Below are 56,340 nucleotides of genomic sequence, written 5' to 3' on the forward strand. Positions count from 1 at the left end.
CTTGTCGATGGCGATGGCCTGGCCGGCATTGGCGCCGACCTGGAACAGCTGGCTGGAGAACGTGCCGTCCAGCAGCTTGGTGCCGTTGAAGTCCGACTGCTTGGCGACGCGGTCGATTTCCGAGACCAGCTGGGTCACTTCAGCCTGCAGCGCCTTGCGGTCGCTGGCCGAGTTGGTGGCGTTGGAGGCCTGCACCGACAGCTCGCGGACGCGCTGCAGGTTGTTGCCGATTTCGGTCAGCGAACCTTCGGCGACCTGGGCCAGCGAGATGCCGTCGTTGGCGTTGCGGATGGCGACGTCGGTACCGCGGATCTGCGTGCCGAAGCGCTCGGAGATCGCCAGACCGGCGGCGTCGTCCTTGGCGCTGTTGATGCGCGAACCGGAGGACAGGCGCTGGATGGTGGTGGCCAGCGAGCTGCCGCTGGTGCTCAGGTTACGCTGAGCATTCAACGACATCGTATTGGTGTTGATGACTTGTGCCATGAGGAGAGGTCCTTGAGCGGTTGCACGTGAGTTGGGTTAGACGCCCCCGACGTGCCCCGGGGGCGGCTCATGTCAGCGCTGCAACAGGCTGAGCACGTTCTGCGGTACCTGGTTGGCCTGGGCCAGCATGGCCGTACCGGCCTGCTGCAGGATCTGGGTGCGGGTCAGTTCGGCGGTTTCCTTGGCGAAGTCGGTATCGCGGATGCGGCTGCGCGAGGCCGACAGGTTCTCCGAGGAGGTCTGCAGGTTGGCCACCACCGAGGTGAAGCGGTTCTGGATCGCGCCAAGGTCGGCGCGCACGCTGTTGACCGACTCGAGGGCCTTGTCGACGATCGACAGCGCCTTCTGCGCGCCCTCGGCCGTGGTGACGTTCAGGTCCTTGACGAAGTTGGCCGTGGCGCCGGTCAGCAGGCCGCCGTCGGTGCTGGTCTGGGTCAGGCCCAGGCCGGCGATGGTCGCGGCGGTGGCGCCGGCCGGCGGGGTTGCGGCACTGACGCCCAGGGTGAAGGTCTGGCCGTCCTTGACCGAGGCCAGGCTGATCACACCGGCATTGACCGAGGCCATGACGCCGGTTTCGCCCAGCTTGTTGTTGATCGCGGCGGAGGTGGCCGAGGTGATCGATTCACCCGCCTTCACGGTGAAGTCGTTGATGGTGACCGTGGTCGCAGTGCCGCCCGGCGGAGTCACCGAGATCTGCAGGCCGGAGTAGGTGGTGTCGGCGGTGGCCTTGTCGGCCGCGGCCAGGCTGGTGCCGGTGTAGCCGTTGGCGAAGGTCGCCGCGCCCAGCGAATCGGCCTTGGCGTTGACCACGCTGTTGATGGCGATGGCCTGGCCGGCGTTGGCGCCGACCTGGAACAGCTGGCTGGTGAAGGAGCCGTCCAGCAGCTTGGTGCCGTTGAAATCGGCCTGCTTGGCGACGCGGTCGACTTCCGAGACCAGCTGGGTCACTTCAGCCTGCAGGGCCTTGCGGTCGCTGGCCGAGTTGGTGGCGTTGGAGGACTGCACGGCCAGTTCACGGATGCGCTGCAGGTTGTTGCCGACTTCGCTCAGCGAACCCTCGGCGACCTGGGCCAGCGAGATACCGTCGTTGGCGTTGCGGATGGCCACGTCCAGACCGCGGATCTGCGTGCCGAAGCGCTCGGAGATCGCCAGACCGGCCGCGTCGTCCTTCGCGCTGTTGATGCGCAGGCCGGACGAGAGGCGCTGGATGGTGGTAGCGAGCGAGCTGCCGCTGGTGCTCAGGTTGCGCTGAGCGTTGAGCGACATCGTATTGGTGTTGATTACCTGTGCCATGGGGTCGTCTCCTCTTATATGGAACCCGTTGGTGAATGAAACGAAGCGCCGCCTGTTTTTTTGTGTGGCTGTGTGCTTCGCTGTTGCCAAATGAATAACGGCGCTTTGTCAACAACCTTTAGCCGTGAATTCCGTCGAAGCTGAAATTCGGTGCCGGAGGCAGTTTTCCCGGGGTTTTTCAGCCCTGGTCGGGCGTGAAGGCAACCCCGGAAGGGGCGGTTGGGCATGCCCAACCAGCGCTGATGAAGGTATCGGCGGGGCAGGGCCGGGCTTGATGGGAAATCACGGAAAATGCGCCGGCGCAGCTTTCCGGCAGCGGCGGACCGCGCCGGGCGAGCGCGACGGAACGGGCACGCAGGAACGAAAAAGGCCGCGATGCAGGGCATCGCGGCCTTCAGAGGGTGACGCTTGGGAAGCGTCAGCGGATCTTGTTGAACAACGACATCGACTGCATCTGCGAGAAGATCGTCTGTGCCGCCTGCAGTGCGGTGCTCTGCAGCTGGTACTGGCTCAGCGCATCGGCGTAGTCCAGGTCGCGCATCTGGGACAACGTGGTCTTCAAGGTCACGCTGTTGGCTTCGCGCATGTCGGCGGCATTGTCCAGTGCTTTCAGCTGCGCACCGCCGGCCGCACGCGAATCGATCATCCGCTCCGACGCACGGGCCACATCGCGCAGGGCGCTCTGCAGTTCGTTCTGCTGCGCGCTCATCTTCGCGGTGGTACCGGTGTCGGCATCAAGCGCGGCAATCAGCTTGTCCATGGTGTCGAAGATGTCGCGGCTGGTTGCCGGCTTCACATTGAAGCTGTCACCGGCAGCAGGTGCGCCGGTGATCTGCAGGCGTACACCGTTGACTTCCACGTTGTCACCGGCCTTGAACGTGCCGGTGCCGGTCACGTTGCCAGCGCCGTCCAGTACCTGGTACTGGTCGGCGGCGGTGAAGCGGATGCTGAAGGACTGGCCGTTCCAGCTGTCGCTGCCATCGCGGGTGATGTTGGTCAGCACGCCGTTGCCGGTATTGCCGGCCGCGGCACCGCCATCGACGAAGCCGTCGCCGGTAGGAATGCGCATGAAGATTTCACTGCCGGGCAGGGCATCCCGCACATAGGTGTCGGGGCCGACTTCAATCTGGCGCTGGGTCTGGTCGCCACGGTAGACCACCTTGCCATTGATCTTGGCGAACGGCGGATCGCCATCGTTGGTGCCGCCGAACACGTAGCGGCCGGTGCCGTCGTCGGCGTTGGCCAGCGACAACAGGCCCTCGCGGATCTGGTTCAGTTCGGTGATCAGCGTTTTCTTGTCGGCGGCGCCCAGTGCCGGATTGCTGGCCTGGATGGTCAGGTCGTTGACACGCGCCATCAGGTCGTTGACCTGGGCCAGGGTGTTCTCCTGCACCCCCAGCCGGTTCTGCACGTTGCCGGCATTGAGTTTCATCCGGTCCAGTGCGGCCAGACTGCGGTCAAGCCCAACCGCCGCACCAGCGGCGACCGGATCGTCCTTGGCGCTGACGATCTTGCTGCCGGTGGCGATCTGCTGTTCCAGGTGGCTGAGCTTGGCCTGCTTGGCCATCATCAGCGACACGGACTGGTTGAACATCATGCTGGTGGAGATACGGCTGCTCATCGGCGGACGGCTCCCAGGATGGTCTGGAACATGCTGTCGGCGGTGGAGATCAGCTGCGAGGCGGCCTGGTAGGCCTGCTGCAGGCGCAGCATGTCGGCCGCTTCCTCGTCCAGGTTGACGCCGGACACTTCATCGCGTGCTTCCTGCGCCTTGTCATTGATCACCAGCTGCGCTTCCAGCGAATACTCGGCCGAGCGGGCGGCTGCACCGACCTGGGTGGTCAGGCCGCCCAGAGCGCCATTGAGGGTGACTGTGCCACTGTTGAACGCCTTGGTGCTCTCCACCTTGGACAGCCTGGAGGCGTTGCTGTTGTCCGAAGAGCCCGCCGGGGTCGGAGTGATGTTGAAGGTGTCGCCGACCTTCGGCGCACCGTCCAGCACGAAGCTCCAGCCATTGGCGCTGATGGTCTGGCCGGGCGTGTAGGTCTGCGGCGGGCCACCATCGATGGTGTAGGTGGTGGCCGAGGTGAACACGATCGCGGCCGGATTGCGCAGGTTGGCGTTGGTCGAATCGCTGACGGTGACACCGTTCAGCTTGCCGGTGCCGGTGTTGGACGTCGCCGCCGCGCCCTTCACCGCCGCTGCGGCGGCGATGCGCGAGGGATCGGTGATCGCCACTTCCATGCTGCCAGCCACGCCTGCGGTCGGCTGCAGCAGGAAGCGGTCGTTGGCTGCCGGGGTACCGCCGACCACCAGCTTGACGCCGTTGATCACCAGTGGATCGGCGGCCGTGCCGGTGCCGGTCAGCGGAACGTTGGCGCCGGTGTCGGCACGGCTGGCCTTCCAGTTGCTGCCATCGAACTGCAGCACCACGTTCTGCGCGTCCAGCTTGCCGAGGTCGCCGTAAGTGGCGCTGAGGCTGGCGGTACTGGTGTTGGCATTGTTGGCGGTGACGCGTGGGTTGCCGATGTTGAAGAAGTCCCCCCCCAGCTGGCCATACAGGTCCACGCCCTGGTGATGCACCTGGTTGAAGCTCTCGGCCAGCCCTACCGCCAGCTTGCCCAGTTCGGCCTGGGCGGGCGTCAGCACGGTGTCGCGGAACTCCAGCAGGCCGCCGATCTGGCCACCGACCGCCTTCGGGTCCAGCCGGATGGTGTTGCCCTGCGTTTCCAGCGCCAGCTGCAGCCGCTCCGGCTGGTACGGGTCGGCAACGGTGGTGACCTTGGTCGCCGTGGTGCCCACCACCAGCGCGTTTCCGCCGGCGGTGTAGACATTCATGATGCCGCCGTCCTGGATCACGGCGGTGCCACCGGTGTAGCCGATCAGCTGGGTGATCAGCTGGTCGCGGCGATCGAGCAGGTCCGGTGCGGCGGTAGCGATGTTGGTGCCGATCGCACCGTTGATCTGCGCGATCTCCTGCGCCAACCGGTTGACCTCGGTAGCGCCGGCCAGCAGGCCGTTGTTGACCTCGCTGTTGAGGTTGTTCAGGTGCGTGTTGAGCTGCACGAAGCGGTTGGCCAGGGCCTTGCCACCGTCCAGCATGTTCTGGCGGTCGGCGGTGCCGGCGGCATTGGAGGACAGGCCGCTGACCGAATCGAAGAACTTCGACCAGACGCCGGACACGTTGGTTGCCGCGTCGGAGAACAACGAATTGACCCGGTCGGCCATGCCGGAGAGCTGCTTCAGGCGCGCCAGCTCGCCGCTGCTGTCGAGCAGGCGCGAGATCGCCAACTGGTCGGCGGTACGGCGGATGTCGGTGATGCGGGTGCCGTTGCCGACCGTGCCGTAGCCGTAGTTCTGGGGATCAGCCGTGGCGAAGTTGACCTTCTGCCGGCTGTAGCCCGGGGTATTGAGGTTGGCCACGTTGTGGCTGGTGGTCGCCAACGCACGCTGGAAGGCGAGCAGGGCACCGGTACCGGTGGAAAGTACGCTGGACATGGGGTTCCTCAACGACGGGTGATACCCAGCGCCGCGGTTGCGGTGCTGGCGAAGGTCTGGCCAAGGCGCGAGCCGGCGTCTGCCACGGCGTTGACGGCACGCTCGATGGTCGGTCCGCCGGCGATCGCGGCGATCTTGGCCGCGTAGCGCGGGTCGGTGGCATAGCCGGCACGCTGCAGGCCACTGGCGAAGCCCTGCACATCGGTGCCGGCCTGCAGGGCCTGCTGGTAGCGCGGGCTGGTCTTCAGCAGGCGCACGTAGTCGGCAAAGCTCTCGGCTGGCGAACTGTAGGCGCGGAAGCTGGCGGTCTCGTTGCGGCGCACGCCATCGACATACTCGTGGGTACCGGCCACGGCGCGCTGGCCGTTCCAGCCATTGGCCTTGATGCCGAACAGGTTGTGCGATGTGCTGCCGTCGGCATGCTTGATGTGGCGCTTGCCCCAGCCGGTCTCCAGCGCTGCCTGGGCGACCAGGGCGCGGGCATCCACGCCCAGCTCCTTGGCCGCACGCTGCGCGTGCTGCCAGATGCTGGCGACGAAACCTTCCGGGGTGTGCTCGCCCAGCTGGGCGACGGCGGTGCGGGTAGCCATCGCATCGGCCGGGCTGATGGCCGTGCCGCGGTTGCTGGCTGTGGCCGACCACTGATCGCTGTTGGCGGCCCAGTCCTCGCCCTGCAGGCTGCCGATGTACGGATCTTCGGTGCCCAGCGAGCGGTGCATGCTGCTGCTTTCGCGACCGGCGATCAGGTCCAGCGCCTGTTCCATCGGCGCAACCGCCGCGTGTGCGCCCGACTGGGCGCCGGCGGCCATCTGCTGCAGCAGGCGCACGGCCTGGCTGCCGTCTTCCAGCGGCAGCGATGGCGCAGGCTTGGCCGGTGCATTGAGCTGATAGGCACGACTGGCCTTGGCCGGGTCCACGCGGGTATCCAGCGCCGGGCCATCGGCGGCCTGGCCGGACAGCTGCCGGCTGATCATGCCGGACAGGCCCAGGCCCTTGCCGCGGGTCATCGCCTCGGCGATCTTCTGGTCGTACATGTCGCGGAACATCTTGTTTTCGCCGGGGAACAGCGAGTCGCCGAAGCTGGCGTCACGCATGCTCTTGACCAGCATCTGCGCGAACTGGCCTTCCAGCTGTCGCGCGACCTTGTCGATCTTGGCCGGATCGTTCTGTTGCGCCGGGTGCAGATCGAATGCGGGATTGATGCGCATATCAGATCACCTCGAGCTCGGCACTCAGGGCGCCGGCCTGCTTCAGGGCTTCCAGGATCGCAATGAGATCGCCCGGTGCCGCGCCTACCGCGTTCACCGCGTGCACGATCTCGTCCAGGGTGGTGCCGCCGCTGAACTTGAACATGCGGCTGCCGTCATTGGTGGCGGTGATGGTCGACTGCGGGCTGGCCACGGTGCGGCCGCCGGACAGCGCGTTGGGCTGGCTGACATTGGTGTTTTCCTGGATCGTCACGGTCAGCGAACCATGCGAGATCGCGGCAGGTCCGACCCGCACCTGCTGGCCGATGACCACGGTGCCGGTACGCGAATTGACCACCACCTTGGCCGGGGCGCTGCCCGGGGTCAGTTCCAGGTTCTCGATGCGAGCCAGCAGGCCGATGCGTGCGCCCGGATCGGTCGGTGCGGTGACCGCCACGGTCACGCCATCGACCGCGCGTGCCGCACCTTCGCCGAACGCATTGTTGAGCGCCGCGACCATGCGCGAGACGGTCGTGAAGTCATTGTTGTGCAGGTTCAGGGTGATCTCGCCGCCATTGGCCAGCGGGTCGGGCAGGGCACGTTCCACGGTGGCGCCATTGGGAATGCGGCCGACACTGGGTACGTTCACCGAGACGCGCGAACCATCCTTGCCCTGCGCGCCAAAGCCACCCACGATCAGGTTGCCCTGGGCGATGGCATAGATCTGGCCATCGGCGCCGCGCAGCGGGGCCATCAGCAGCGAACCGCCGCGCAGCGACACCGCGTTGCCGATCGAGGACACCGTGATGTCGATCGGCTGGCCCGGCTTGGCGAACGGCGGCAGTTCAGCGTGGATCGCCACCGCCGCCACGTTCTTCAGCTGCGGATTGACGTTCGGCGGAACGTTCACGCCCAGCTCGCCGAGCAGGTTCTTCAGGCTCTGCACGGTGAAGGGCGCCTGGCTCGTGCGGTCGCCGCTGCCGTCCAGGCCGACCACCAGGCCGTAGCCCACCAGCGCATTGCCGCGTACGCCACCGACCTGGGCCAGGTCCTTGATGCGTTCGGCGCTGGCTGGGGCTGCCACGATCAGTAGCATCAAAGCGACGAACGACGCCGCGCGTCGCTGCCAGGAGGAAGAGAAGAAGGATTTCATGGCCATACTCAGAACGGCGTCAGGCCGGAGTTGAAGAAGCGGCTCAACCAGCCCATCGCGTTGGACTGCGCGACAGGGCCGCGGCCGCCGTAGACGATGCGCGCCTCAGCCACGCGGCTGGAGGGCACGGTGTTGTCGGCGCTGATGTCGCCGGGGCGCACGATGCCCTGTACCTGCACCAGCTCGTCGCCCTGGTTCAGGCGCAGGTTCTTCTGCCCCTGCACAACCAGGTTGCCGTTGGGCAGGCGCTGCACCACGGTCACGGTCACGTTGCCCTGCAGGCGGTTGCTCTGCGCGCTGTTGCCCTTGCCGGTGAAGTCACGCGCACCCTTGGCCGTCGCACTGAGGATGTCCTTGCCGCCCAGCGTAACGGGCGCGCCGAGGATGGAGGGCGTGCCCAGGCTCAGGTTGGACTCCTTGTTGGTGGCTGTGTTGGCACTGGTCTGCGCGGTGGTGTTTTCCAGCAGGGTGATGGTCAGCAGGTCGCCGACATCGCGCGCGCGACGGTCCGAATACAACTGCAGGGTCGGGCCGGCCGCGTAGATCGCGCCGGCGGTCGGTTCGGCCTGCGGTGGCATGATCGGCTGGATCGGTGCCATTGCCGGATAGGGGCGCACATCGCCGGCAATCACGCAGCCACCGAGCAGGGCAGCCACGGCGCAGGCGAGGGCAGTGCGGGCGAAGTTGGAAATGGGCGACATGGCGGTTTCCCGGGTTGGCCGGTCAGAGCTTGTTGTTGAGGTAGCCGAGCATCGAATCGGTGGTGGAGATCGCCTTGGCGTTCATTTCGTAGGCGCGCTGGGTTTCGATCATCGACACCAGCTCTTCCACCACGTTGACGTTGCTGCCCTCCAGCGCGCCCTGCACCACGGTGCCGAGGCCGTTGAGGCCGGGATTGCCGTTCTGTGCCGGGCCGGAGGCCGTGGTCTCCAGGAACAGGTTCTCACCGCGGGCCTGCAGGCCGGCGGGATTGACGAAGTCGGTCAGGGTCAGCGCGCCCACTTCCACCGAGGCGGCGCCGTCGGCCATCTTCACGCTGATGGTGCCGTCGGTACCGATGGTCACCGACTGCGCGCCTTCGGGAATCTGGATGCCCGGCTGCACCGGGTAGCCGCTGTTGGTGACCAGCTCGCTGTCCTGGTTGATCTTGAACGAGCCATCACGGGTGTAGGCCGAGCTGCCATCGAGCATCTGCACTTCGAAGAAGCCGCGGCCGTTGACCATCACGTCCAGTGCGCGGCCGGTCTGCTGCTGGCCACCCTGTTCGAAGTTCTTGGCGGTGGCGACCACGCGCACGCCGGTACCCAGCTGCAGGCCGGTCGGCAGCTGTGTCTGTGCCGAGGAGGAGCCGCCGGGTTGGCGTACCTGCTGGTACAGCAGGTCCTCGAAGCTGGCACGGTCCTGCTTGAAGCCGGTGGTGTTGGTGTTGGCGAGGTTGTTGGAAACCACCGACATGCGCATCTGCTGCGCATCCAGTCCGGTTTTCGCGATCCACAATGCCTGGTTCATCTTCGGTGTCCTGTCTGGTGGAGCCGGCCGCGCGGTGCGGCCCTTGTCTTCGGGTGTGCAAGCGGTGTGCCAGCGCCGCATTCAAGCGGCGCCGGAATTCCGTCAGCTGCCCAGGCGCAGCAGGCTGTTGGCGCTGCGCGCGTTGTCGTCGCCGTGCTTGATCACCTGCACCTGCATTTCGTACTGGCGCTGCAGCTGGATCATCTGCACCAGCGCACCGGCGGCATCGACGTTGCTGCCTTCCAGCTGGCCGCTGTGCACCGCCGTGCCCTGCGCAGGCGCAAACGGCTGGCGCGGATCGGTGTTGCGGAACAGGCCATCCAGGCCACGCTCCAGGCGCTCGTCCGGTGCCTGCACCACCTTGATCCGTCCGACCTGGGCCATCGTCTGCGGGCCTTCGCCCTGCGGAATGATCGAGATCGTGCCGTCGGCACCGATCTCCATCGCCTGGTAGGGCGGAATGGCGATCGGGTTGTTGTTGTCATCCAGCACCGGGCGGCCGCTGGACGTCACCAGCTGGCCGTTCGGCGTGACCGACAGTGCAGCGCCGCGCGTGTACGCCTCGCTGCCATCGGTGGACTGCACGGCCAGCCAGGTGCCGGTCTGCAGCGCCAGGTCCAGCGGCTTGCCGGTGATGTGCTGCGCGCCGGGCCGGCGGTTGAAACCGGCGTCGACGTGCAGTGCATCCACCCGCGAGGCAAAGCCCGGGCCCTTGATCGGGAAGGCTTCGGTGTTGGCCAGCGCTTCCTTGAAGCCAGGGGTGTCCGAGTTGGCGAGATTGTGGCTGAGCGTGCCCTGCGCCTGCAGGGAGGCGCGGGCACCGGTCATCGCCACGTAAAGGGCTTTATCCATGCGGGAAGTTCCGAGACGGGGTCAGCAGTTCATCAACGGATGTTGATGACGGTCTGGGTGATCTGGTCCTGGGTGGTGATCATCTGCGCGTTGGCCTGGAAGTTGCGCTGCGCGGTGATCATGTTGACCAGCTGCTCGGTGAGGTCGACGGTGGAGGCCTCCAGCGAACCGGCCTGGATCTTGCCGAGGTTGGAGGTGTCCGGCATGCCGGTACGCGGCGTACCCGAGCTGAAGGTATCCACCCACAGGTTGTTGCCCTTCGATTCCAGGCCCTGCGGATTGTTGAAGGTGGTCAGCGCGACCTGGCCCAGCGGCTTGTCGGCGCCGTTGGAATAACGGGCGTAGACCACGCCGGTTTCCGACACGGTGATCTCGTTGAGCTTGCCGGCGGCATAGCCGTCCTGCTGGGTGTTGCGCAGCGCGAACTTCTCGCCGTACTGGGTCGAGCCGTTGATATCCAGCGTCATGTTCAGTACGCCCGCACCCGTGGTCGGGGTGAAGGTGCCGAGGCTGACCTTGCCGTTGGCCGGCGCGGTGAGCTTGCCACTGTTGTCGAAGGTGACCGGGGTCGGTGCGCCAGCCGGCTGGCCGTCCACGTAGTTGCGCACGGTCCACTCGTTCGGGTTGGCACCCTTCACGAAATAGGAGACCTGGATGTGGCTCACGCCCAGCGAGTCGTACACCGTGATGCCGCCGCTGGAGTGGTTGTAGCTGTTGGAGTCGGTCGGGTCGAAGGTGGTGACGGTCGGCTGCTTGGCGTTGGCCGGCAGGGTGAAGCCGACCTTCACTTCGCTGGTCTGCTTCGGCGGGCTGTCGGTGGTCAGCAGCTGCAGGTCGACCATGCGGCCGGCATCGAAGTTGGTGCCGTCTGCATTCGGCGCGAACACCTGCAGGCGCGCTCCCTGCGGGTTGACCACGTAACCCGATGCATCGGTCTGGAAGTTGCCCGCGCGCGAATAGACCCGGGTGCCGTTCATGTTCATGGTGAAGAAGCCCTCACCGGAAATGGCCATGTCCAGGCTGCGGCCGGTCTGTTCGTTGTGGCCCTGCTTGAACTGCTGGGCAACATTGGAGACACGGACGCCCGAACCCACGGCGTTCTTCGACAGGCCGTAACCGGTGGCCGAGAACAGGTCGGCGAACTCGGCGCGCGATTCCTTGAAGCCGGTGGTGTTGACGTTGGCGACGTTGTTGGCGGTGACGCTCAGGTCGGAATTGGCGGCATTGATGCCGGACAGCGAGACATTGAAGCCCATGGGATGCTCCTGGTAAGTGCGGGGTGTGCGGCTCAGCTGACGCGGAGCACGTAGTCGATCGGGGCCGTGCCCAGGCCCTTGAGGTTCAGGTACAGGCCGTCGGAACCGACGGTCACGCTTTCCACCGGTGCCTGCACGTAGGTGGACAACTTGGTGCTCTTGCCGGCGGTGTCGACGTGGTTGGCGACGATGGAGTACTTGCCCGGTTCCATGCGCTTGCCGTTGGCGTCCTTGCCGTCCCACTTGAAGGCGGTTTCGCCGGCGGCCTTGGCTTCCACGCTCAGCGAAGTGACCTTGGTGCCGTTGGCATCGGTGACGTCGACGGTGATGATGCCGGCCGAAGGCGCGGCCACCGTGCCTTCAACGCTGCCTTCCTTCTCCAGCACCAGCTTTTCCGACGGCACCAGCACCTGGTGGCCGACCAATGCGGCACCGCGCAGCACCTGGTCGCTGGCCATCGATTCCTGGAAGCCCTTCACCGTCTTGTTCAGATCGGTGATGCCCTGCACGGTGGACATCTGCGCCATCTGCGCGACCATCTGCGTGTTGTCCATCGGCTTCAGCGGATCCTGGTGCTGCAGCTGCTCGGTCATCAGGCGCAGGAAGTCGGCCTGGTCCAGCGTGTTCTTCTTCTTCGTAGCGTTGCTGTTCGGGGCGTTCAGGCCGAGTGCGGCGTAGACGTCCTGATTGGTCTGGTTGTTGACGGCGGTGGTCATGGCGGTATCCGGTACTGCGGGCCTCAGCGGCCCATGGTCAGGGTGGCCAGGGCCAGTTCCTTGGCGGTGGTCAGCATCTCCACGCCGGCCTGGTAATTGCGCGAGGTCGAAATCAGGTTGACCATCTGCGCCACCGGATCGACGTCGGGCTGGTAGATGTAGCCGTCGGCGTCGGCCAGCGGATGGCCGGGCTCGTAGCGCTTGATCGGCGCCGCATCGCTCTGGGTGATCTCCTTGACTTTCACCGAGGTGATGTTCGGATCGTTCTTGCTGGTGACGGCCTGGAAGATCGGCTCCAGCGGCTTGTACACCGCGTCGGCGGAGCCGGCGACGGTGTCGGCGTTGGAGAGGTTGGAGGCGATGGTGCTCATGCGCACCGACTGCGCCTGCAACGCGGAGCCGGCGATATCGAAGATCGGCAGGTTGCTCATGGCTTATTGCCCCGTGATCGCGGTCAGCATGGAACGCACCTTGCTCTCGACGAAGCTGAGCGAAGCGCGGTACTCGAGCGCAGCACGGCCATAGGCCGCACGCTCGGCATCGGGATCGACGGTGTTGCCGTCCAGGCTGGGCTGCACGCCGTCGCGCGCGATCTGGAACGGGTTCAGGCCACTACTGATTTCGTAGTGCTGCTCGTGGGTGGTGGCCATCAGGCCGTTGGCATCCAGCCCCTGGGCATGGCGCAGGGCGGCATCGAAGTCCAGGTCCTGGGCCTTGTAGCCGGGAGTGTCGGCATTGCCGAGGTTGCTGGCGATCAGCTTCATCCGCTGTTCGCGCAACGGCATGGCCTGGGCATGGACGCCCAGGTAGTCGGTAATCAGGTTGCGCACGGTGCACTCCCACGGGAACGTTGCCCGGGAAGCTGCAAGGGGTGTGCCAAATTCGAGAGGGTAGTGCCGGCCGCTGGCCGGCTCCCCGATAGATCTGCGAATGCCGGCCAGCGGCCGGCACTACCGGATCAGTGGACGTCAGGCCGCCAACGCCACCTTGCGCAGGCGGTCCAGCACGAAGTCGGCCAGCTCGTGCGGCGAGTACTTGGCGACGAAGGCGTTGGCACCCACGCGCTCGACCATCGCATTGTTGAATACGCCCGACAGCGAGGTATGCAGCAGCACATACAGGCCGGCCAGGCCCGGATGGCGCCGGATTTCCGTCGTCAGCGTATAGCCGTCCATGGCCGGCATCTCGATGTCCGAGATGACCATGGCGTAGCGTTCGGCCGGGTTCTCGCCGGAAGCGTGGATCTGCAGCAGGTGGTCCAGTGCCTGCTTGCCGTCGGAGAGCAGGGTGGCACCTACGCCCAGCTGGTCGAGCACGCTGCGGATCTGCTGGCGGGCCACGCGCGAGTCATCCACCACCAGCACCTGCAGCTGCGGGCCGTCGGAGGGCATTGCCATCGCGGGGTCGAGCACCGCCTCGCCGCGCACCTGGGCAATGTCGGCCAGCACGCTTTCGACATCGATGACCTGGATCAGCTCGCCCTGGAAGCGGGTTACGGCGGTCAGGTAGCTCGATTCGGCGCCCAGCTCCGGTGGCGGATGGATGTCTTCCACCGCGATGTTGACGATGCGCTCCACACCGCTGACCAGGAAGCCCTGGATCGAGCGGTTGAACTCGGTAACGACCAGATAGCCGGGCGAGGTGTCGGCCTCCGGCTCGCGTTCGGGATGGCCGATGGCCAGGCCGAGATCCAGCACCGGCACCGAGCGGCCACGTACGTCGGCCACGCCGGAGAACTGGCTGGGCAGCCCGGGCACCTGGAACAGCTCCGGGCGCCGCAGGACTTCCTGCACCTTGAAGACATTGACGCCAAAAAGCTGACGTCCGCCGAGGCGGAACAGCAGCAGCGCCAGGCGGTTGTGGCCGGCCAGACGGGTCCGCTGGTCGATCCGGTTGAGCAGGTCATGGGACATGGCTGCTGTATCGGCGCTGCGGCGGCAGAACTTGAGGGTGGTGTGCCGTCCGCGTGCTCCACACCGCTTCTGTAGAGTCGACTGTCAGTCGGCTGCTCTTCGATCCGATCGCGGGAACCCCCGCACTTCGCGCGAAATCGACTGACAGTCGACTCTACCCATCCGGTCGCATCCCCGCCCCGGACTCGATCAACAGGCCCCGTCGCTCTGGCACGCCCCTTGCACGCAGCTGGGCCAGGTCCCATCGACAGGAGGCGCCATGCGCCGGGTCACATCTTTATTGGCCGTCGCGCTTGCCCTGGCCTCGCCGTGGGCGGCGGCCTCCGACTGGCAGCCCGTAGCCAGCATCCGCGCCGCAGCGCTGACGACCCTGCCGGCGGGCAGCGAGGGCGAGGCCCAGGTGGCCGATGCGCTGCGCCTGCCGAAGTGTGGCGGCGCGCTGCAGGTGCAGCCCACTGCCAACACCACGGTCGAGGTCAGTTGCCCCGACGCGGGCGGCTGGCGCCTGTTCGTGCCGGTAAAGGTGCGGCGCAACCAGACCGTGCTGGTGCTCAACCGTGGAATCGGCACTGGAGAAACCCTCACCGCCGCCGATATCACGACTGCCCAGCGTGACGCGGCCCGGATTGCCGGTGCTGTGCTGGCCGATCCCAACGCGGCGATCGGTCGCATCGCCCGCCGTCCATTGCAGGCCGGGGCCCTGCTGTCGAACAACGATCTGGTGGTGCAGCGTCTCATCAAGCGAGGAGACAGTGTGGCCCTGGTGTCACGTCGCGGCTCGGTCGAGGTCCGCATTGCCGGTCGCGCGATGGGCGATGCCGGTGAGAATGAACGGGTCTCGGTGGAGAACCTGTCCTCGCGGCGGATCGTGCAGGGCACGGTCGACGCCGCAGGTGACGTAATCGTGGCGCGTTGATTTACCGCAAAATATCCCTAAAGATCGCGGCCCTGAGGCCGTTATCCCTTGTGAACGGCAACTCCAGGACACCCCATGAGCCAGAAAATCGACGGCAACCTGCAGGTCCCCCAGGCACTGCGCAGCGTGACGACCCCGGCCAGCAAGCCCGGCGTCAGCAGCGATTCGCCGGCACGCCCGGTCGAGGCAGCCGACAGCCTGCGTCTGACCGGCGAGGCCACCAATCTGCAGGCCATCGAGCGTGAGCTGACCACCGCCCCGGCGATCGACGCCCAGCGTGTGGCCGCCGTGCGCGAGTCGCTGCAGAACGGCACCTACAAGATCAATCCGGACGCGATTGCATCGCGCATGCTCGATCTGGACCAGCAGCTGCAGGGATGACCGCAGCGATGAGCGAGCCGCTGCAGCGTCTCGCCCAGGCCCTGGACGTTGAGCGCCAGGCCCTGGTCGAGCACGACGTGCACGCCCTGATCCGTGCCACCGGCGCCAAGCTGGAGGCGTTGCGAGCGCTGGAAGGCGCACCGCCGGTCGGCGAGGGCGAACTGCTGCAGGAACTGGCCGAGCGCAACCGCGCCAACGGTGTGCTGCTTTCGCGGCGCCGGCGCGAGGTCAACTGGGCACTGCGCCAGTTGGGCCGTACCGAAGACGCCTCGGCCTATGACGCCAAGGGCCAGTCACACACCGTTACTGCCCGCCGCCCACTCGCCGTCGCCTGACGCGACGGCGGTCGCACTACCCACCCCCGCGGGCTGAAGCCCGCTGCGTGACCGCGTATATTGGGCGCCTGTTCGAATGCCCCGAGTCGCCGTGTCCGCTGCCAACGCCCTGGTTACCGCCCCCCTTCCGCCGCAGCCGGTGCTGCAGGCCCTGCTTGAGCGCCTGCGCGAAGGGCTGCTGCTGTTCACTGAAGACGGGCAGGTGGCGCTGGCCAATCCGGCCGCGCAGAACCTGCTGGCCGGCGGCGGGGAAGGTTCATTGCCGCCGCCGCAGCGGCTGCGTGAACTGCTGCCCCCCGATGCGCTGGAACAGGCGCGGCAGCATGGTCACTGGAATGGCAGCCTGCCGCTGGGAGAGGGGGTGGTCATCGCCCACCTTTACCACCACGGTCCGGTGGGCCAGGGGCACTTCCTGGCGTTGTTCCGCCATATCGAAGGGCAGGAAGACTACGAGCGCGAGCTGCAGCAGCGCCATGCGGAGCTGCGCCAGGCCTACCTGCGCCTGAACGGCACCCAGGAGAAGCTGCTGCAGTCGGAAAAGATGGCCTCGATCGGCCAGCTTGCCGCGGGCGTTGCGCACGAGATCAACAACCCGATCGGCTACGTGCACTCCAACCTGGGCAGCCTGCAGGAGTACCTGCGCAGCCTGTTCACGGTGATTGAAGCCTACGAACGCGCCCTGCGGGCGCCGGACCCGAAGGCGTTGATTCCGGAAATCGACGATATCCGTGACCGCCTGGACATCGATTTCATCAGCCGTGACCTGCCGCAGCTGATGGCCGAATCGCGCGAAGGCATCGAGCGGGTCACCCGCATCGTGCGTGACCTGAAGGACTTCTCGTATTCCGGCCGCGACGAATCGTGGAAGCTGGTCGACCTGCATGCAGGGCTGGAATCGACCATCAACATCATCTGGAACGAGCTCAAGTACAAGGTCACCCTGCATCGCGAGTTCGGCCAGCTGCCGCTGGTGGAGTGCCTGCCGTCGGAGTTGAACCAGGTCTACATGAACCTGCTGCTCAATGCCGGCCACGCCATCGCCGAGCGCGGCACGATCACCGTGCGTACCGGTGTCGACGGTGACCAGGTGTGGGTCGAATTCGAGGACACTGGCGGAGGCATCTCGCCGGAACTGCGGCAGCGCATCTTCGATCCGTTCTTCACCACCAAGCCTGTTGGCAGCGGCACCGGCCTGGGCCTGTCGATCTCCTACAGCATCATCAACAAGCACCATGGCCGCATCGACCTGGACAGTACCCCGGGCGTCGGTTCGCGCTTCCGCGTGGTGTTGCCAGTGAAGCAGCCGCGCTGACCGCTTCCGGTCGTGCCGGCCGCTGGCCGGCAACCTCATTGAACCCGATATCCAGAGCAGCCGGCCAGCGGCCGGCTCTACCAGAGGGGATCATCACCGCAACGGGCGATCCTCACCGCCATCTCCGCTTTCCACCGGCGCCGGACCGGCGTTGCTGCGGCGCTGCTCCTCATAGGTGCGGAACGCCTGGTGGATGTGCTTGCGCAGCTCATCGTCGTTCCAGGGTTTGGTCAGGAAACGGTAGATCGCACCACGGTTGATCGCGTCGGTCACGGTGTTCAGATCGGTGTAGCCGGACAGCACCAGGCGGATCGTATCGGGGTACAGCATCTTCACCCGGCCCAGGAACTCGGTGCCGCTCATGTCGCTCATGCGCTGGTCGGACAGGATCACCTGCACGTCGTTGATCGCCAGCAGGTCGAACGCATCGCGCACGTTGCCGGCCGCCAGGATGCGGTAGCCGTCGCGGCGGAACAGGCGCACCAGCGAGCGCAGCACGTTCTCCTCGTCATCCAGCAGCAGCAGTGTCCGGTCCGGGCGCGTTTCGGCGAAGGCTTCCGGGCGCAGGTAGCGTCGGCGCAGGGTCATGCCGGCGGCATCGGCCGACATCGGCTCGCCGAACAGGTAGCCCTGGAACACGTCGCAGTCGTTGCGGCGCAGGAAACCCAGTTGGGCCTGCGATTCCACGCCGTTGGCGATCACGGTCATGCCCAGCTGGTGGCCCATGGCGATGATCGCGCGGGCGATGGCCGCCTCGCGGTTGCCGGCTGGCGCGCTCTTGATGAAGCTGCGGTCGATCTTCAGCTTGTCCACCGGGTAACGCACCAGCGCGCTCAGGCTGGAATCGCCGGTGCCGAAGTTGTCCAGGCTGAGGCTGATGCCTTCGTTGCGCAGGTTGGCCAGCGTCTCGTGCACGAAGTTGACGTTGTTGGTCAGCGCGCTTTCGTTGATCTCCAGCGTCAGCATCTGCGCCGGCACGCCTGCAGCCTGGATCAGGCCCATGACTTCAGCGAAGAAGTTCGGCCGCAACAACTGCAGGGTGGAGACGTTCACGGCGATGGTGAAGTCGTCGAAGCCCTGGTCGCGCCACAGGCGGGCCTGCTTCAGTGCGCCTTCCAGCACCCAGGTGCCGATCTGCACGATGATGCCCAGCCGCTCGGCGGTGCGCATGAAGCGCTCCGGCACCAGCATGCCCAGCGTGGGGGACTGCCAGCGCAGCAGCGCCTCCATGCCCACCACGTGGCCGTCGCGGGCACTGACCAGCGGCTGGTAGCGAAGCTTCAGCTCGCCATTGGGGATCGCGTCGACGATCTGGCGCGCGATGATGCTCTCGCTGTGCGCGCTCGGCGGGGTATCCACTGCGTGGATGCGCACCGCATTGCCGCCTTCGCGGGCCGCCTGGTACAGCGCATCCTCGGCGTGGTCGAGCAGGCGCGAGGTGCTGCTGGCATGGTCCGGGCACAGGCTCACGCCCAGCTTGCCGGTCATGAACAATGTGTACGGCAGCACCGACAGGGGCAGCTCCATCTGCTGCCGGATCTCCTCGGCGAAGTCCTCCGGCAGCGGCACGTCGGCGGTGCGCGGCACCGCGATCAGGAACTCGTCGCTGCCATGCCGCCACAGTTTGCCGCGGCCGCGCAGGTAGGACTGCAACCGCTGCGCCACCAGCACCAGCGCCTGGTCACCTACCTCGGCGCTCATGTTCTCGTTCACCGAAGCGAAGTGGTCGATGTCCACGTGCATCAGCATCAGCGCGGTGCCGCCGGAGGCCGCCTCGGCGACCATCGCCTGCAGCTCGGGGTTGCCGGCACCGAGGCGGTCGGGTGCATCGTCGATGCTGACCGGGGGCTGGTTGGGATTCCACATAGGCTCAGTATTCCGGTGAATCGACGGCAGCCATGCTGGCCGCCTGGTAGGGGAGGTGGACGTCGATCAGGGTGCCTTCGCCATGTGCGGATTCGATCCGCACATGGCCGCCGACACTCTGCGCACGCTCGCGCATTACGATCAGGCCCAGGCCGCGCGGACCGTCCGGGTCGAAACCCTCGCCGTCGTCGCGGATCTGCAGGTGCAGGCCGCGCTTGCCGACGTCGCGCAGCTGAAGTTGTACCTGGCTGGCGCGCGCGTGCCGCAGCACATTGGTCAGGCTTTCCTGGGCGATGCGGAAGCAGGCCTGTTCGATACTGTTGTCGGGGCGGTGCGGCAGGGGCTCGATCTCGGCCAGCAGTTCCACCGGCGACGAACGGAACAGCACCCGTGCCTGCCAGCTCAGGGCTGCTTCCAGGCCCAGCGCGTCGAGCTGCGGCGGACGCAGCAGGGTAGAGATGTCGCGCAGCTTGGCCACCGTGGTGTCGGCCAGGCTGACGATCTGTGCCAGGTCCTCGCCGCGGCGCTGTGGATCATGCTCGTCCTGCGCCGCATGGGCGGACAATTTGATCGCCGTGATCGCCTGGCCGATGTCGTCATGCAGGTCGCGCGAGATCGCGCGGCGTTCGTCCTCCTGCAGCGAGAACAGCCGGCCGGCCATCGCCTGCAGTTCGCGGTTGCTGGTTTCCAGTGCACTGCGCGTCCGTTCGGAATCGCTCAGGTCACGCACGATCAGCAGCTTGCAGTCGCGGCCGCCGTAGCGCACCTCGCCGACCGCCAGGCCGGCATGGAAGCTGCGCCCGTCTGCGCGCTGCATGGCCACCACGCTGCTGTGGCCGGGGCCCAGGTGTGGCTGCCCGGCGCGCAGCTGGCCGCGGACGCGCGCCAGATCACCGGCAGCGACCAGCGCCGACAGCGGCTCACCCAGCAGGGTGTGGCTGCCATAGCCGAACAGGCTGGCCGCCCAGGCATTGGTGTACAGCACGTGCTCATCGGAGAGGATCACCACGCCATCGGGCAGTACCCGCACCAGCTCGCGGAACTGTTCTTCGCGCTCGCGCAGCAGGCGTCGCGACTGCTCGCGCTCGGTCACGTCCTGCAGGGTACCCAGCACGCGGCCGCGACCGGACTCATCGACACCACTGGCGGCTCGCAGGTGCACCATCAAGGCGCGGCCATCCATCGACAGCAGGGGCAGCAATACGTCCACCTGCACCGGATCACCCGAGCACAGCTCGGCCAGCAGCTGCTCGGTCTGGGTGGCGGTGGCGGGGTCGGCGGGCACCAGCAGCTCATCGAAGCGGTGCCAGCGGCGGGCTTCCGGAGGCCGGCGGCCAAGCAGGCGGTAGACCTGGTTGGAATAGCGGCCCATGCCGGTGGATGGATCCAGTTCCCAGGCGCCGATGCGCGCCAGCTCGTGGGCTTCTTCGACCCGGGCCAGCGCCTGGTCGCGGCGCAACTGGGCCAGGTCTTCGGCGGTGCGGTCGATGGCGATCAGCAACCGGGCATTGTGGCCGTCATAGCTGATGGCGTTGGAGCGCAGTTCCATCTGCCGCAGCGAGCCGTCGCGCAGCTGCAGCTGGGTCCGCAGGACGCACAGCTCCTCGGGTGCTTCACGGATCGCCTCCAGCTTGGTCTGCAGCGCCTGATCCTGGCCGGGTGGCCACAGCGAGTCGATGGTCTGCTCCAGCAGTTCATCGCGCTCCCAGCCGAATGCGCTGCAGGCCGCCGGATTCGCGTCGAGGATCGCCAGCGTGTCCAGGTCGTAGACCAGGATCGGGCCGGGGTTGCCCTCGAACATCTGCCGCAGGCGCAGCTCCGAGGCCTGCTGGCGCGCATGGGTGTGCAGCACGTGCTCGGCCAGCGGTCGCAGCAGCAGGTACAGCAGGCCGGCACTGGCCAGTGCGAAGAACGAGCCCTTCACGCTCTGCCACATCGCCGCCTGCTGCGGATCCGGCACCAGCGCCTGCACGGCACTGTCGGAGGCGATCATCCAGGCCAATGCCATCACCAGGTAGCTCAGCACCACCCGCCGCCGGTCGCGGCTCAGCGCCTGCGCCATCCGCGGGTCGGGAACAGGGGCGGTGCCGGTCGGTTCTGCAGGCATGGACGGGCTGGATGAAAGGGGCGCTGGCCATCTTACCGCGCGGGTGTGCCCTGACCACTCAATTATCCGCCGCAGGCGCCGTTAACCACTGCGTGCCCCGCTGACGGGCGTGTCATCCGGAGCAAGATCGCGTGGACCAAGGGATCATCGCCAGCCTGCTGCAGCACCCGCTTGCGTCGGCGCTGGTCATCGTCGACCGCACGGGCCGCCCGCTGGCGGCCAATCCGGCTGCGCGCGAGCATGGCCTGCCGGCCACCGTGGCCGCCTATGCGCCGATGCTGGAGGATCTGCGCCTGATGGCGGCCGATGGCGGCATCGTTGCCTGCACGCTGCCGGGTGGCCCGCACGGGCACTACGACGGCCACCTGCGCGCTGTGCATGATGGCGCCGGCAATCTGCTGGCCTTCACGTTGAGCATTCCCGAGCCGGTTCCGCTCGGCGGCGGTGGGCGCTGGGAGCTCGCGCTGGACAGCGCCGGCCACAGCCTGTGGGACTGGGACATTCCCAGCGACCGCGTGGTGCGCACCCCGGCACTGGGCGATGAAACCGCCACCGAGATACTGGCGCGCGTGCACAGCGAGGACATCGCCCAGGTGCGGTTCGCACTGGACGAGCATCTGCGTGGGCTGAGCGAGCAGTACAGCGCACAGTTCCGTTTCCGCCAGGCCGATGGCCAGTGGCGCTGGGTGCTGGACCGGGGCCGCGTGGTCGCGCGCACCGCCGATGGTCAGCCGTTGCGCATGGTCGGCACCCATACCGATATCGAGCAGCAGAAGCAGCTGGAAGGGCTGCTTCAGGAACAGCAGCTGCACCTGAGCGAGGCCCAGCGCATCGCCAGCATGGGCAGCTGGTCGTTCGACCCCAACAGCGGTCACTTCTGGTGGTCGCCGGAGCTGCGTTCGCTGCTGGCGCTGGAGCAGGGCGCCGTGCCCGGCCAGCGTCGCTGGCTGAAGCAGCTGCACCCGCGTTCACGTGGTGCACTGCGTGCGGCCTGGCGGCGGCTGTGGCGCGATGGCCGCGCCGCCAATCTCGAGCTGGAACTGACCCGCGGCCCTGAGCCATCGCAGCACCTGCGGCTGTGGATGCAGCCACTGCTGGACATGGACGGACAGCCCAAGCGGTTGCTCGGACAGGTGCAGAACATCACCGAGCAGCACCAGACCGATGCGCTGATCCGCTGGCGCACCGAGCTGCTCAACCGCGTCTCCGCGCTGGGCCGCATCGGCGGCTGCGAGATCGAGGTGCAGACCCGGCACATGCAGTGGACCGAGGAGTGCTACCGCATCCACGGCCTGCGCAAGGAACCGATCACCCTCGACCAGGCGCTGGCGTTGTATACCGAGGATTCACGCAACGCCTTCGACGCGGCGTTGGGGCGCATCGCCGATGGCGGGCTGCCCGAGCAGCTGGACCTGTGCTTCTATCGCCAGTCCGGCCTGCGCGTCTGGGTGCAGGTGCTGATCGAACTGGACCGCCGTGATGGGCTGCCGCCGCGTTTCGTGGTGCTGTTCCGTGACATCACTCGGGAGCGCGAGGCCAACGAGCGCATCGAGCTGCTGGCCCATTACGATCTGCTCACTGGCCTGCCCAATCGCGTGCTGCTCGGCGAACAGACCGCCGAAGCCATCGAAGAGGCGCGCGACCGCGGCACATCGCTGGCGATGTTGTTCATCGATCTGGATGGCTTCAAGACCATCAACGACAGTTTCGGCCACGCCACCGGCGACGCCCTGCTGAAGGCGGCCGCGACCCGGCTGCACCAGAACCTGCGCAACAACGATCTGTTTGGCCGCTTCAGTGGTGATGAATTCATCGTGGTGCTGCGCGACCTGGCCGAGCCGGAGGATGCGGGCCATGTGGCACGCAAATTGATCGCTTCGTTGGCCGAGCCGCTGCGCCGGGGCGAAACAACGTTGAAGGTGGGCGCCAGCGTCGGCATTGCGATGCTGGGTGACGCACAGACCGACTTCGATTCCCTGCTGCGTGCCGCCGATGCGGCGATGTATGCAGCCAAGGAAGCCGGCCGCAATACCTACCAGTACTACAGCCAGGACGCGCTGGCCCGCATCCAGCGCAAGCTTGAGCTTGAGCATGCCCTGCACGGTGCCATCGAGCGCGAAGAGTTCAGCCTGGCCTACCAGCCGCTGCTGCATGCCCATCACGGCGAGCCGCCGGCGATCGAGGCGCTGCTGCGCTGGCACCGACCCGGGATTGGCTATTGCAGTCCGGCCGAGTTCATCCCCATCGCCGAGAAGTGCGGCGAGATCGTACGGATCGGCGACTGGGTACTGAATGAGGCCTGCCGCCAGGCCACGGCCTGGGACCGCGCTGGTCTGCGCTTCGACCGCATCGCAGTGAATGTCTCGGCGGTGCAGCTGCGTGACCGCGGCTTTGCCGAGCGCGTGATCGAAATCTGCCATGCCCATGGCTGGGCACCGCAGCGGTTGGAGCTGGAGCTGACCGAGTCGGCGCTGATCCGTGACACCGACATCCTGCGCCATTGCTTCGATGTGCTGGAACGGCACGGCGTACCGCTGGCGGTGGATGACTTCGGTACCGGCTTCTCCAACCTCAATTATCTCAACCGCTTCCCGGTCGGGCGCCTGAAGATCGACCGCAGTTTCGTGCAGGGCATGCTGCATGATTCGGGCACGGCCGAAGTGACCCAGGCCATCGTGCACCTGGGTCACGCGCTGGGCATGAAGGTGGTGGCCGAGGGCGTGGAAACGCACCAGGAAGAAGACATGCTGCGCCGCCAGGGTTGCGACGAGATCCAGGGCTACCTGTACTCGCGCCCGCTCAGCCCGCGTGACCTGGCGCAGTGGCTGCGCCAGCCGCAGCCGGCGCCGATGCGCACCGACGCCAGCGGGGAAGTGGTGCTGGTGCGCTGACAACCCGACGTTGATAGGTGCCGGCACTTCGCGATCAACCACGCATGGCGTGGATCTGCTCAAAGAGCCAGCATCTGGTAGTTGCCGACCTTGGTCGGCATGCACGGCGGTTCGCCCGCTCAAGTGTCCGCCGTCAGCGACGCTGCGCAAGCTCTGCGAGCACATCCAGCGTCTTACGTTTTACCAAACTGCCCAGCCGCCAGCCGTGCTCTGACACCGACTCCTTCGAGCTGTAAATCTCTCCGTCGCCCAGCGACCCCAACATCTCACGGGCTCGCCAGAACATTGGCTCCTCGTCCTCGGTCAGGACATCCAGTTCGAGATCATCCAATGTCAGCAGGAAGTTGTGCAGTCGTCTGTTTCTTATGGTGTTGCTTGTTGGGGAGGTCATCAGTGCAGACGCGCATAGATAACCTTCATATGGTTCAAATGTGAGTTCGACGCCAGTACGTTCGCCACAGATCAGCATCTGGCCGAATGGCGAGATCGCATATACGTGAAAGTCATCCTTGTCCCGTAGCGTGCTGCCTGCCAGAAAGGCGTCGAGGACGGTATCGTACTGAGCAGGATCGACCATCGTCAGTCGATCGTCGTGATAGCGCGCGAGACCGTCGCGCTGCCACAGTGCCAGCAATGCGTCCGGAAACCTGCCCTTCCAGAGTGCCAGCATGGTGTCAGTAACCGGCGATCCTGGAGTGCTGGCGCAGAGTTGATCCAGAAGGCTCTTCACGATGGGGCCGGAAGCGTCGGAATCCGAGACTGCCGAGCAACTGTCCAGGTGGTCCTTGGCTTCTGAATCTCCAGGCAGCAGGTCGAGAAATGTCAGCATGATCTCGGCTCGCGCAAGCTCCTCGCTCAAGTCCTGGGTTGAAATGACAACAGCATCGTCTCCGCAGGCGACTAGCAACGTTCCCGCCGGAAGGCTTTGCCATGGTTCGTTCAGTACAAGATAGCGCTCGGATGAGTCGTCAACATCAGCGTCCAGGATGATGACCTGTGGACCATCCTTCACACACCCGGCGGAGATCTCGACAGTTGCATCGGTCACACCTGCATCAGGATCGGTCACATCTACAGGTGCGGAGTAGGGCTGTTGAAACTCGCCGAAGGACTGGAGCGCCTGGTGAAGGGCGAGCAGGGAGTCGGGATCTACGGCAAGCGGTTCTGAAGCAACCGGGAGCTGCAAAGCGAGTGAAAGGCAGAGGGCGGCGCTGGTCATTGGGCTGATCTGAACCGGAATCGGCCCTTTACGATGAAGGGCCGAGCGCTCACGATCCATGAAAACAATCCGAAATACAGGCATCGCGGGGCATCATTCACGCACGGCGTGGATCTACCGACGGCGCCGAAGTTGGTGGGTGCCGACCATTGGTCGGCAATGATGATGGTGCTCGCAATCATCCACGCCGACGACGTGTGCGCCTTTATTAGGACAGCATCCCCGTGTGAGGTGCTTTGGCAACCTGGCTTACGCCCACCGATGGGAGAGGGTGTCGATCTCCCTCCACATCTGAGGTTGTTCAAGGGAAAATAGGGGGGGAGAACCATCGCCTCTACTTCGGTTGCAGTGCAGTGAACGGAGTTGGTTGCGTTCACTTTGCTCCAGTTCCCAGGGATCCCGTAGATGAAGAAGTGCTGCTCAAAGTCTGCCGAATTCAGGATCTCGTGTCGTCCAATGATCCGCCAGTCACCACTATCGTCAGTTTTCCTGTCGAAGAGTGAGTAGCTGTCCAGCACAACTGGATTCATCAAAGACTGGGCTTGCTCCAGACCGGCAACAGCGACCATTGGTTCTTCGCAACGGACTTCAAAGATGTTGGCTGTGTGACCAAAACTGACATCTGAAATGATCTGTCCGAAGTAGTAGAGCCCATCATTTCGAGTGAAGCAGAACACGTCACCTGGTCGAATGAACCGAAGCATGGTTCGGCGCTTCCTGGTCCAGCCATTGAGCGATTCACTGGCGGTCTCACTTTCCTTCTTCATGCTCTTGCGTGCTGGCGTCGCCATGGCTTCTGCCTCGTCGTTCGGCTCCAAGGAAGTCGAGTGTTGAGGGTGGCCGTGGCGGGGTCCATGCAAACAATCCGAAAATCGTGAGTCGCGGGGCATCATCCACGCATGGCATGGATCTACCTTGGAAACTCCGCCTTCAACTGCATGCGCAGCGCTTCTACGATGGCCGCGTAGCGCCGCTTCTGGACCAGATAGCTGGCCAGGAACAGCGGCAGCACCAGCAGCATGGGCGCCACCATCGGGCGCATCGCCACCAGCGGCAACAGCAGCAGCGACAATATCGCCACGAACCAGCTGCACAGGCCGATCACCCGCACTTCGTGCCGTCGCGCGTTGAGAACGATGCGACCACGCATCACCGGGAAGTAGCGCAGGCCGAAGCTCGGCGCGAAGCTCTCGCGGAACGCCATGCTGCCGTCGGGCAGCGCATGGAAGGCCAGTTGCAGCCATTTGTCCTGTGGCAGGTCGCGTTCCAGGCTGCCCAGCGAGAGCCGGGCCTGCATGGCCGGTGACGCCGCGATGCGCTCATTGAACAGGGTGATGCCCCAGCTGAAATAGGCGGCCACCCACGCCATCAGAAGGATGGTCTCGATCAACAGCACTGCGATCAGGGCGATGACCATCGGTATTCCATGAACGGGACCGGGGCATCATGCCACAACGATTTCGCCACCCCGGTAGATCCGCGCCATGCGCGGATGTTGCGGCGAGGGCCAGACGTCACACCGGCAGATGAAAGCCATCCACGCATGGCGTGGATCTACCGGTTCATCAACGCAATGCCTGCAATGGAATAGCTGGCGATCATCAGTCCGAACACGTACGCCGCCACGATGATCAGCCAATACGTCACCGGCTCGATGTCCCGCCATGCATCAATGGTGCCGGCGCGGTGGTGGCTCAGATGGGCATGCCCGGTGTTGATCGCCGTTGCCGCCATCCAGGCACATAGAAAGGCCATCAGCATGAATAGCAGGCTGCCGAACAGGAATGCGACAGGTCGATGCCGGGGCGGCCGCAAGGTGGCGTAGGCGGGGCGCCAGGTGAAGGTGACGGCAATGAGCACCATCGCGGCAAATCCCAGCCAGGTCATGAACGTGGTACTCATGCGACGACACTCCGTGTCCAGCCGTAGGTGGCATGGCCGGATCATGCCATGGGTTTGGAGCGGGTGGCGGTGACAGCCATCCACGCATGGCGTAGATCTACTTCAGGGCCTCGCCATCCAGCCCGAGATCCCAAGCCAATCCCAGTAGTTCGTCGTCCGCCCGCGACGGAGCGGGGCGCGCATCCGCCAGCTGCTGCAGTTCGCGGATCTCTTCGCGGGCGACCTCTTCCAGCTGCTGCAGCTGCTCACGCACGCTCGCGTTGCGCGGGCGCTCGGTGTCGGTGAGGGAGGGCAGGGCGCGGATCAGGGTCATGGTGCGCGTACAGGATGCATCCAGCGGCAGGGTACAGGCAAAGGCCCCGGACGAACCGGGGCCTTGCGGGCTGCCGGCGAGGGCAGCGGACATCAGGATCAGAACAGCTCGACAGTGCCGGCGCCCATGCTCTGCTGGGCAACCGGCTTGTGCGGCGGGCGTTCCCATTCGCTGCGCAGTTCGCGCAGGCGGCTGCCGGTGCGCTGCAGGGCGGTGGCGATCTCTTCGTCGAACACGCCGCCATTGCGGTGCAGCAGTTCCTGCAGGGCCACTGCTTCACGGTTGATCGCGGTCAGGCGGTCCAGGTGGGTGTGCACGCCGCCCAGCGCCTGGGTCGCGATGTCTTCGAACTGCAGGGCGCGCACGGCTTCGGCCACGCTGCCATCGATCGAACGGGCGCAGTCGGACACTTCGCGCATGCCGTCGCCCAGCGAGGCATTGATCTGCGCGACGTTGTCGAGCATCGCCGCCGCTTCCTGGCGGGCTTCGCGGGAGCGGTCCATGTCACGCGAGGCCATGTGCGAAACCGTCTCGCGGACCTTGGCGATGGCGTCCTTGGAGCTGTGCGCCAGCTTGCGGATCTGCTCGTTGAAGGTGGTCGAGCGCTCGGACAGGTTGCGCACTTCGTCGGCGACCACCGCGAAGCCACGACCGGCTTCACCGGCACGCGCCGCTTCGATTGCAGCGTTCAGGGCCAGCAGGTTGGTCTGGTCGGCGATCGACTTGACGTCTTCCAGCAACGCGAAGATGCCATCCAGGTGCTGCGCCATCTGGTCGATGTGCTGCACGGTGGTGCTGCTCTGGCCGCTCACCTGTTCCAGCGCTTCCACCAGCTGTTCCATGCGGTGGCTGGCGTGCTGGGCGAAACGGGCAACGTCCAGGCCGGCATTGCCTTCATCGCCGGCGCGGTCGACGATGCGCGACAGGGCCTGGCTCTGCTGGCGCGACTTGCGGTTCATCGCATCGAAGCTGCCACCGAGGCTGGAGACGGCCTGGCGGATCAGGTCACGGGCGCGTTCCACTTCGCCACGCGAACCGTCGATTTCGTTGCCGACGAAGTTGCGCAGTTCGGTCAGCAGCTGGTCCTGCTCACGCAGGACACGGGCATGTTCCGGGGAACGGTGCGCCTGGGCGCGGGTGGTCCACCACGCAAAGCCGAGCCAGCTCAGCGTCATCGTGGTCAGGATCGCCCAGCGCAGGGCGGCCGGCCATTCGAAACCGATGGCGAAGGGGAGCAGCAGGGTCAGAGCCAGGGGGGCGGCCAGACGGATGAAAATGCGTGAGTACATGGACGTTCTCGGGAGGTGCACGGAGGATGTATCGGCCGTACCCCCTTTCTCTTTAACGTCGATGTGCCTCGAAGTGCATTCTGAATGCGCCGGTTTTCCGACGCCTTGGCGGCTTCGGGGTCAGAGCCCTTTCCGTGCCGGAAAGGGATCCGACCCCACACCCTTAGGCCAGCTGCCGGTCCACGGCTTCGATCATCGCCTTGCGGCTGAACAGGAAGTCCCAGTAGCTGCCGCCCAGCTGGCGCCACAGCACTGCCGACCGTACCGCAGCCAGCAGCAGGGCGCGGATCTCGGCCACCACCCCGGCCTGGCCGAGGTAGTGCGGGTTGCCCTGCACCATCACCCGCGGCTTGAGGTGGCTGATGGTGTCCGCGTACAGGCCACCCAGATTGGCCAGCACGTCCGGATGGCCGCTGTCGCCCAGCTCGGTGGCCTGGCGCTGGGCGCGTTCGATGCCCGAGGCGACCTTGTTCACGGTGGCGCCGTCCTGCACGAAGCGGCGCTCCAGCTGCAGCACCGACAGGGCCAGCTTGGGCAGGATCGGGTCCTGACCCTGGCTGCGGAAGTAGTTGTGCAGCAGGCGCAGGCCGGCCTTCAGTGCATGGCGGTCACCGAACACCTCCTGCGGCGAGGACGCATCGACACGGAACACGCTGTCCACGGCGGTGCGTACGGCGGCGGCGTCGGAATGGCCGGTATCGGCGATGCGGCGTACCTGCTGCAGGGCCTGGGCAATGCCGGCCAGGGCCAGGACGCGGTCGTCGACAGTGAAACTCATGCAGCGATTACCTCAAAAGGGGAAGGGGTGGTGCGCAGGCGCTGTTCCAGCGGCGCATCGGTGGCGGCGATCACCGCGCCACCCAGGCACACATCACCGTCATACAGCACCAGCGATTGACCAGGGGTAACGGCGCGCTGCGGGCGCGCGAAGGTGACCAGCACGCTGCCATCGTCCAGCACCTCGACCGTACACGGCTCGTCGGGCTGGCGGTAGCGGGTCTGGGCGGTGCATTCAAAGCGCCGTGCCGGCGGCGAACCGGCGATCCAGTGCGCGGTTTCCGAGCGCAGCCGGTCGGACAGCATCCACTTGCTGTCGCGGTCCTGGTCCACGTACAGCACGTTGCTGGCCACATCCTTGCCGACCACGTACCACGGTGCGGCCGGGCGGCCGCGCACGCCGCCGATGTTCAGGCCCTCGCGCTGGCCGAGGGTGAAATAGAACACGCCCGGATGTTCGGCGATGACGCTGCCGTCGGCCGGGTCGAGGATCTGGCCGGGCTTGGCCGGCAGGTAACGGCCGAGGAACTCGCGGAAGTCACGCTCGCCGATGAAGCAGATGCCGGTGGAGTCCTTCTTGGCGTGGGTCGGCAGACTGACGTCACGGGCGATCCGGCGCAGGTCGGTCTTTTCCAGGTCGCCGATCGGGAACAGGGTCGCCGACAGCTGCTCCTGGCCCAGCTGGTGCAGGAAGTAGCTCTGGTCCTTGGAGCGGTCGGCGCCGCGCAGCAGCAGCCACTGGTGGCCGCGCTGGGCCACCCGTGCGTAATGGCCGGTGGCGATGCGCTCGGCGCCCAGCTCGCGGGCGGCATCCAGGAAATGCTTGAACTTCACTTCGCGGTTGCACAGCACGTCCGGGTTCGGCGTGCGGCCGGCGGCGTACTCGGCCAGGAAGTGTTCGAACACGCCCCGCCAGTACTCGCTGGAGAAATCGCGGAAGTGGAAGGGAATGCCGAGCAGGCCGCACACCGCCACCGCATCGCGGCGGTCGTCCTCGGCGCGGCAGTCGCCGCTGCCATCGTCGGCCCAGTTCTGCATGAACAGGCCGGCCACGGCCTCACCCTGCTGTACGAGGCGCCAGGCGGCGACCGAAGAGTCGACACCACCAGAGACGCCCACCATCACGCGCGGAGTGCTCATGCGACCTCCCGGACCAGCGAAAGCGGGTGGCGCTGGCCACCCAGGTAATCGGCCACTACCTGCCAGACCAGCGGGCTGCGCTGGCGATCGCCGGCGGCCTGCAGTTCGGCCGGGGTCAGCCACAGCGCGCGATCAATGCCGGTGTCCAACGGCTGCGCCGGGTCATGCGAGACCGGGCGCGCCGCATAGCAGAAGCGCAGGAAGGTCGTGCCGTCGCCGGCAGTCCACTGGTAGCAGCCGATGAAATGGGTCAGCTGCACCGTCCAGCCGGTTTCCTCGCGGGTCTCGCGCCGGGCTGCCTCGGCCAGGCTTTCGCCGGGCTCAAGGTGGCCGGCCGGCTGGTTCAGCACCTGCCGGCCGTCAATGGTCTCTTCAACCAGCAGCACGCGGCCGCCGTCGACCACGACAGTGGCGACGGTGGCGTGCGGTGCCCAGCGCGGGTCCGGCGTGGGGTTCAACTCAGAACTCGTCCTTCTTGGTCAGTTCCAGCTCCATGGCGTCGGCGGTGCGGATGGCCGCATCGATGGCGTCGCTGAGCTGGTCGGCAGTGGCATCGGCGTCGATCTTGACCACGAACATGGCGGTGGTGTCCTGCTTTACCCAGCCGCCCATCTTGGCATCCTGCGAATCTTCCAGCAGGCGGTTGGCCACGGCCACCGGGAACTGCTTGGTCTTGGCGCTGTAAGCGGGCGACCAGATCTCGCGGATGTTGTGGGTGCCGAAATCCTCCACCGACGAACGTACATAGACCATCTGGGTGCGGTCACCCTCGACGTCGAAGACCATGCGATAGTCGCCGTCCTCATCGACTTCGTAGGTGTAGCCCAGCTTGTCCAGGTGGCGGGCCACGGCCTTGTCGGCGTCTGCTGCAGCGGCGGAGCCGGATGCAGCCAGGGCGATCAGCAGGGTGGAGAGAAGGGTCCTTTTCATGAAGATCCTGTGAAACATTGCTGAGAGAGGGTGCAATTGTGACGGCGGGCGTGCGTGCCGTCCAATCTGCGGCGGGCCGACGCAGGCTCGCCCGAGCCTCTATAATGGCCCGATGCCCCATGAGTCTTCCCCCGATTCCCAGCACGAGCACGGCGTCGCCGTAGAGGCCGCGCGCCCGGAAGTGGCGCCGCCGCCGTTCTACCAGGTGATGCTGCTCAACGACGACTACACCCCGATGGATTTCGTGGTGGACGTCCTGCAGCAGTTCTTCAGCATGGACCTGGACAAGGCCACGCAGGTGATGCTGCACGTCCATACCCGCGGCCGTGGCGTGTGCGGGGTGTTCACCCGCGAAGTGGCCGAGACCAAGGTTGCCCAGGTCAACGAGTACTCGCGGATGAACCAGCACCCCCTGCTGTGCACCATGGAAAAGGCCTGACCGGCCCCGACCTGTGGCGCCGAGCCGATGCTCGGCTGCCTTTCGCCAAGGTGTGCTTACGCCTCACGCATCGTGCCCACCAGGGTGGGCGCCCAAGGGGCGGGTTTCATCCCTCCGCCAGTGCCTCCAGCGCCATTCGTGCCACGGTCTCATCAATGTCGGCCGGGTCGCCATCATCCCGGAACCATACCGCCGACAACCCCATGCTGGCCGCGATCCAGCGCAGCAGACGCGTGCGTTCCAGCTCCGCCAGCGCTGTGACCTGTTCAAGGCGAGCCGCAAACCGTTCCGGTCGCGTCGCGACATGGATGCCTGGACCGCACAGGTCCGGGTTGCTGAACAGCGTGGTGTAATCGAAGGCCCGATCGCCCAGCAGCCGCTTCGGGTCGATCGCCAGCCAGCCGCGCGCGCCGAAATCCAGCACGTTGTCGTGGTGCAGGTCGCCGTGCAGCGGCCGGATCTCCTGTTCGTCCTGCAGCAGCCCCTCTGCCAGTGATCTGCACTGTTCCAGCAGTGGCGGCAGCGCAGCCCTTGGCTGCAGCAGGTCGGCGAACCATGTACGCAGGCAGACCAGTTCCGCTGGCGGCGCGCTCCGTGGCCGGTGCAGCCGCTGCAGGACCTGGCACAGGATCGTGGTGCAGGCGTCATCGTCGCCGTCGATCGAACGTTGCCGCAGCGAGTCGCCGCCGGCACGCTCGATCAGGATCGCCGGCCCCTCGTGGGCCAGCAGGCGGGCGGCGCCATCGCCCTCCCACCAGCGCAGCAGGCGATGGCTGTTCTGCTCTTCGGTTTCGCTGCTGATCTTCAGCATGGCCGGCTCGCCGGCGGTGGTCAGCACCGGCCAGAGCCGGGCATGGGGCGTGTCGATGGCCGCGCCATCACGCCGCAATCGCCAGCGGCTCAGGTAGGGTTCGCTCATGCTGGGTGGGCTGTCCTGGAGTGAATGAAGATCAAGCGATCTGTACTGCTAACGCCATCTGAACGCAGCAATCCGCTAGGGTGATGGAAAACGCGTAGTCAGGCCGCATATTGTCCCCATCTGCCGCCGGAGTAATCCATGTTCAGCAAAGACCTCGAACACACCATCGGCCAGTGCTACAAGCGCGCCCGTGAGGCCCGGCATGAGTTCATGACGGTCGAACACCTGCTGTTGGCACTGCTCGACAACCCGTCCGCCCAGGCCGTACTGAAGGCCTGTGGCGCCGACGCCGAACGCCTGCGCCAGGAGCTGGAGCAGGCCATCGAGGCTTCCGTGTCCCGCCTGGCCGAAGATGACGGCCGCGATACCCAGCCGACCCTGGGCTTCCAGCGCGTGCTGCAGCGGGCCGTGTACCACGTGCAGTCCTCGGGCAAGAAGGAGGTCACCGGCGCCAATGTGCTGGTCGCCATCTTCGGCGAAAAGGACTCCCACGCCGTCTATTACCTCAACCAGCAGGACGTGACCCGGCTGGACGTGGTCAATTATCTGTCCCACGGCATCGCCAAGCTGGGCGAGGAAGGCGAGCAGCCGTCCTCCTCGTCCGAGGGCGAAGGCCGCATCGAAGGCGGGGAGGGCGAGCCGAAGGGGGATGCCCTGACCGAGTTCGCCAGCAACCTCAACGAGCAGGCCCGGGCCGGTCGCATCGACCCGCTGGTCGGTCGTGCCGACGAGATCGAGCGCACCATCCAGGTCCTGTGCCGCCGCCGCAAGAACAACCCGCTGTACGTGGGCGAGGCCGGCGTGGGCAAGACCGCCATCGCCGAGGGCCTGGCCCGCCGCATCATCGAAGGCTCGGTGCCCGACGTGCTGGCCGACGCGGTGATCTACTCGCTCGACCTGGGCGCACTGGTGGCTGGTACCAAGTACCGTGGCGACTTCGAGAAGCGCCTGAAGAGCGTGCTGACCGCGCTGAAGAAGGTGCCCAACGCGGTGCTGTTCATTGATGAGATCCACACCATCATCGGTGCCGGGTCGGCGTCGGGCGGCACCATGGATGCGTCCAACCTGATCAAGCCGGCGCTGGCTTCCGGGGAGCTGCGCTGCATCGGCTCGACCACCTTCCAGGAATACCGTGGCATCTTCGAGAAGGACCGGGCACTGGCCCGCCGCTTCCAGAAGATCGACATCGTCGAGCCGACCGTGGGCGAAACCTACGAGATCCTGCAGGGCCTGAAGTCCAAGTACGAGCTGCATCACGGCGTGACCTACTCCGACGAGGCCCTGCAGGCCGCAGTGGACCTGTCGGTGAAACACATCGGCGACCGCCTGCTGCCGGACAAGGCCATCGACGTGATCGATGAGGCCGGTGCCCGCCAGCGCCTGCTGCCCGAGGGGCAGCGCAAGGAGCTGATCGACGTCGAGGAAGTCGAGGCGATCGTGGCCAAGATGGCGCGCATCCCGGCCAAGCAGGTCAGTGCCACCGACAAGGATGTGCTGCAGCACCTGGAGCGCAACCTGAAGATGGTGATCTTCGGCCAGGACCCGGCCATCGAGACGCTGTCCTCGGCGATCAAGCTGGCCCGTTCGGGCCTGGGCAACCCGGAAAAGCCGATCGGCAACTTCCTGTTCGCCGGCCCGACCGGTGTCGGCAAGACCGAAGTGACCAAGCAGCTGGCGTTGCAGCTGGGCATCGAGCTGGTCCGCTTCGACATGTCCGAGTACATGGAGCCGCATTCGATCAGCCGCCTGATTGGTGCTCCCCCGGGCTACGTCGGCTTCGACCAGGGCGGCCTGTTGACCGAGAAGATCGTCAAGACGCCGCACTGCGTGCTGCTGCTGGACGAGATCGAGAAGGCGCATCCGGACATCTTCAACATCCTGTTGCAGGTGATGGACCGCGGCGTGCTGACCGATACCAACGGTCGCGAAGCGAACTTCAAGAACGTGGTGCTGGTGATGACCACCAACGCTGGCGCGGCGCAGGCCTCGCGGCGTTCGATCGGCTTCACCAAGCAGGACCATGCCACCGACGCGATGGAGACCATCCGCCGCAGCTTCACCCCGGAATTCCGCAACCGCCTCGACGCGGTGGTGCAGTTCCAGGCGCTGGGCTTCGAGCATATCCTGCGCGTGGTCGACAAGTTCCTGATCGAGCTGGAGATGCTGTTGCAGGACAAGCACGTCAGCCTGTCGGCCACCCCGACGGCGCGCGACTGGCTGGCCCACCATGGTTTCGACCCGCTGATGGGTGCCCGCCCGATGGCCCGCGTCATCCAGGACAAGATCAAGCGCCCGCTGGCCGACGAGCTGCTGTTCGGCAAGCTGGTCAACGGCGGCAAGGTCAGCATCGACGTGCGCGACGACGAACTGGTGGTCGAGACCCAGGCCGAGCCGGAGCGCCTGTTGCCGGTGACGGTGGAGTAACGTCGCGCCGGACCGATCCCGGTGCGGTTGGGAAACAAGGGCGGCTTAGGCCGCCCTTGTTGCATGTGCTGCAACTCATCGCCCCTGTTGCGCCAGGCGCCTGAAGGTCGCCGCATCGATCGGTTCGATCCGGGTCACGACGCAGTGGTTGCTGTCGGTCTTCAGGGTGCTGCGGGCGTCACCGCAGATCCGCTCAGGCGTACTTGGCGTGAAGAAGACGTAGCTGGCCGAGGCGGCAGCGCCCAGGCAGCGTTTCTGCAGATGCACCCGATAGTGGCTGTCACCGTCGCGCAGCAGCACCTCGCGTTCCGTGCTGGAGGGGCGGATATCGCGATGGCTGCCGAGGGCAAGGCACTCGGACGGGTTGGAGGGCTTTGTGGGTTCAGCGGCGAATGCCGCCAGGGGGAGGCTGACCAGCAGAACTGCCGGCAGCAGGACGTGCGGGAGCAGGGCGTTCATGATCGGGCGGGGGCGGCGATCCGGACTGGATCGGTTCCCACGATGCCGCGGCTGCTGCAAGCGCGAATCTGCCGCAAGCAGGGCTGACCGACGCCACGGTGAGCTCGGTCATGGTGACCTCCGGCAGGGCCGGATTCCGGGCATGACAAAAGGCCAGCAACCAGGGCTGGCCTTGTCGAGTGGCGCCAGGCGCCGACCGCTTACTTCATGCGGTAGGTGATACGACCCTTGGTCAGGTCATACGGGGTCATTTCAACCTTGACCCGGTCACCGGTGAGGATGCGGATGTAGTTCTTGCGCATGCGGCCGGAGATGTGGGCGATGATTTCGTGCCCATTTTCCAGACGAACGCGGAAAGTGGTGTTCGGCAGCGTCTCGCTGACGGTGCCCTCGAACTCGATGGAATCGTCTTTCGACATGTAGTCCTGTGCGGTTCAGAAAACGGCCACGCTGGGCCTAAGGCGCGGTATTTTACGCGTGACAGCGCCAGCTTGCAAAGTTTGTGTTAACCCCCGGCCAAACGCCGTGCTGGCAAGCGTCCGACCGCCCGGGTCCACGGGCCCTCCCTGCCGTCAACGCGCACGGCCCGGCGCACGTGCTGCAGGAATTCCGCGCGCGGGAGGTGCTCGGCACCCATCCGCAGCAGGTGCGGATTCTCCACCTGGGCATCGATCAGTTCCCAGCCCCAGCCATGCAGGGTGGAGGCCAGGGCGGCCAGGGCGATCTTGGAGCCGCCGCTGGCGCCACTGAACATGCTCTCGCCAAAGAACATCGACCCGATTGCCACCCCGTAGATGCCACCGACCAGGGTCTGCCGGTCCCAGACTTCGAACGAATGGGCGAAGCCCAGGTCGTGCAGCTGGCTGTAGGCCTCGACCATCGCAGGGCTGATCCAGGTGCCGTCCTGGCCGGGCCGCGGTGCCGCAGCGCAGGCACGCATCACACGGCTGAAGGCGGTGTCGGCGGTGATCTCCCAGGTACTGCTGCGCAACTGCCGGCGGAAGCGGCTGGACAGGTGCACGCCCTCGGTACGGAACACCATGCGCGGGTCCGGCGACCACCACAGGATTGGCTCGCCCTCGCTGAACCAAGGAAAGATACCGCCGGCGTAGGCATTGAGCAGGCGCACCGGATGCAGGTCGCCGCCGACGGCGAGCAGGCCATCAGGCTGGCGCAGCGCGCTCTCGGCCGGAGGAAAGGGGGCGTCAGGCGTATCGGCCAGGCGCCAGGGCAACTGACGGGTCATGCCGGCATTGTATTCGTCGTGGCGATCGGCGATGTCTGGCACCATCAGTCTCCATCGGCAAGGAGCCCCGCATGAGTGAGTCGATCACTGCCATCCTCGATGTGCACGACACCCCGCGCACCCGCAACGACAGCCAGAACATGCTGCTGGTGCTGGCGACTGAGCAGCCGGTCCAGCTCGGTGCGCTGATGCTGCTGGCCCTTGCCCGGCGTTCACCCGGCTCGGCCTTTCTCGACATGGCGTTGGACCTGCTGCCCGATGAAGCTGTCGAGCCGGTCTGCGCCGAGGCCTGGCGCCGCTATCGCGACGGCGAGCGCGGTGAACTGCTGGCCAGCGTAGTGGAGTTCGCCAGCTACCAGGCGCCGCGGGTGCTGCAGGAGGACCGGGAGGCGTTGCTGGCGGTGGCCATTGAAGATGAGCTGCAGCTGGCTTCGCAGGTATGGCAGGGCCTGCCGTCCGCCACTGCCGCGCAGTGGGCGCAGATTCTGGCCGAAGCCGATGATGATCGCGAAATGGCGCGGGCCAGGGCGCTGCTGCTTGCCGCCCTGCCTGAGACCTACGCCGTTGCCCGCGGCTACGTGGTCGACTGGGGGCGGCTGGATGCCGAGGTCTGGGCGCACTGGGCCGGCGTCGCCGACGGGCCGCAGCCGCGACACCTGCATGACGAGCAGCCGCTGCACATCCGCTTCGGCCGTGAGCAGCATCGTGCGCAGCAGGCGGACGAGCCGAGCTGGCGCAAGCGCATCTGGCGCCTGCATCCGACCTGGAGTGGTGGGCAGGTGCGCCATGCTGGACACATGGGAGGGCAGCTGGAAGCGTTGTGTGGCAGCTGCCATGCACCGCTGCAGCGCCTGCTGAGAACCGACGCTGCCGCGCTGCAGCCGGGTGCGGCGGGCGAGATCACGCTGGGCCTCTGCCTGGACTGCTGCGGCTGGGAAGACCCGCCCGTGCGCTTCTATCGCCACGATGCCATCGGCCTGCCCAGCTGCCACCCCAGCCAGCGTCTGGAGGTGCCGGCCGCGCCGACCGACAGCGGCGACCTGTTGCGTGCCGAGGTGGGTCTGGCCGCCATGGACAGTGCGCGTTGGCAGCAGCAGGACTGGGGCCAGTCCAACCATCGGCAGAACCTGTCGCGCGTGGGCGGCGCGCCCAGCTGGGTGCAGAGTGCCTGGTATCCGGCGTGCATCGATTGCGGTGAGGAGATGCCCTTCGTGATGCAGCTGGACTCGACGCTGCCGACCACGACTGAAGGCACGCTGCTGTGGGGCAGTGGCGGCATGCTCTACACGTTCTGGTGCGCGAAGTGCCGGGTGAGTGGGCATTTCTGGCAGTGCACCTGAGCACAGCGTCCTCGCCAGCGCTCTGGTAGATGCCAACCTTGGTTGGCAGGCCTCATTGCCCTGGTAGGGGCCAACCTTGGTTGGCGCGCTTTTCGGCACCGCGCCAGTCGAGCAAGCTCGACTCTACGGCTCTGCGCGGAACGGCCCATGTCCCTGCAGCTGCTGCTGGTAGCGCCGCACATCGCGTCGCTCCTGTCGGCACCAGTCCTGCAGTGCTTCTGCGAAATCCGCATCAGCCACCCAGTGCCGGCTGCGCACCAGCGTCGGCAGGAAACCCCGCGCCAGCTTGTGCTCGCCCTGTGCACCCGGTTCGAAACGGGTCAGCCCTTCGTGCAGGCAGTATTCGATACCCTGGTAGTAGCAGGCCTCGAAGTGCAGGCCGGGCAGGGTGGCGCCACCCCAGTAGCGGCCATACAGCGTGTCGCCACCGCGCAGGCACAGCGCGCCGGCAATCGGCTCGCCGTCCTGTTCGGCCAGGAACAGCACCAGCCCGCGGCCCAATGAAATGGCCAGGTGGCGCAGAAAGGCCTCGGTCAGCGCCGGGGCGTTGCCGTACTCGAGGAACGTCTGCAGATAGAAGCGATACATCGCCTGCAGGTCTGCGCGGCTGGCTTCATCGCCGTGCACCACGCGGAAGGTAATGCCCTGACGGGTGACCTTGGCCCGTTCCTGGCGGATGTTCTTGCGGTGCTTGTGGTTCATCGCGCCGAGGAACTGCTCGAACGTGGCCCAGTCGCCAGGGTTCTGCCACTGGAACTGCACGTCCTCGCGCAGCAGCCAGTCGTCGCCGAACAGCGCCTCGTCTATTGCGGTGTGGAAGTTGATATGGGCCGAGGATACGTCCAGCGCGGGCAGTGCCTCTCGCAATGCCGACAGCAGCGCGGCGCGCTCTGAATCGTGACGGGCCAGCAGCCGCGGCCCGGTGACCGGCGAGTACGGCACCGCGCCGAGCCATTTCGGGTAGTAGTCGCGGCCATGGCGGGCATAGGCGTTGGCCCAGGCATGGTCGAACACGAATTCGCCGTGCGAATTGGTCTTCAGGTATCCCGGAATGGCGCCGACCAGGGTGTCGCCTTCCCAGAGCGTGAAGTGCCGGGGTTGCCAGCCCCAGTCCTCGCGCAGGCAGCCGTGCTGTTCAAGGCCTGAGAGGAAGGCGTGGCTGACGAAGGGGTTCTGACCATCGTGCAGGGCGTCCCAGTCGGTCGCGGCAATGGACTGCAGGGAATCGAGGAAGCGGGGGGAAGGCATGGGGAAAGGATAGGGCAGATGAAACAGAAAGGCCGACGCACTGGCGTCGGCCTTTCATCCGGAGTCGAGCGTGGCTCGACCCTGCAGAAGCGGGTCAGCCTCTCAGCTGGCCTTGCCCTGTGCGTCCAGGTAGCGCTCGGCGTCCAGGGCGGCCATGCAGCCGAAGCCAGCCGAAGTGATCGCCTGGCGGTAGTGCTGGTCGGCCACGTCGCCTGCGGCGAACACGCCTTCCACCGAGGTCTGGGTGGCATTGCCGCCCAGGCCCGAGCGGATTTCCAGGTAGCCGTTGTTCATCGCCAGCTGGCCGTCGAACAGGGTGGTGTTCGGGTGGTGGCCGATGGCCACGAAGAAACCGTGGGCGTCGATGTCGCGGGTGCTGCCGTCCAGGGTGGACTTCACGCGCACGCCGGTCACGCCGGCGTCGTTGCCCAGCACTTCCTCCACCTGGTGGTGCCAGACGGTCTCGATCTTGCCTTCGGCCACCTTCTTGAACAGCTTGTCCTGCATGATCTTTTCCGCCTTCAGGGTGTCGCGGCGGTGGACCAGGTAGACCTTGCGGGCGATGTTGGACAGGTACAGGGCCTCTTCCACGGCGGTGTTGCCGCCACCGACCACGACCACGTCCTGGTCGCGGTAGAAGAAGCCGTCACAGGTGGCACAGGCGGACACGCCGCGGCCCTTGAACTCGTCCTCGGTCGGGATGCCCAGGTACTTGGCGGTGGCGCCGGTGGAGATGATCAGCGCGTCGCAGGTGTACTCGTGGCTGTCGCCGATCAGCTTGAACGGGCGCTGCGACAGATCGGCGGTGTGGATGTGGTCGAAGATGACCTCGGTCTCGAAGCGCTCGGCATGGGCCTGCATGCGCGCCATCAGGTCCGGGCCCATCAGGCCGTGGGCGTCGCCCGGCCAGTTGTCCACCTCGGTGGTGGTCATCAGCTGGCCACCCTGCTGCAGGCCGGTGATGACGACCGGCTTCAGGTTGGCGCGGGCGGCGTAGACGGCGGCGGTCCAACCGGCCGGGCCGGAACCGAGGATGACGAGGCGCTGGTGGCGGGAGGGCAGGCTGGTGCTCATGTAAACTCGCGAAAAGGTAGATGGGACAAGGCGCTGGCGATGTTTGCGCAGCATCCGTGGCAGGTCATAGAGTGGCGGCTGGGGCAGGGCGATTCAAGCCGATGAACAGAACGCCGTCATCCAGCGGTGGTTCCGGCCCTCCGCAGGCCCTGTCAGATGTCGCATAACTGAAAACTGACGCCGTCTCATTTATTATCAATCACTAACAGCGCATTCCAAAGGTATGGTCTAAGGTGGCGAAGCAGGTCCCCGAACGCTCCAAGTCCGACGACAGCAAGGCGTCACGTCGCACGGCTGCGGCGGCGACGACCGACAATCCACGCCGCCAGCGCCTCTGGCGCGATCTGGGCCTGATCGCCATCGCGCCGGCCCTGCTGTACCTGGCGGCCAGTCTTCTCACCTATTCAGCCACTGATCCGGGTTGGTCGCATACCGGCAGCGTGGTCGCGCCGGTGCACAACCTTGGCGGCCGCGCCGGGGCCTGGATCGCCGACGTGCTGCTGCAGTTGTTCGGCTACATCGCCTTCCTGCTGCCCGTGGTACTGGGCGCGCTGGCGTGGATCGCGATGTTCGGGCTCAAGCGCGAGAGCAAGGGCGAGAACGACCTGGACCCGGCGCTGCGCCTGGTCGGCCTGGTCGGCTTCCTGATCGCCGGCACCGGCTTCCTGCACGTGCGCCTGTTCAGTGGCGATGTCTCCAGTGCCGGCGGCATCCTCGGCAAGCTGGTCGGCAACTCGCTCACGGTGGGCTTCGGCGCGCTGGGCGCGAACCTGTTCGTGCTGGTGCTGCTGCTGGCTTCGATCACCCTGGCCACCGGGCTGTCCTGGTTCACGGTGATGGAGAAGATCGGCCGTGGGGTGATGTCGCTGGCGCCGTTGCTGGCGCGCAAGAAGGAAGAAGTCACCGAGTGGCAGCAGACGCGGGTGATGCGCGAGGAGCGCCAGGAAGTGCGCAAGGCCGACGCCGAAGTGCGCGCCAAGCGCGAGCCGGTGAAGATCGAGCCGCGCCCGGAGCCGGTGATCGAGAAGAGTGACCGGGCCAAGCGTGACACGCAGATCCCGATGTTCCGTGGCGTCAACGGCGATGGCTCGGACCTGCCGCCGCTGGCCCTGCTGGATGACCCCAAGCCGCAGCCGGTGGGCTATGACAAGGACACGCTGGACGCGCTGTCGCGACAGATCGAGTTCAAGCTGAAAGATTTCCGCATTGACGCCCAGGTGGTTGGTGCCAACCCCGGCCCGGTCATCACCCGCTTCGAGATCGAGCCTGCGCCGGGCATCAAGGTCAGCCAGATCAGTTCGCTGGACAAGGACATCGCGCGCGGCCTGTCGGTGAAGTCGGTGCGCGTGGTGGACGTCATTCCGGGCAAGTCGGTGATCGGCCTGGAAATCCCCAACGTCACCCGCGAGATGATCTATCTCTCCGAGTTGCTGCGTTCGAAGGAGTACGACAAGTCGGCCAGCGTGCTGACCCTGGCGCTGGGCAAGGACATCGCGGGCCGCTCGACCGTGGCCGACCTGGCGCGCATGCCGCACCTGCTGGTGGCTGGTACCACCGGTTCGGGCAAGTCGGTGGCGGTCAACGCCATGGTGCTGAGCCTGCTGTTCAAGGCCTCGCCGAAAGACCTGCGGATGCTGATGATCGACCCGAAGATGCTCGAACTGAGCGTCTACCAGGGCATTCCGCACCTGCTGGCGCCGGTGGTCACCGACATGAAGGAGGCCGCCAACGGCCTGCGCTGGTGCGTGGCCGAGATGGAGCGCCGCTACAAGCTGATGAGCGCGGTGGGCGTGCGCAACCTGGCCGGCTTCAACAAGAAGGTGAAGGAAGCCCAGGACGCCGGCCAGCCGCTGATGGACCCGCTGTTCAAGCCGAACCCCGAGCTGGGCGAGGCGCCGCGCCCGCTGGAGACGCTGCCGTTCATCGTCATCTTCATCGACGAATTCGCCGACATGATGATGATCGTCGGCAAGAAGGTGGAAGAGCTGATCGCGCGCCTGGCACAGAAGGCACGTGCGGCCGGCATCCACCTGATCCTGGCCACGCAGCGCCCGTCGGTGGACGTGATCACCGGCCTGATCAAGGCCAACATCCCGACCCGCATCGCCTTCCAGGTCAGCTCCAAGATCGACTCGCGCACCATCCTCGACCAGTCCGGCGCGGAAACCCTGCTCGGCCATGGCGACATGCTGTACCTGCCGCCGGGTACGGCCATGCCTGAGCGCGTCCACGGCGCCTTCGTCTCCGACGAGGAAGTGCACCGCGTGGTCGAACACCTCAAGGCGATGGGCCCGGCCGACTATGTCGACGGCGTGCTGGACGAAGTGCAGACGATGGGTGACGGCGTGGTCGTCGGCGCCACCGGCCTGCCCGAGAACAGTTCTGCCGGCGACGAGTCCGACCCGCTGTATGACGAAGCGCTGCGGGTGGTCACCGAGACCCGCCGTGCTTCGATCTCCGGCGTGCAGCGCCGGCTGAAGATCGGCTACAACCGCGCGGCGCGACTGATCGAGGCCATGGAAGCGGCCGGCGTGGTCAGTGCGCCCGAACACAATGGCGACCGCACAGTGCTAGCACCGCCGCCGCCCAAGTAAGACCCGACGTACCCCCACGACGTCCAAGGAACCGACGCATGCTTCACCCCGTACCCAGCGCGCTGGCACTGGCGCTGGCAGCCTTGATGGCTGCCGGCCCGGCACTGGCAGACACCGCCACCTCCGCGCCCGCCACGGCGCCGCCTTCCACCAGCGGCGATACCGAAGCCAGCAACAATTTCAGCATTGTCCGTTACCGCGCCGACTACCAGGTGCGGCCGGACGCGGGCAATGTGCAGACCGAAACCTACGAAGTCCTGCTCAAGACCAAGGCCTCCGTCGAGCAGTTCAGCCAGGTGCGGCTGAGCTACAGCGAGAAGATGGAGACGCTGGAAGTGCTCGGCGCCTACACCATCACCGCCGACGGCCAGCGCCGCGACGTGCCGGCCGACCGCATCTACACCCAGGAGAGCTACTCCAGCGCCTCGGCGGCGATGTATGCCGATCGCAAGGTGCGGGTGATCGTGTTCCCGAACCTGGCCCCGGGCACGCGCCTGTACTATCAGGTGCGTCGCACCCAGGCCACGCCGTACTTCCCGGGCTACTTCGGCCTGTGGGAGACGTTCAATGTCTTCACCGAGTACGAGGACGCCGAGGTCACCCTCAGCGCGCCGGCCACCCTGCCGATGTTCGTCGACAGTCGCGGCGTACAGGGCAGCGACCGGCCGACGGTGAAGAACGGACAGGCGCAGTGGCGCTGGCGCTACCAGCGGCGCGAAGCCATGCCGGCACAGAACTGGTCGGCGGCGGGCTGGGAGTTCGGCCCCAACATCATGGCCAGCACGTATCGTGACTGGTCGCAGATGGGTCGCGCCTACCAGCTCAAGGCCGGCCCGGCGGCCGAGGTGACCCCGGCGCTGCAGGCGCTGGCTGATGAGATCACTGCTGGCATCAGCGACCGGCGCGAGCAGGCCGATGCGCTCTACCGCTGGGTGGCGCAGAACATCCGCTACGTGGCCGTGTATCTGGGCAATGGCGGCCTGGAGCCGAACAGTGCGCAGAGCATCCTCGACAACCACTATGGCGACTGCAAGGACCATGTGACGATCCTGGAGGCGCTGCTGGCGGCCAAGGGCATTGCCAGTTCCCCGGTGCTGATTGGTGCCGGCGGCGGTCCGACCCTGCCGAAGATCCCGGTGCTGGGTCGCTTCAACCACGCCATCACCTACATTCCCGAATTTGATCTGTACCTGGATTCGACCACCGCGTGGGCGCGTTTCGGACAGCTGCCGGAAGGGGATCTGGGTGCGCCGGTGATGCGGACGCGCGATGCCACGCTGGCGCGCACCCCGGCCAACACGCCGGAGCGCAATGCCACCTCGATGGAGGTGCGCTTCACCTTCGACGCCAACGGCAACCTGCGCGGCGAGACCATTCCGAAACTGGGCGAGAACGCCGAGATCGGCATGCGCGCCCAGTTCTCCCAGCTCAACGCGCAGAACCGCGCGCGCGCTGAAGAGCAGATCATGGCTGCCTCCGGTTTCGACGGGCGAGGGCAGCTGCAGATCCAGGGCGTGCCGGTCGACCTGACCCGGCCGTTCGGTTATCGCATGGGGTTCCAGGCCGAGGACTACGCCGATTTCAGCGTGGCCGGCGGCATGGCCGTGCCGGACCCGCCGGGTGGTGAGTCGGTGCGTGGGCTGTATGCCACCGCCTCGGCGCCGGCCAACGAGACCCCGTTCTACTGCAATGCCAGTCTGCGCGAGGAAACCTATCGCCTGCAGTTCCCGGCCAACGCACCGATCATCGCGGTCCCGGCCAGCCAGCGCTTTGCCAACGCCGCCGGCGAGTACCGGGTGGAGTGGAGTCGCGAAGGGCAGGAGGTGACCGTGCATCATCGCCTGCAGCAGAACGCGGTGCGTGGGCCGGAGGCGTTGTGCCAGCCGCAGGACTACGCCGCGTTCCGCGCGCTGTACCGCGAAGTGCGGCGCGGCTTCCGCGGCCAGGTGCTGTACGGCAAGCTGAAGTAGATCCACGCCGCGCATGGATGGCGCAACGCCTGGCGGGCATGGCCCGGCACTACTGGGTGGCAGTAGTACCACGCCACGCGTGGATGAAATCGTCCTCGTGCGTGCATCGCCGTTCGACGATCGGGGCGTCATAATGACGCCCTGATCGCCCATTCAGCTTGTTCCGGGCACACTCGTATCCAACTTTCCTGGCCTGCGTGCCGACAGGATCTCCGCATGAACGTCCGCCTTCGCCGTTTCCTTGCCACCACCACCCTGGCCGTGGCCTGCGCCGCCGCCGGCAGCGCCTGGGCCGGTGCCCGCGATGACCTGAAGACCTTCACCAGTGGCCTGAAGGGCCTGGATGGCCAGTTCAGCCAGCAGGTGTTCGACAGCCGCGGCAAGGTGAAGGAATCGACCAGTGGCCGCGTGGCGCTGTCGGCGCCGCGCCTGTTCCGCTGGGAGTACGTGCGCCCGCACGAGCAGCTGATCGTGGCTGACGGCAAGAAGGTCTGGATGTACGAACCGGACCTGGAGCAGGCCACCGTGCGCGAGCAGGGCAAGGAAGAGCAGAACAGCCCGCTGACCGCACTGATCAATCCGGCGCTGCTGGAGCAGCAGTACGACGTCAGCGAAGAAGCCGCACAGCGTGACGGCCTGCAGTGGCTGTCGCTGTCGCCGAAGCGCGAAACCGAAGCCAGCTTCCAGTACGCCGCGCTGGGCTTCAATGCCCAGGGCCTGGCCAGGATGGAGATCACCGACGCCGTCGGCCAGCGCACCGTGATCAGCTTCAGCGGCTGGAAGCGCAACCCCGGCTTCGCCGCGGGCACCTTCAGCTTCACCCCGCCGAAGGGCACCGACGTCATCGGTAATTGATCTCTGGGGGAAAGAGCTTTGGTGGGTGTCAACCTTGGTTGACACGCTATTGATCTGCCGGCCAGCGGCCGGCACTACAGGAATCGTGATCACCCGGCGCGGTACAATGACCGCGTGCCAAGACATCGCTCCACTTCCTTCCCCGGCCCCGATCTGCTGAGCGTCGATCGGGAACATCTGCGCCCGCTGGCCGAGCGCATGCGCCCGCGCACCCTCGACGAAATGGTCGGGCAGAAGCGCCTGCTGGCGCCGGACAGCGCGCTCCGCCGCGCGGTCGAATCCGGTCGCGTGCACTCGATGATCCTGTGGGGGCCGCCGGGCTGCGGCAAGACCACGCTGGCGCTGTTGCTGGCCGAATATTCCGATGCCGAATTCCGCGCCATCTCCGCCGTACTGTCCGGTCTGCCGGAAGTGCGCCAGGTGCTGGCCGAAGCCGCGCAGCGCTTCGCCGAAGGCCGGCGCACCGTGTTGTTCGTCGATGAGGTGCACCGCTTCAACAAGGCGCAGCAGGATGCGTTCCTGCCGCACATCGAACGCGGCACCATCCTGTTCGTCGGCGCCACCACCGAAAACCCGTCCTTCGAGCTGAACTCGGCGCTGCTGTCGCGGTGCCGCGTGCACGTGCTCGAAGGCGTTTCGCCGACCGACATCGTCGAGGCGCTGGAGCGTGCGCTGGGTGATCGCGAGCGCGGCCTGGGCGAAGAGGGCATCGAGGTCGCGCCCGAACTGCTGCTGGAAATCGCCACCGCCGCCGATGGTGACGTGCGCCGTGCACTGACTCTGCTGGAGATCGCCGCCGAGCTGGCAGGCGGCGAGGGTGGCCGCATCACCCCGCAGACCTTGACCCAGGTGCTGGCCGATCGCACCCGCCGCTTCGACAAAGGGGGCGAGCAGTTCTACGACCAGATCTCGGCGCTGCACAAGTCGGTACGCAGCTCCAACCCGGATGCCGCGCTGTACTGGCTGACCGGCATGCTCGATGGTGGCTGCGATCCCTCCTATCTGGCGCGTCGGCTGACCCGCATGGCGATCGAGGACATCGGCCTGGCCGATCCGCGCGCGCAGAGCATGGCGCTGGAAGCCTGGGACATCTATGAGCGGCTGGGCAGCCCGGAAGGCGAGCTCGCCTTCGCCCAGCTGGTGCTGTACCTGGCCAGCACCGCCAAGTCGAATGCCGGCTATGCGGCCTTCAACCAGGCCAAGGCCGACGTGCGCGAGAGCGGTACCGAAGAGGTGCCGCTGCACCTGCGCAATGCGCCGACCAAGCTGATGAAGGAGCTCGGCTACGGCGCCGAGTACCAGTACGACCATGACGCCGAAGGCGGCATCGCGCTGGACCAGACCGGCTTCCCGGATGCGATGGGCGAGCGGGTGTACTACAACCCGGTGCCGCGCGGCCTGGAGATCAAGCTGAAGGAAAAGCTGGATCGGCTGCGCGCGGAGCGTGAGGCAGCTCGGGCAGCAAAGGGTCGCTGACCCCGCTTGTGTAGCGTCGAGTCATGCTCGACTTCGCTCTTGGCCGGGTTGTTGGCACATTCGGTAAGGCAGTCGAGCATGGCTCGACTCTACAGTGGCAACATTGTTCCCGGCGCGTGCATTTGGCACACTGCGCGGCTACTTTTTCAAGGATCGATGCCGTGCAGGAAATGATTCTGCCGTTGAAGCGCTATGCCCAGTTCGAGGGCCGCGCCAACCGCCGCGAATACTGGATGTACCAGCTGTTCCTGTTCCTGGTCGCAACGGCAGTGATGCTGCTGGCCGGCGTGCTGGCGATCCTCCTGCGCAACAGTGCCGATGCACTGGCCGCCATCCTGATCGGCATGGTGGTGCTGCTGTGTGTGATGTGGCTGGTCACGATCGTGCCGCTGATCGCGGTGACCGTACGCCGCCTGCATGATTGCAACCAGTCGGGCTGGCTGTTCCTGCTGGCGCTGGTGCCAGGCGGCGGAATCGTGATCATGATCTTCTCGCTGCTGCCGGGCACGCCGCAGGAGAACGCATACGGTCCGGTGCCTGCGGGGCCGTGATGCTGCATGAGTCGAGCATGGCTCGACTCAGCAGGGCGGGTAAATGAAGCCGGCATTTTGCCGGCTTCGTGTTTACTTGACGGCGCAATCGCCGAAGGACAGGTAGTCCGTGCCCGAGCTGAACTGCAGCGTGCAGCTGGCGGTGAAGAGGGCGCCTTCTTCCAGGGCGCCCAGCTTGGCGGCCTGCTGGTCGTCAGAGGTGGTCAATCGGGCCAGAACATTGCCCTGGTCATCGCCGGCCTCAATGAGCGGTTCGCCAGCCAGGTTGCTGGAAACGCCGAGCGCCACAGCGGTGAAGGTCACCGTCTGGTTGAGCTCTTCCATGCTCAGGGTCGAATTGCCGGCCTCTTCATAGGCCTGGTAGAGCGTAGGCAGATCCTGCGCGGCGTGCGCGGCCAACGGCGCAAGCAGGCCGAGGGTAAGGGCGATCAGTGCGGTGTGCTTCAAGGGGGTCTCACATTCATGGGATCCAATCCCATGGCGGTTGTGCGCAGATGAACGCGACCCGGATGGCGGCAAGTGCCCGCCGTCCATGGCTGCGCTGGAAGCGGGGCGATCCAATGCCCCGGTGCGCGGAAAATAGGGGAAGTGCCGCCTCCTGTGCAACCGGGCATGCGCGCGCGTGATACACAGCGTGACGTTCGATCGATGTGATAATCATTCGCGTTTAAGGTAGACTGCGGTCCCTTGTGAACCGGCGGCCGCGGGCCGCTCCTGCCGTCGCCGATGAAGCATTTCGTCCTGCCCTCGCACCGTGGTCCGCTGGCCCGCGGACTGGCCGCCTTGATGATGGGTCTGCTCCTGGCCACCCCGTACGCCCATGCGCAGCAGCGCAATCCGCTGCAGAAGATTGGCCACACCGTGCTCGACGAGCCGGCGGCCAGCTATCGCTTCGAGCATTTCGTGGTGGACAGCCCGGACCAGCAGCGCCGTTGGCGGGTGAACCTGGCAATCCCGGCCAAGGCGGGCAAGACGCCCTCCCCAGTGCTGTACGCGCTGGACGGGAACGCCGTCGCCATGGTCCTGGACCAGCCGCTGCTGGCCGAACTGGCCGCGCGCAAGGCGCCACCGGTGCTGGTGCTGATCGGCTACGACAACGACCTGCGCATCGACTCCAAGGCGCGCACCCGCGACTACACCGCATGGATCGATCGCGCCGACGACGAAAGCGGTACGACCCAGGCGGTCGGCGGTGGTGCGGCGGCCTTCCTGGATGTGATCGAACGTCGCATCAAGCCGGAAGTCGAGCGCCGCGCACGCATCGATGCGCAGCAGCAAGCGCTGTGGGGCCACTCGCTGGGTGGGTTGTTCGTGCTCAATGCGCTGTACACCCGTCCCGCCGCCTTCCAGTCCTATCTGGCGGCCAGTCCCTCGCTGTGGTGGAGCCAGGGCGCGGCGCTGGGTGATCCGGAACAGCAGTTCGTGCAGAACGTGCATGGCCAGCCGGCAAAGCTCTGGTTGATGCTGGGCGGTGCCGAGCGTGTTGGCGATCGTGGCAAGCGTGACATGAACAATCCGCGCGTGGTCGCGCATCTGCGCCGCATCGGTGGCGCCACGCCGGATGCGGCGATGCAGTTGTCAGAACGGTTGGCCAAGGTGCCGGGCATGAGCGTGCAGTACCGTGAGTTCGACGGCCTCGGCCACGGCCCGATGCTGCCCGCGTCGTTCCATGCCGCGCTGCATGAACTGTACGGCGTGACCGACCGCAGTACCGGTGACGGTGCGCCCAACGGCGGTGACAACGCCGCCGAATGAATCCCTTCGCACGCGATGCCGTGCGACCCCACTACCCAGGCGAGGCTGCCGGCGTGCAGCGGCCCAGGCAACCGATGAATCCCGCGCCACGTGGCGCGGCCTACGTGTGCAAGGAGCCTTCCATGTCGTTCCGTCCGTCTCTCCGTCTTACCTCTCTCGCCGCCGGCCTGTTGCTGGCGGTGACCGCCACCGCGCAGCCGGTGTTCGATCAGCCGGCCAACGCCACCTTCAAGGGTGAGGTTGTCTCGCGCGGTGAGAATGTGGTTCCCGGCAGCACTGCCGACGTGGTCGGTCGTGGCTTCGTGCCGGGCCAGAAGGTCAGCCTGCTGCGTGGCGACAGCGTGCTCAACACGCAGCCGGTGGTGGTCGATGCCGATGGCAACTTCAAGACCCAGCTGAGCATTCCGGCCGACGCGGTGCCGGGTACCCACCCGGTGGTGGTGCGCGCCAGCCAGCCTGCAGCGGCGACGGTACTGAAGCTGCGTGTCTCGCCGCAGCTGCCGCTGTCCGGCCAGGCGCAGTTCGTTACCCAGTCCAACAAGCTGGTGCCGGGCCTGTACCAGTCCGCCTACAGCGCCGCCAGCAACGCGGTGTTCGTGACCTCGGCCGTGGGCCGCCCGCCGGTGACCCAGTCGCAGCTGCTGAAGCTGGACCCGAAGTCGCTGAAGGTGACCAAGGCGATCACCCCGGCGCAGGTGCCGGGCAGCACCAACGGTGCGGTGTACGCGGTCTATGGCGTGGGCGTGGATGACACCAACGGCAATGTCTGGGTGACCAATACCCGCCAGAACTCGATTGCGGTCTATCGCCAGAAGGACCTGTCGCTGGTCCACCAGTTCCCGGTCGATGCCGTGCCGCATGCGCGCGACGTGGTGGTCGACGGCACCCACGGCAAGGTGTTCGCTTCGGCCACCGGCGAGGACCACCTGTCGGTGTTCGATGCCAAGACCCTCAAGGAGCTGCCGGCAGTGACGCTGGAATCCGGTGTGGACGACGGCAAGTTCACCCCGATGAGCCTGGTGCTGGACGAGAAGGGCGGCAAGCTGTTCACCGTCAGCATCGGCACCCCGGAAGCGGCGGTGATCGATGTGGCCAGTGGCAAGGTCGACAAGATCATCGACCTGGGCAATTCGATCAGTGCCTCCGGCGTGGCCTTCGATGCGGCGCGCAACCGCCTGTACGTGGCCTCGCAGGGCACCGACAACCTGCTGATCGTCGATGTGGCAGCCGGCAAGGTGCTGCACGATGTGCCGGTCGGCGCCGGTGCGCTGAACGTCGCCTTCGATGATGCCTCCGGCCTGGCCTATGTCAGCAACCGCGGCGCCGGCACCGTCACCGTGGTGAATGGTGACGGCAAGGTGGTCGCCAACCTCGACGGCGGCACGCTGCCGAACCATGTCCGTGCCGATGGCAAGGGCAACGTGTTCGCGGTGAACAAGTCGCGCGGTGCAGAAGACCCGAAGGGTGACCGCATCACCCGCATCACCCCGAAGCAGTAAGTCACAGGGCAGGGCGGCGTGCGCGTCGCCCTGCCAGCAAGGAGAATGTCCATGAACATCGCGTCCCGTCTGCGCCTGTGCGCGCTTCCGTTGGCTGTTTCGCTGGCGCTGTCTGCCTGCAGTGGTTCGTCGACGCCGCCGGATGGCCAGAAGGCCGCCGAGCCGCCCGCCGCAACGGCCGCTGCGGAAACCGCGTTGCCGGCAGGCTGGCAGCGCGTGGCCGGTGCCGAGATGCCGGCGGTGCATGACCAGAAGGCGGTGCTGCCGGCCAAGGTGCATTCCGACGATGGCGCCGACGTCGAAGTGGCCGACACCAGCCGCATCATTGCCGGCGGTGACGATGTCATCGCGGTGATCGAGGCGCTGGGGCTGGGCAAGCAGGTGTTCGCTGCGCCGACCAACACCACCACCCAGGCCGGCCTGGCCGCACCGCACCAGTTCCTGTTCAACCGCACCACGGGCGTGGAAGGCGTGCTGAGCCTGAAGGGCTCGCTGTTCCTCGGCAACAGCCTGCGTCGGCATACCGAGCTGGCAAAGAAGCTGCGCGAAGTGGGTGAGCCGGCGGTAGTCATCGATGACCTGCAGCCGGCACCGGACAAGGTGCGCAAGGTCGCCGCCGCACTAGGGCTGGCCGAGGCAGGGCAGGCGATTGCCACGCAGGTGCAGCGTCAGCTCGACGAGGCTGCAGCGATTGGCAAGGGGCTGGGCCATGCGCCACGAGTGATCCACGTCTCGGCAACAGGTGCCGGTGGCTCACCGACCGTTGCGGGTGCCGACAGCGCGTCGGCGCAGCTGATTGCATTGGCTGGTGGCGTCAACATCGGCACCGAAGCGGGGGTGAAGAACTACTCGCAGCTGAGCAATGAAGGCGTGGTCGCCGCGGCGCCGGAGGTGATCCTGGTGACCGAGCACGACCTGCAGCTGTTCGGCGGTGCCGAAGGCCTGTGGAAGGCGTACCCGACGCTGAAGCAGACCCCGGCCGGGCAGGCCAACCGGGTCTGGGTGATGCCGGATGTGCAGCTGAAGTACACCAGTGTGGGCTCCGGTGCTGGCGCGCTGGCGCTGGCCAAGGCCCTGGCGGCGTTGCCGAAGGCATGAGTCCGGCGGATCGGCGCCGCCGTCGCGGGCGGACGATGTTGCTGGTGGCGTTGCTGGCACTGCTGGGGGCGGTGCTGGCGTCGTTCGCCGTGGGTCCGTTGCGGTTGCCGCCGCTGGAGGTGATGCAGGCGCTGGCGGTGAAGCTGGGCCTGCTCGATCCGCAGGCGGTCAGCAGCCGTGATCTGGCCGTGGTCTGGCAGCTGCGCATTCCGCGTGCGCTGTTGGGCGCGATGGTGGGTGCGTCGCTGGCGATGGCCGGTGCCAGCCTGCAGGGCCTGTTCGGCAACCCTCTGGCTGATCCGGGCATCGTGGGTGTGAGCCAAGGTGCCGCGCTGGGTGCGGTGGCCGCGATCGTGCTGGGCGCTGCCGGTGCCGCCGGCTGGCTGGTGCCGGTGGCCGCATTTGCCGGCGGTGCGCTGGCGATCGGCCTGACGTATGCATTGGCCCGGCCGGGCAAGGGCACCGGTAACGCCACGCTGCTGCTGGTGGGCATTGCGATGGCGGCGTTCTGCTCGGCGCTGATCGGGTTCCTCACTTACATTGCCAGCGAAAGCGAACTGCAGTCGCTGGTGTTCTGGCAGATGGGCTCGCTGGCGCGTGCCAACTGGGCCGATGTGGCGGCGGTGGTGCCGTTGTTTGCGATTGGCGTGTTTGCGCTGCAGCGACTGGCCACGCCGCTGGACATGCTGGCGCTGGGCGAGCGCCAGGCACAGCACCTTGGGCTGGACGTTACCCGCACGCGTCGCCGACTGGTGGCGTTCAGTGCGCTGCTGGTGGGTGCGGCCGTCGCCTTTGCCGGCTCGATCAGCTTCGTTGGCCTGGTGGTGCCGCACGTGGCACGCCTGCTGGTCGGCCCCGGGCATCGCTGGCTGCTGCCGTTGTCCGGACTGCTCGGTGCGCTGCTGATCGTGGTGGCCGATACCGCCGCCCGCACGCTGGATCCACCGGCGGAGATTCCGCTGGGCCTGTTCTCGGCTGCGCTTGGCGCGCCGTTCTTCCTCTGGCTGGTGCTGCAGCAGCGCCGCAAGGCGGCACCATGAGCGCGCTGCTGAAGCTGCATGAGGTGGTGGTGCGCCGCCAGCAGCGCGAGATCCTGCACGGCATTTCGCTGGCGTTCGAGCCGGGCACGGTGACCGCCCTGGTTGGCCCGAATGGCGCGGGCAAATCCACGCTGTTGGCGGTGGCTGCCGGTGACCTGCGTGCCGACGTGGGTGAGGTGAGCCTGCTGGGGAAGCCCTTGGCCAGCTACAAAGCGGGGCCGCTGGCGCGCGAGCGCGCGGTGATGCCGCAGGAGCACGGCGTGCGTTTCGCCTTCAGCGTGGAGGAAGTGGTGGCGATGGGGCGGTTGCCGCATCCGCCGGATCCGCGTGTGGACGACGCGCAGGTGGAAGCTGCAATCGATGCCGCCGAACTGCAGGCCCTGCGCCTGCGCGAGGTGCAGCAGCTCTCCGGTGGCGAGTCCGCCCGCACCACGTTCGCGCGGGTGCTGGCGCAGGATACGCCGTTGCTGCTGCTGGATGAGCCGACCGCTGCGCTGGATCTGCGCCATCAGGAGCGCACGCTGCGCAGTGTGCGTGCCTGTGCCGAAGCGGGCGCCTGTGTGATTGTGGTACTGCACGATCTGAACCTGGCGGCCGGCTATGCCGATCGCATCGTGTTGCTGGAGCAGGGCAGGGTAGCTGCCGATGGCACGCCGCTGCAGGTGCTGACCGAGGACAACCTGCAGCGGGTCTACCAGCAGGATGTGGTGGTGCTGGAGCATCCACGCCGCGGAGTGCCGCTGGTGGTGGTGACCTGAGCGAAGGCTCGCCAGGTTGCTCCGGGTATCATGGTTGCTTCGTTTTCTTCAATGGACTGATGCCATGTTCCGTACCGTTACGCGCAGCGTGCTGCTTGCTGCGATGATTGCTTCGGTGTGCGCTGCCAATGCAGTTTCGACCTCCCAGGTTTCGCTGACCAGCGCGGCCGAGAACGCTTCGCTGATCGAGACGCGGCATTCCAGTGGCGATGGTGCTGCTGTGACGTCGATGAAGACGAAGTACTTCGCCAACGAGGAAATGTCGGTGAGTTGGGACGACCAGCAGGTGCTGGTGCTGTGCAGTGAAGCGGCGTACCTGCAGATTCCTGCCGCCAAGCTGAAGTCCGGAGCGTTGACCCCCGAGCAGCGGCAGATGATCGTCTATCAAGCGCTGATGTCAGGCCTGGGGGCTGTTGCGGGCGTGGTCGGGCCGGCAGGCGAGGTGGTGGCCGTGGCTGATGACGGTAGCGAGACCCGCAGCGTTGGCGAAAACAGGTGGGCATATGGCGTCGAGCGCTACGACGTGATCACCCAGCGGCTGCCGGACGGTGCACTCCGGGTCCGAACCCGCAAGACGGAAACCGTGAATACCACGCCGCCGGCGGGACCGGACGACATGTTCAGCACCGAGGACGACCAGGCGGCACGCCTGTCCGAGCTGGCGCCGGTGGGCAGCTGGACCGAAGTCGTGGTCCGTGGCGGCGCACGCCAGCCGCATGTCGATCCATCGATGTCGCTGAAGGGCTGGATCTCGATGGGCGATGACCAGGCTGCGACGGTGGCCGAGGCGCGGAAGCTGCACGGCTGCAAGTAAGGCAGACAGGGCGTCGGATCCCTTTGCCGTTGGCAAAGGGATCCGGCCCCAATGCTGGCCGGCCTCATCGTTCCATTTTTGCATTCAATATTCACTTGCGCGCCAGATTGGCAGGTCTAGAATGCGCCCCATGAACCGGATGCCGCTCCTGAAGTTTTTCACCCTGACCCGCGCAAGCGCGGAACGGGCGTGTCTGCCTGGAGCCCCACGAGGCCGTTGAGACGGCCATCGCTGGACCTTCGACAGAGCGCCCTCCGGGGCGCTCTTTTCGTTTCTGATTTCCCGCAAGTCGACTGACAGTCGACACGACCCAGTACCGCCAAGGAGAACGTGCCATGCACCAGATCGCCGAGACCGAACGCTAGCCGCGTGCCCTGTCGCCAACCGGGGTGCGCGGCCCCTGGAGTTGGCTTTGCAGGAATCCCTTTATGAACACCCAAGTCCTTTCCCGCCGTCGCAACCTCGGCATCATTGCCCACATCGACGCCGGCAAGACCACGTTGACCGAACGCCTGCTGTGGAAAAGCGGCGAGATCCATCGTGTCGGCGAAGTACACGACGGCAACGCGACCACCGACTTCTCGGCGATCGAGCGCGAGCGTGGCATCACCATCGGCGCGGCCGCCGTGCAGGCGCAGTGGGCGCCGCGTGACCTGCCGCCGCATCGGCTGACCCTGATCGATACGCCCGGGCACATCGACTTCGCCATCGAAGTCGAACGTTCACTGCGCGTGCTCGACGGTGCCGTGGCCGTGTTCTCGGCCGTGGACGGCGTGCAGCCGCAGTCCGAGACGGTGTGGCGCCAGGCGCGCCGCCATCGCGTGCCGCTGATCGCCTTCGTCAACAAGATGGACCGCGTCGGCGCTTCGTTCGAGCGCGTGCTGGAGCAGCTGCAGGACAAGCTGCGGGCGCGGCCGTGGGCACTGGGCGTGCCGTTGGGCAGCGAAAGCGGATTCAACGGCTGGGTCGATCTGGTCGACGAGCGTGTACTGCAGTGGCGCGATGGTGCGGCGACGGTCATCACCCCGTGGGACGACGCGGCGCGCGCGCAGTGGCAGGCTCAGCGCGATGCGCTGGTCGAAGCCGTGGCCGATCACGATGAACAACTGGCCGATGCCTGGCTGGAAGGGCGCGTGATCGATGCCGAGCAGCTGCGCGCGGCGATCCGTCGGGCGACGCTGGCGGGTGCGGGCGTACCTGTGCTGGCCGGTGCTGCGTTCAAGGACAAGGGCATCGAGACGCTGCTGGATGCAGTGGTCGATTACCTGCCGTCGCCGCTGGATCGCCCTGCCGTCAGCGCTGAAAGCGATGAAGGCGAGGTGGTGCTGCCGCCGGATCCGGATGGCCCGCTGGCAGGCCTGCTGTTCAAGATCACTCATCAGCAGCACGGTGCGCTGAGCTTCGTGCGGATGTACTCGGGTACCTTGAAGGTGGGCGACGCGGTGGCCAGTTCGCAGCATCCGCAGGGGCGGCGCGTCAGCCGCCTGGTGCGGGTGCAGGCCGACCAGACCCATGACATCGAACAGGCCGTGGCCGGTGACAT

Annotated in this window: 53 protein-coding genes (1 of these 53 only partly in view); 20 read left to right on the forward strand and 33 right to left on the reverse strand. The window is 66.3% G+C overall.

Going from position 1 to position 56,340, the window contains the following annotated elements; translation table 11 throughout:
* The 14 genes from AC5P57_RS15290 to AC5P57_RS15355 form a co-directional block, all read right to left on the reverse strand.
* Positions 1–483: flagellin N-terminal helical domain-containing protein (locus tag AC5P57_RS15290; RefSeq protein WP_495219652.1), on the reverse strand; the 483-nt coding region annotated here is incomplete at its 3' end.
* A 72-nt stretch (positions 484–555) separates the two neighbouring features.
* Entirely contained in the window at positions 556–1,776 is a 1,221-nt protein-coding gene (locus tag AC5P57_RS15295; RefSeq protein WP_495219653.1) for a flagellin, read from the reverse strand.
* Between the two features lie 418 nt (positions 1,777–2,194).
* A complete protein-coding gene (gene flgL / locus AC5P57_RS15300) occupies positions 2,195–3,397 on the reverse strand; it encodes a flagellar hook-associated protein FlgL (protein WP_049432134.1) in 1,203 nt (400 codons plus the stop codon).
* Positions 3,394–5,274: a flagellar hook-associated protein FlgK gene (gene flgK / locus AC5P57_RS15305; RefSeq protein ID WP_262235169.1), complete on the reverse strand. Its 1,881-nt coding sequence runs from the start codon at positions 5,272–5,274 to the stop codon at positions 3,394–3,396. Before flgK ends, flgL begins: the two co-directional genes overlap by 4 nt.
* An 8-nt stretch (positions 5,275–5,282) precedes the next feature.
* Positions 5,283–6,482 (reverse strand): flagellar assembly peptidoglycan hydrolase FlgJ, encoded by a 1,200-nt coding sequence (flgJ, locus tag AC5P57_RS15310; protein WP_262235168.1) that lies wholly within the window; start codon positions 6,480–6,482, stop codon positions 5,283–5,285.
* A gap of 1 nt (position 6,483) precedes the next feature.
* Positions 6,484–7,620 carry a flagellar basal body P-ring protein FlgI gene (locus tag AC5P57_RS15315; protein WP_099552275.1) on the reverse strand — a complete coding sequence of 379 codons (1,137 nt, stop codon included), beginning with the start codon at positions 7,618–7,620 and terminating at the stop codon, positions 6,484–6,486.
* Between the two features lie 2 nt (positions 7,621–7,622).
* Complete coding sequence (flgH, locus tag AC5P57_RS15320; RefSeq protein WP_106549947.1) at positions 7,623–8,315, reverse strand: flagellar basal body L-ring protein FlgH; 693 nt, start codon at positions 8,313–8,315, stop codon at positions 7,623–7,625.
* Positions 8,316–8,337: 22 nt separating this feature from the next.
* Positions 8,338–9,123 (reverse strand): flagellar basal-body rod protein FlgG, encoded by a 786-nt coding sequence (flgG, locus tag AC5P57_RS15325; protein WP_495219654.1) that lies wholly within the window; start codon positions 9,121–9,123, stop codon positions 8,338–8,340.
* Between the two features lie 102 nt (positions 9,124–9,225).
* Positions 9,226–9,975, reverse strand: a complete 750-nt coding sequence (locus tag AC5P57_RS15330; RefSeq protein ID WP_099552273.1) for a flagellar basal body rod protein FlgF — start codon at positions 9,973–9,975, stop codon at positions 9,226–9,228.
* Positions 9,976–10,007: 32 nt separating this feature from the next.
* Complete coding sequence (gene flgE, locus AC5P57_RS15335) at positions 10,008–11,231, reverse strand: flagellar hook protein FlgE (RefSeq protein ID WP_099552272.1); 1,224 nt, start codon at positions 11,229–11,231, stop codon at positions 10,008–10,010.
* Between the two features lie 32 nt (positions 11,232–11,263).
* Entirely contained in the window at positions 11,264–11,947 is a 684-nt protein-coding gene (locus AC5P57_RS15340) for a flagellar hook assembly protein FlgD (protein ID WP_262235167.1), read from the reverse strand.
* 23 nt (positions 11,948–11,970) lie between these two features.
* Positions 11,971–12,378 carry a flagellar basal body rod protein FlgC gene (flgC, locus tag AC5P57_RS15345; protein WP_033835497.1) on the reverse strand — a complete coding sequence of 136 codons (408 nt, stop codon included), beginning with the start codon at positions 12,376–12,378 and terminating at the stop codon, positions 11,971–11,973.
* Positions 12,379–12,381: 3 nt separating this feature from the next.
* A complete protein-coding gene (flgB, locus tag AC5P57_RS15350) occupies positions 12,382–12,777 on the reverse strand; it encodes a flagellar basal body rod protein FlgB (protein ID WP_099552270.1) in 396 nt (131 codons plus the stop codon).
* 138 nt (positions 12,778–12,915) lie between these two features.
* The gene (locus AC5P57_RS15355; RefSeq protein ID WP_005409577.1) at positions 12,916–13,860 is read right to left on the reverse strand and encodes a chemotaxis protein; all 945 of its coding nucleotides are present in this window, start codon (positions 13,858–13,860) and stop codon (positions 12,916–12,918) included.
* A 259-nt stretch (positions 13,861–14,119) separates the two neighbouring features.
* On the opposite strand from AC5P57_RS15355, the gene flgA reads away from it, so the two are divergent.
* From flgA to AC5P57_RS15375, 4 genes are all read left to right on the forward strand, one after another.
* Positions 14,120–14,776 carry a flagellar basal body P-ring formation chaperone FlgA gene (gene flgA / locus AC5P57_RS15360; protein WP_099552268.1) on the forward strand — a complete coding sequence of 219 codons (657 nt, stop codon included), beginning with the start codon at positions 14,120–14,122 and terminating at the stop codon, positions 14,774–14,776.
* A gap of 75 nt (positions 14,777–14,851) precedes the next feature.
* Positions 14,852–15,157: a flagellar biosynthesis anti-sigma factor FlgM gene (gene flgM / locus AC5P57_RS15365; protein WP_006444133.1), complete on the forward strand. Its 306-nt coding sequence runs from the start codon at positions 14,852–14,854 to the stop codon at positions 15,155–15,157.
* The gene (locus AC5P57_RS15370; protein ID WP_262235166.1) at positions 15,154–15,492 is read left to right on the forward strand and encodes a flagellar protein FlgN; all 339 of its coding nucleotides are present in this window, start codon (positions 15,154–15,156) and stop codon (positions 15,490–15,492) included. Before flgM ends, AC5P57_RS15370 begins: the two co-directional genes overlap by 4 nt.
* A gap of 91 nt (positions 15,493–15,583) precedes the next feature.
* On the forward strand, positions 15,584–16,804 hold the full coding sequence (locus AC5P57_RS15375; RefSeq protein WP_099552267.1) for an ATP-binding protein: 1,221 nt from the start codon (positions 15,584–15,586) through the stop codon (positions 16,802–16,804).
* 93 nt (positions 16,805–16,897) lie between these two features.
* Here the strand turns inward: AC5P57_RS15375 and AC5P57_RS15380 are convergent, their stop codons facing one another.
* Both AC5P57_RS15380 and AC5P57_RS15385 read right to left on the reverse strand, forming a co-directional pair.
* A complete protein-coding gene (locus AC5P57_RS15380) occupies positions 16,898–18,670 on the reverse strand; it encodes an EAL domain-containing protein (protein ID WP_032127372.1) in 1,773 nt (590 codons plus the stop codon).
* A gap of 4 nt (positions 18,671–18,674) precedes the next feature.
* Positions 18,675–20,777 carry a sensor histidine kinase gene (locus AC5P57_RS15385; RefSeq protein WP_262235165.1) on the reverse strand — a complete coding sequence of 701 codons (2,103 nt, stop codon included), beginning with the start codon at positions 20,775–20,777 and terminating at the stop codon, positions 18,675–18,677.
* Positions 20,778–20,908: 131 nt separating this feature from the next.
* Here AC5P57_RS15385 and AC5P57_RS15390 point away from each other — a divergent pair, with 131 nt between their 5' ends.
* The gene (locus tag AC5P57_RS15390) at positions 20,909–23,668 is read left to right on the forward strand and encodes a bifunctional diguanylate cyclase/phosphodiesterase (protein ID WP_262235164.1); all 2,760 of its coding nucleotides are present in this window, start codon (positions 20,909–20,911) and stop codon (positions 23,666–23,668) included.
* Between the two features lie 133 nt (positions 23,669–23,801).
* Here the strand turns inward: AC5P57_RS15390 and AC5P57_RS15395 are convergent, their stop codons facing one another.
* The 10 genes from AC5P57_RS15395 to AC5P57_RS15440 form a co-directional block, all read right to left on the reverse strand.
* Positions 23,802–24,947, reverse strand: coding sequence for a GAD-like domain-containing protein (locus AC5P57_RS15395; RefSeq protein WP_262235163.1), 1,146 nt, complete (start codon positions 24,945–24,947; stop codon positions 23,802–23,804).
* Positions 24,884–25,654: an Imm26 family immunity protein gene (locus tag AC5P57_RS15400; protein WP_495219655.1), complete on the reverse strand. Its 771-nt coding sequence runs from the start codon at positions 25,652–25,654 to the stop codon at positions 24,884–24,886. The genes AC5P57_RS15395 and AC5P57_RS15400 overlap by 64 nt, the downstream gene beginning before the upstream one ends.
* 143 nt (positions 25,655–25,797) lie before the next feature.
* The gene (locus AC5P57_RS15405) at positions 25,798–26,304 is read right to left on the reverse strand and encodes a hypothetical protein (RefSeq protein WP_262235161.1); all 507 of its coding nucleotides are present in this window, start codon (positions 26,302–26,304) and stop codon (positions 25,798–25,800) included.
* A 137-nt stretch (positions 26,305–26,441) separates the two neighbouring features.
* A complete protein-coding gene (locus AC5P57_RS15410; protein WP_262235160.1) occupies positions 26,442–26,789 on the reverse strand; it encodes a hypothetical protein in 348 nt (115 codons plus the stop codon).
* A 97-nt stretch (positions 26,790–26,886) separates the two neighbouring features.
* Entirely contained in the window at positions 26,887–27,102 is a 216-nt protein-coding gene (locus AC5P57_RS15415; protein WP_099552262.1) for a hypothetical protein, read from the reverse strand.
* 98 nt (positions 27,103–27,200) lie between these two features.
* On the reverse strand, positions 27,201–28,391 hold the full coding sequence (locus AC5P57_RS15420) for a methyl-accepting chemotaxis protein (protein WP_032127364.1): 1,191 nt from the start codon (positions 28,389–28,391) through the stop codon (positions 27,201–27,203).
* A gap of 163 nt (positions 28,392–28,554) precedes the next feature.
* Positions 28,555–29,169, reverse strand: a complete 615-nt coding sequence (gene hflD / locus AC5P57_RS15425) for a high frequency lysogenization protein HflD (protein ID WP_010485865.1) — start codon at positions 29,167–29,169, stop codon at positions 28,555–28,557.
* Complete coding sequence (gene mnmA / locus AC5P57_RS15430; RefSeq protein WP_262235159.1) at positions 29,166–30,308, reverse strand: tRNA 2-thiouridine(34) synthase MnmA; 1,143 nt, start codon at positions 30,306–30,308, stop codon at positions 29,166–29,168. The genes hflD and mnmA overlap by 4 nt, the downstream gene beginning before the upstream one ends.
* Entirely contained in the window at positions 30,305–30,766 is a 462-nt protein-coding gene (locus tag AC5P57_RS15435) for an NUDIX hydrolase (RefSeq protein WP_495219656.1), read from the reverse strand. Before AC5P57_RS15435 ends, mnmA begins: the two co-directional genes overlap by 4 nt.
* Before the next feature lies 1 nt (position 30,767).
* The gene (locus AC5P57_RS15440) at positions 30,768–31,238 is read right to left on the reverse strand and encodes a hypothetical protein (RefSeq protein ID WP_111112597.1); all 471 of its coding nucleotides are present in this window, start codon (positions 31,236–31,238) and stop codon (positions 30,768–30,770) included.
* 112 nt (positions 31,239–31,350) lie between these two features.
* Between AC5P57_RS15440 and clpS the strand changes: the two genes are divergently transcribed.
* On the forward strand, positions 31,351–31,677 hold the full coding sequence (gene clpS, locus AC5P57_RS15445) for an ATP-dependent Clp protease adapter ClpS (RefSeq protein WP_005409592.1): 327 nt from the start codon (positions 31,351–31,353) through the stop codon (positions 31,675–31,677).
* Between the two features lie 106 nt (positions 31,678–31,783).
* Here clpS and AC5P57_RS15450 read toward each other — a convergent pair whose 3' ends face one another.
* The gene (locus AC5P57_RS15450; protein ID WP_262235156.1) at positions 31,784–32,596 is read right to left on the reverse strand and encodes an APH(6) family putative aminoglycoside O-phosphotransferase; all 813 of its coding nucleotides are present in this window, start codon (positions 32,594–32,596) and stop codon (positions 31,784–31,786) included.
* A gap of 138 nt (positions 32,597–32,734) precedes the next feature.
* On the opposite strand from AC5P57_RS15450, the gene clpA reads away from it, so the two are divergent.
* Positions 32,735–35,020, forward strand: a complete 2,286-nt coding sequence (gene clpA, locus AC5P57_RS15455; RefSeq protein ID WP_099552257.1) for an ATP-dependent Clp protease ATP-binding subunit ClpA — start codon at positions 32,735–32,737, stop codon at positions 35,018–35,020.
* Between the two features lie 75 nt (positions 35,021–35,095).
* Here the strand turns inward: clpA and AC5P57_RS15460 are convergent, their stop codons facing one another.
* From AC5P57_RS15460 to aat, 3 genes are all read right to left on the reverse strand, one after another.
* A complete protein-coding gene (locus AC5P57_RS15460; protein ID WP_142805935.1) occupies positions 35,096–35,479 on the reverse strand; it encodes a hypothetical protein in 384 nt (127 codons plus the stop codon).
* Positions 35,480–35,679: 200 nt separating this feature from the next.
* On the reverse strand, positions 35,680–35,898 hold the full coding sequence (gene infA / locus AC5P57_RS15465; RefSeq protein WP_005409596.1) for a translation initiation factor IF-1: 219 nt from the start codon (positions 35,896–35,898) through the stop codon (positions 35,680–35,682).
* Between the two features lie 86 nt (positions 35,899–35,984).
* Positions 35,985–36,725, reverse strand: coding sequence for a leucyl/phenylalanyl-tRNA--protein transferase (gene aat / locus AC5P57_RS15470; protein ID WP_262235192.1), 741 nt, complete (start codon positions 36,723–36,725; stop codon positions 35,985–35,987).
* A gap of 71 nt (positions 36,726–36,796) precedes the next feature.
* Here aat and AC5P57_RS15475 point away from each other — a divergent pair, with 71 nt between their 5' ends.
* Entirely contained in the window at positions 36,797–38,065 is a 1,269-nt protein-coding gene (locus AC5P57_RS15475) for a hypothetical protein (RefSeq protein WP_262235155.1), read from the forward strand.
* A gap of 123 nt (positions 38,066–38,188) precedes the next feature.
* Here AC5P57_RS15475 and AC5P57_RS15480 read toward each other — a convergent pair whose 3' ends face one another.
* Both AC5P57_RS15480 and trxB read right to left on the reverse strand, forming a co-directional pair.
* Positions 38,189–39,313: a GNAT family N-acetyltransferase gene (locus tag AC5P57_RS15480; protein ID WP_262235154.1), complete on the reverse strand. Its 1,125-nt coding sequence runs from the start codon at positions 39,311–39,313 to the stop codon at positions 38,189–38,191.
* Positions 39,314–39,415: 102 nt separating this feature from the next.
* Positions 39,416–40,387 carry a thioredoxin-disulfide reductase gene (gene trxB / locus AC5P57_RS15485; RefSeq protein ID WP_057501125.1) on the reverse strand — a complete coding sequence of 324 codons (972 nt, stop codon included), beginning with the start codon at positions 40,385–40,387 and terminating at the stop codon, positions 39,416–39,418.
* A 233-nt stretch (positions 40,388–40,620) separates the two neighbouring features.
* Here trxB and AC5P57_RS15490 point away from each other — a divergent pair, with 233 nt between their 5' ends.
* From AC5P57_RS15490 to AC5P57_RS15510, 5 genes are all read left to right on the forward strand, one after another.
* Entirely contained in the window at positions 40,621–42,981 is a 2,361-nt protein-coding gene (locus AC5P57_RS15490) for a DNA translocase FtsK (RefSeq protein WP_262235153.1), read from the forward strand.
* A 38-nt stretch (positions 42,982–43,019) separates the two neighbouring features.
* Entirely contained in the window at positions 43,020–44,951 is a 1,932-nt protein-coding gene (locus AC5P57_RS15495) for a DUF3857 domain-containing protein (protein WP_262235152.1), read from the forward strand.
* Between the two features lie 216 nt (positions 44,952–45,167).
* Positions 45,168–45,806: an outer membrane lipoprotein periplasmic chaperone LolA gene (gene lolA / locus AC5P57_RS15500; RefSeq protein ID WP_099552251.1), complete on the forward strand. Its 639-nt coding sequence runs from the start codon at positions 45,168–45,170 to the stop codon at positions 45,804–45,806.
* Positions 45,807–46,004: 198 nt separating this feature from the next.
* Positions 46,005–47,282, forward strand: a complete 1,278-nt coding sequence (locus tag AC5P57_RS15505) for a replication-associated recombination protein A (protein WP_495219683.1) — start codon at positions 46,005–46,007, stop codon at positions 47,280–47,282.
* Positions 47,283–47,443: 161 nt separating this feature from the next.
* Positions 47,444–47,833, forward strand: a complete 390-nt coding sequence (locus tag AC5P57_RS15510) for a DUF805 domain-containing protein (RefSeq protein ID WP_262235191.1) — start codon at positions 47,444–47,446, stop codon at positions 47,831–47,833.
* 72 nt (positions 47,834–47,905) lie between these two features.
* Here AC5P57_RS15510 and AC5P57_RS15515 read toward each other — a convergent pair whose 3' ends face one another.
* A complete protein-coding gene (locus AC5P57_RS15515) occupies positions 47,906–48,280 on the reverse strand; it encodes a hypothetical protein (protein WP_099552248.1) in 375 nt (124 codons plus the stop codon).
* A 279-nt stretch (positions 48,281–48,559) separates the two neighbouring features.
* On the opposite strand from AC5P57_RS15515, the gene AC5P57_RS15520 reads away from it, so the two are divergent.
* From AC5P57_RS15520 to fusA, 7 genes are all read left to right on the forward strand, one after another.
* The gene (locus AC5P57_RS15520) at positions 48,560–49,588 is read left to right on the forward strand and encodes an alpha/beta hydrolase (protein ID WP_099552247.1); all 1,029 of its coding nucleotides are present in this window, start codon (positions 48,560–48,562) and stop codon (positions 49,586–49,588) included.
* Positions 49,589–49,710: 122 nt separating this feature from the next.
* The gene (locus tag AC5P57_RS15525; protein WP_262235151.1) at positions 49,711–51,087 is read left to right on the forward strand and encodes a YncE family protein; all 1,377 of its coding nucleotides are present in this window, start codon (positions 49,711–49,713) and stop codon (positions 51,085–51,087) included.
* Between the two features lie 51 nt (positions 51,088–51,138).
* Positions 51,139–52,185 carry a heme/hemin ABC transporter substrate-binding protein gene (locus tag AC5P57_RS15530; protein WP_142805941.1) on the forward strand — a complete coding sequence of 349 codons (1,047 nt, stop codon included), beginning with the start codon at positions 51,139–51,141 and terminating at the stop codon, positions 52,183–52,185.
* Positions 52,182–53,225, forward strand: coding sequence for a FecCD family ABC transporter permease (locus tag AC5P57_RS15535; protein WP_014037165.1), 1,044 nt, complete (start codon positions 52,182–52,184; stop codon positions 53,223–53,225). The genes AC5P57_RS15530 and AC5P57_RS15535 overlap by 4 nt, the downstream gene beginning before the upstream one ends.
* Positions 53,222–53,983 (forward strand): heme ABC transporter ATP-binding protein, encoded by a 762-nt coding sequence (locus AC5P57_RS15540; RefSeq protein WP_262235150.1) that lies wholly within the window; start codon positions 53,222–53,224, stop codon positions 53,981–53,983. Before AC5P57_RS15535 ends, AC5P57_RS15540 begins: the two co-directional genes overlap by 4 nt.
* A 64-nt stretch (positions 53,984–54,047) precedes the next feature.
* Positions 54,048–54,797 (forward strand): hypothetical protein, encoded by a 750-nt coding sequence (locus tag AC5P57_RS15545; protein WP_495219657.1) that lies wholly within the window; start codon positions 54,048–54,050, stop codon positions 54,795–54,797.
* Between the two features lie 428 nt (positions 54,798–55,225).
* Positions 55,226–56,340 carry the 5' portion of an elongation factor G gene (gene fusA, locus AC5P57_RS15550; protein WP_262235148.1) on the forward strand. 922 nt of this gene lie beyond the right edge of the window, so only the first 1,115 of its 2,037 coding nucleotides appear in the window; it begins with the start codon at positions 55,226–55,228; the stop codon falls past the right edge of the window.

The sequence above is a fragment of the Stenotrophomonas sp. YJH_SMC_79 genome (assembly GCF_059367995.1).

What these genes read in the sequence shown, in the direction of transcription:
- AC5P57_RS15525 (WP_262235151.1), top strand. Translation starts at nt 49,711, where the DNA reads ATGTCGTTCCGTCCGTCTCTCCGTCTTACCTCTCTCGCCGCCGGCCTG.
- flgM (WP_006444133.1), top strand. Translation starts at nt 14,852, where the DNA reads ATGAGCCAGAAAATCGACGGCAACCTGCAGGTCCCCCAGGCACTGCGC.
- AC5P57_RS15395 (WP_262235163.1), bottom strand. Translation starts at nt 24,947, where the DNA reads ATGGATCGTGAGCGCTCGGCCCTTCATCGTAAAGGGCCGATTCCGGTT.
- AC5P57_RS15540 (WP_262235150.1), top strand. Translation starts at nt 53,222, where the DNA reads ATGAGCGCGCTGCTGAAGCTGCATGAGGTGGTGGTGCGCCGCCAGCAG.
- AC5P57_RS15545 (WP_495219657.1), top strand. Translation starts at nt 54,048, where the DNA reads ATGTTCCGTACCGTTACGCGCAGCGTGCTGCTTGCTGCGATGATTGCT.
- flgJ (WP_262235168.1), bottom strand. Translation starts at nt 6,482, where the DNA reads ATGCGCATCAATCCCGCATTCGATCTGCACCCGGCGCAACAGAACGAT.
- clpA (WP_099552257.1), top strand. Translation starts at nt 32,735, where the DNA reads ATGTTCAGCAAAGACCTCGAACACACCATCGGCCAGTGCTACAAGCGC.
- AC5P57_RS15440 (WP_111112597.1), bottom strand. Translation starts at nt 31,238, where the DNA reads ATGAAAAGGACCCTTCTCTCCACCCTGCTGATCGCCCTGGCTGCATCC.
- flgC (WP_033835497.1), bottom strand. Translation starts at nt 12,378, where the DNA reads ATGAGCAACCTGCCGATCTTCGATATCGCCGGCTCCGCGTTGCAGGCG.
- AC5P57_RS15495 (WP_262235152.1), top strand. Translation starts at nt 43,020, where the DNA reads ATGCTTCACCCCGTACCCAGCGCGCTGGCACTGGCGCTGGCAGCCTTG.
- aat (WP_262235192.1), bottom strand. Translation starts at nt 36,725, where the DNA reads ATGACCCGTCAGTTGCCCTGGCGCCTGGCCGATACGCCTGACGCCCCC.
- AC5P57_RS15410 (WP_262235160.1), bottom strand. Translation starts at nt 26,789, where the DNA reads ATGAGTACCACGTTCATGACCTGGCTGGGATTTGCCGCGATGGTGCTC.
- AC5P57_RS15400 (WP_495219655.1), bottom strand. Translation starts at nt 25,654, where the DNA reads ATGAAGAAGGAAAGTGAGACCGCCAGTGAATCGCTCAATGGCTGGACC.
- trxB (WP_057501125.1), bottom strand. Translation starts at nt 40,387, where the DNA reads ATGAGCACCAGCCTGCCCTCCCGCCACCAGCGCCTCGTCATCCTCGGT.
- flgG (WP_495219654.1), bottom strand. Translation starts at nt 9,123, where the DNA reads ATGAACCAGGCATTGTGGATCGCGAAAACCGGACTGGATGCGCAGCAG.
- flgL (WP_049432134.1), bottom strand. Translation starts at nt 3,397, where the DNA reads ATGAGCAGCCGTATCTCCACCAGCATGATGTTCAACCAGTCCGTGTCG.
- AC5P57_RS15535 (WP_014037165.1), top strand. Translation starts at nt 52,182, where the DNA reads ATGAGTCCGGCGGATCGGCGCCGCCGTCGCGGGCGGACGATGTTGCTG.
- AC5P57_RS15330 (WP_099552273.1), bottom strand. Translation starts at nt 9,975, where the DNA reads ATGGATAAAGCCCTTTACGTGGCGATGACCGGTGCCCGCGCCTCCCTG.
- AC5P57_RS15355 (WP_005409577.1), bottom strand. Translation starts at nt 13,860, where the DNA reads ATGTCCCATGACCTGCTCAACCGGATCGACCAGCGGACCCGTCTGGCC.
- AC5P57_RS15475 (WP_262235155.1), top strand. Translation starts at nt 36,797, where the DNA reads ATGAGTGAGTCGATCACTGCCATCCTCGATGTGCACGACACCCCGCGC.
- hflD (WP_010485865.1), bottom strand. Translation starts at nt 29,169, where the DNA reads ATGAGTTTCACTGTCGACGACCGCGTCCTGGCCCTGGCCGGCATTGCC.
- AC5P57_RS15420 (WP_032127364.1), bottom strand. Translation starts at nt 28,391, where the DNA reads ATGTACTCACGCATTTTCATCCGTCTGGCCGCCCCCCTGGCTCTGACC.
- AC5P57_RS15405 (WP_262235161.1), bottom strand. Translation starts at nt 26,304, where the DNA reads ATGGTCATCGCCCTGATCGCAGTGCTGTTGATCGAGACCATCCTTCTG.
- AC5P57_RS15370 (WP_262235166.1), top strand. Translation starts at nt 15,154, where the DNA reads ATGACCGCAGCGATGAGCGAGCCGCTGCAGCGTCTCGCCCAGGCCCTG.
- flgH (WP_106549947.1), bottom strand. Translation starts at nt 8,315, where the DNA reads ATGTCGCCCATTTCCAACTTCGCCCGCACTGCCCTCGCCTGCGCCGTG.
- AC5P57_RS15505 (WP_495219683.1), top strand. Translation starts at nt 46,005, where the DNA reads ATGCGCCCGCGCACCCTCGACGAAATGGTCGGGCAGAAGCGCCTGCTG.
- AC5P57_RS15480 (WP_262235154.1), bottom strand. Translation starts at nt 39,313, where the DNA reads ATGCCTTCCCCCCGCTTCCTCGATTCCCTGCAGTCCATTGCCGCGACC.
- AC5P57_RS15295 (WP_495219653.1), bottom strand. Translation starts at nt 1,776, where the DNA reads ATGGCACAGGTAATCAACACCAATACGATGTCGCTCAACGCTCAGCGC.
- flgK (WP_262235169.1), bottom strand. Translation starts at nt 5,274, where the DNA reads ATGTCCAGCGTACTTTCCACCGGTACCGGTGCCCTGCTCGCCTTCCAG.
- AC5P57_RS15450 (WP_262235156.1), bottom strand. Translation starts at nt 32,596, where the DNA reads ATGAGCGAACCCTACCTGAGCCGCTGGCGATTGCGGCGTGATGGCGCG.
- mnmA (WP_262235159.1), bottom strand. Translation starts at nt 30,308, where the DNA reads ATGAGCACTCCGCGCGTGATGGTGGGCGTCTCTGGTGGTGTCGACTCT.
- AC5P57_RS15520 (WP_099552247.1), top strand. Translation starts at nt 48,560, where the DNA reads ATGAAGCATTTCGTCCTGCCCTCGCACCGTGGTCCGCTGGCCCGCGGA.
- AC5P57_RS15315 (WP_099552275.1), bottom strand. Translation starts at nt 7,620, where the DNA reads ATGGCCATGAAATCCTTCTTCTCTTCCTCCTGGCAGCGACGCGCGGCG.
- AC5P57_RS15380 (WP_032127372.1), bottom strand. Translation starts at nt 18,670, where the DNA reads ATGTGGAATCCCAACCAGCCCCCGGTCAGCATCGACGATGCACCCGAC.
- clpS (WP_005409592.1), top strand. Translation starts at nt 31,351, where the DNA reads ATGCCCCATGAGTCTTCCCCCGATTCCCAGCACGAGCACGGCGTCGCC.
- lolA (WP_099552251.1), top strand. Translation starts at nt 45,168, where the DNA reads ATGAACGTCCGCCTTCGCCGTTTCCTTGCCACCACCACCCTGGCCGTG.
- AC5P57_RS15385 (WP_262235165.1), bottom strand. Translation starts at nt 20,777, where the DNA reads ATGCCTGCAGAACCGACCGGCACCGCCCCTGTTCCCGACCCGCGGATG.
- AC5P57_RS15460 (WP_142805935.1), bottom strand. Translation starts at nt 35,479, where the DNA reads ATGAACGCCCTGCTCCCGCACGTCCTGCTGCCGGCAGTTCTGCTGGTC.
- infA (WP_005409596.1), bottom strand. Translation starts at nt 35,898, where the DNA reads ATGTCGAAAGACGATTCCATCGAGTTCGAGGGCACCGTCAGCGAGACG.
- AC5P57_RS15415 (WP_099552262.1), bottom strand. Translation starts at nt 27,102, where the DNA reads ATGACCCTGATCCGCGCCCTGCCCTCCCTCACCGACACCGAGCGCCCG.
- flgE (WP_099552272.1), bottom strand. Translation starts at nt 11,231, where the DNA reads ATGGGCTTCAATGTCTCGCTGTCCGGCATCAATGCCGCCAATTCCGAC.
- AC5P57_RS15340 (WP_262235167.1), bottom strand. Translation starts at nt 11,947, where the DNA reads ATGACCACCGCCGTCAACAACCAGACCAATCAGGACGTCTACGCCGCA.
- AC5P57_RS15530 (WP_142805941.1), top strand. Translation starts at nt 51,139, where the DNA reads ATGAACATCGCGTCCCGTCTGCGCCTGTGCGCGCTTCCGTTGGCTGTT.
- flgA (WP_099552268.1), top strand. Translation starts at nt 14,120, where the DNA reads ATGCGCCGGGTCACATCTTTATTGGCCGTCGCGCTTGCCCTGGCCTCG.